45 protein-coding genes and 9 pseudogenes are annotated in these 55735 nt (G+C 34.9%); 27 read left to right on the top strand and 27 right to left on the bottom strand.

What is annotated here, in order from left to right:
- From BSU00_RS11505 to BSU00_RS11515, 3 genes are all read left to right on the top strand, one after another.
- Positions 1 to 344, top strand: a 344-nt coding sequence (locus BSU00_RS11505) for a sensor histidine kinase (protein ID WP_233188723.1), incomplete at its 5' end; no start/stop codon positions are given.
- Between the two features lie 63 nt (positions 345 to 407).
- On the top strand, positions 408 to 1055 hold the full coding sequence (locus tag BSU00_RS11510; RefSeq protein ID WP_199176791.1) for a response regulator transcription factor: 648 nt from the start codon (positions 408 to 410) through the stop codon (positions 1053 to 1055).
- Positions 1056 to 1216: 161 nt separating this feature from the next.
- The gene (locus tag BSU00_RS11515; RefSeq protein WP_105004509.1) at positions 1217 to 1630 is read left to right on the top strand and encodes a hypothetical protein; all 414 of its coding nucleotides are present in this window, start codon (positions 1217 to 1219) and stop codon (positions 1628 to 1630) included.
- A 159-nt stretch (positions 1631 to 1789) separates the two neighbouring features.
- Here BSU00_RS11515 and BSU00_RS11520 read toward each other — a convergent pair.
- The 3 genes and pseudogenes from BSU00_RS11520 to BSU00_RS11530 form a co-directional block, all read right to left on the bottom strand.
- Positions 1790 to 2157 (bottom strand): annotated as a pseudogene (locus BSU00_RS11520) (cupin domain-containing protein).
- 38 nt (positions 2158 to 2195) lie between these two features.
- Positions 2196 to 2756 carry a hypothetical protein gene (locus tag BSU00_RS11525; RefSeq protein WP_105004510.1) on the bottom strand — a complete coding sequence of 187 codons (561 nt, stop codon included), beginning with the start codon at positions 2754 to 2756 and terminating at the stop codon, positions 2196 to 2198.
- A 47-nt stretch (positions 2757 to 2803) separates the two neighbouring features.
- Positions 2804 to 4323, bottom strand: a pseudogene (locus BSU00_RS11530) (helicase HerA-like domain-containing protein).
- Positions 4324 to 4644: 321 nt separating this feature from the next.
- Here BSU00_RS11530 and BSU00_RS11535 point away from each other — a divergent pair.
- A pseudogene (locus tag BSU00_RS11535) lies at positions 4645 to 5273 on the top strand (7-carboxy-7-deazaguanine synthase QueE).
- A gap of 46 nt (positions 5274 to 5319) precedes the next feature.
- On the opposite strand, the gene BSU00_RS11540 reads toward BSU00_RS11535, so the two are convergent.
- A complete protein-coding gene (locus BSU00_RS11540) occupies positions 5320 to 8040 on the bottom strand; it encodes a carboxypeptidase regulatory-like domain-containing protein (protein WP_105004511.1) in 2721 nt (906 codons plus the stop codon).
- 18 nt (positions 8041 to 8058) lie between these two features.
- Entirely contained in the window at positions 8059 to 8865 is an 807-nt protein-coding gene (locus BSU00_RS11545; protein ID WP_105004512.1) for a GLPGLI family protein, read from the bottom strand.
- Positions 8866 to 9037: 172 nt separating this feature from the next.
- On the opposite strand from BSU00_RS11545, the gene BSU00_RS14095 reads away from it, so the two are divergent.
- The 5 genes and pseudogenes from BSU00_RS14095 (at position 9038) to BSU00_RS11565 (ending at position 14241) form a co-directional block, all read left to right on the top strand.
- Positions 9038 to 9256: a hypothetical protein gene (locus tag BSU00_RS14095; protein WP_369820328.1), complete on the top strand. Its 219-nt coding sequence runs from the start codon at positions 9038 to 9040 to the stop codon at positions 9254 to 9256.
- A 26-nt stretch (positions 9257 to 9282) separates the two neighbouring features.
- A pseudogene (locus tag BSU00_RS11550) lies at positions 9283 to 10817 on the top strand (DUF885 family protein).
- A gap of 147 nt (positions 10818 to 10964) precedes the next feature.
- On the top strand, positions 10965 to 11510 hold the full coding sequence (locus tag BSU00_RS11555) for a hypothetical protein (RefSeq protein WP_146104854.1): 546 nt from the start codon (positions 10965 to 10967) through the stop codon (positions 11508 to 11510).
- A gap of 484 nt (positions 11511 to 11994) precedes the next feature.
- Positions 11995 to 13322 (top strand): annotated as a pseudogene (locus BSU00_RS11560) (M28 family peptidase).
- A gap of 34 nt (positions 13323 to 13356) precedes the next feature.
- Positions 13357 to 14241, top strand: coding sequence for a TIGR01777 family oxidoreductase (locus BSU00_RS11565; protein WP_105004514.1), 885 nt, complete (start codon positions 13357 to 13359; stop codon positions 14239 to 14241).
- A 65-nt stretch (positions 14242 to 14306) separates the two neighbouring features.
- Here BSU00_RS11565 and BSU00_RS11570 read toward each other — a convergent pair whose 3' ends face one another.
- From BSU00_RS11570 to BSU00_RS11625, 12 genes are all read right to left on the bottom strand, one after another.
- A complete protein-coding gene (locus tag BSU00_RS11570) occupies positions 14307 to 15020 on the bottom strand; it encodes a DUF6263 family protein (protein ID WP_146104855.1) in 714 nt (237 codons plus the stop codon).
- Positions 15021 to 15107: 87 nt separating this feature from the next.
- On the bottom strand, positions 15108 to 16199 hold the full coding sequence (locus BSU00_RS11575) for a porin (protein ID WP_105004516.1): 1092 nt from the start codon (positions 16197 to 16199) through the stop codon (positions 15108 to 15110).
- Between the two features lie 58 nt (positions 16200 to 16257).
- Positions 16258 to 17394, bottom strand: a complete 1137-nt coding sequence (locus tag BSU00_RS11580) for a hypothetical protein (RefSeq protein ID WP_105004517.1) — start codon at positions 17392 to 17394, stop codon at positions 16258 to 16260.
- Between the two features lie 93 nt (positions 17395 to 17487).
- Positions 17488 to 18135, bottom strand: a complete 648-nt coding sequence (locus BSU00_RS11585) for a hypothetical protein (protein WP_105004518.1) — start codon at positions 18133 to 18135, stop codon at positions 17488 to 17490.
- 34 nt (positions 18136 to 18169) lie between these two features.
- Positions 18170 to 18907, bottom strand: a complete 738-nt coding sequence (locus tag BSU00_RS11590; protein ID WP_105004519.1) for a hypothetical protein — start codon at positions 18905 to 18907, stop codon at positions 18170 to 18172.
- A 104-nt stretch (positions 18908 to 19011) separates the two neighbouring features.
- On the bottom strand, positions 19012 to 19656 hold the full coding sequence (locus BSU00_RS11595; RefSeq protein ID WP_105004520.1) for an OmpA family protein: 645 nt from the start codon (positions 19654 to 19656) through the stop codon (positions 19012 to 19014).
- A gap of 28 nt (positions 19657 to 19684) precedes the next feature.
- Entirely contained in the window at positions 19685 to 20110 is a 426-nt protein-coding gene (locus tag BSU00_RS11600) for a lipopolysaccharide assembly protein LapB (RefSeq protein WP_105004521.1), read from the bottom strand.
- Positions 20111 to 20172: 62 nt separating this feature from the next.
- Positions 20173 to 20514, bottom strand: a complete 342-nt coding sequence (locus BSU00_RS11605) for a hypothetical protein (RefSeq protein ID WP_105004522.1) — start codon at positions 20512 to 20514, stop codon at positions 20173 to 20175.
- Between the two features lie 18 nt (positions 20515 to 20532).
- Complete coding sequence (locus tag BSU00_RS11610) at positions 20533 to 22260, bottom strand: amidohydrolase (protein ID WP_105004523.1); 1728 nt, start codon at positions 22258 to 22260, stop codon at positions 20533 to 20535.
- 74 nt (positions 22261 to 22334) lie between these two features.
- Positions 22335 to 24050, bottom strand: coding sequence for an amidohydrolase (locus tag BSU00_RS11615; protein WP_199176792.1), 1716 nt, complete (start codon positions 24048 to 24050; stop codon positions 22335 to 22337).
- Between the two features lie 69 nt (positions 24051 to 24119).
- On the bottom strand, positions 24120 to 24299 hold the full coding sequence (locus BSU00_RS11620) for a hypothetical protein (RefSeq protein WP_105004524.1): 180 nt from the start codon (positions 24297 to 24299) through the stop codon (positions 24120 to 24122).
- A gap of 11 nt (positions 24300 to 24310) precedes the next feature.
- Positions 24311 to 25153: a hypothetical protein gene (locus BSU00_RS11625; RefSeq protein WP_105004525.1), complete on the bottom strand. Its 843-nt coding sequence runs from the start codon at positions 25151 to 25153 to the stop codon at positions 24311 to 24313.
- 635 nt (positions 25154 to 25788) lie between these two features.
- On the opposite strand from BSU00_RS11625, the gene BSU00_RS11630 reads away from it, so the two are divergent.
- Positions 25789 to 27807, top strand: a complete 2019-nt coding sequence (locus tag BSU00_RS11630; protein ID WP_105004526.1) for a thiamine pyrophosphate-dependent enzyme — start codon at positions 25789 to 25791, stop codon at positions 27805 to 27807.
- Positions 27808 to 27850: 43 nt separating this feature from the next.
- Here the strand turns inward: BSU00_RS11630 and BSU00_RS11635 are convergent, their stop codons facing one another.
- From BSU00_RS11635 to hemA, 9 genes and pseudogenes are all read right to left on the bottom strand, one after another.
- Entirely contained in the window at positions 27851 to 29182 is a 1332-nt protein-coding gene (locus tag BSU00_RS11635) for a dihydrolipoamide acetyltransferase family protein (RefSeq protein WP_105004527.1), read from the bottom strand.
- Between the two features lie 223 nt (positions 29183 to 29405).
- The gene (hemF, locus tag BSU00_RS11640) at positions 29406 to 30311 is read right to left on the bottom strand and encodes an oxygen-dependent coproporphyrinogen oxidase (protein ID WP_105004528.1); all 906 of its coding nucleotides are present in this window, start codon (positions 30309 to 30311) and stop codon (positions 29406 to 29408) included.
- Between the two features lie 29 nt (positions 30312 to 30340).
- Positions 30341 to 31087 carry an EI24 domain-containing protein gene (locus BSU00_RS11645; protein ID WP_105004529.1) on the bottom strand — a complete coding sequence of 249 codons (747 nt, stop codon included), beginning with the start codon at positions 31085 to 31087 and terminating at the stop codon, positions 30341 to 30343.
- Positions 31088 to 31180: 93 nt separating this feature from the next.
- Positions 31181 to 31795: a redoxin domain-containing protein gene (locus BSU00_RS11650; RefSeq protein ID WP_105004530.1), complete on the bottom strand. Its 615-nt coding sequence runs from the start codon at positions 31793 to 31795 to the stop codon at positions 31181 to 31183.
- Between the two features lie 25 nt (positions 31796 to 31820).
- Positions 31821 to 32845: pseudogene (gene hemE, locus BSU00_RS11655) on the bottom strand (uroporphyrinogen decarboxylase).
- Between the two features lie 80 nt (positions 32846 to 32925).
- Entirely contained in the window at positions 32926 to 34215 is a 1290-nt protein-coding gene (gene hemL, locus BSU00_RS11660; protein ID WP_105004531.1) for a glutamate-1-semialdehyde 2,1-aminomutase, read from the bottom strand.
- A gap of 50 nt (positions 34216 to 34265) precedes the next feature.
- A complete protein-coding gene (hemB, locus tag BSU00_RS11665; protein WP_105004532.1) occupies positions 34266 to 35237 on the bottom strand; it encodes a porphobilinogen synthase in 972 nt (323 codons plus the stop codon).
- 57 nt (positions 35238 to 35294) lie between these two features.
- Positions 35295 to 36881: a hydroxymethylbilane synthase gene (gene hemC, locus BSU00_RS11670; RefSeq protein ID WP_105004533.1), complete on the bottom strand. Its 1587-nt coding sequence runs from the start codon at positions 36879 to 36881 to the stop codon at positions 35295 to 35297.
- Complete coding sequence (gene hemA / locus BSU00_RS11675) at positions 36865 to 38133, bottom strand: glutamyl-tRNA reductase (protein ID WP_105004534.1); 1269 nt, start codon at positions 38131 to 38133, stop codon at positions 36865 to 36867. The genes hemC and hemA overlap by 17 nt, the downstream gene beginning before the upstream one ends.
- A 211-nt stretch (positions 38134 to 38344) precedes the next feature.
- Here hemA and BSU00_RS11680 point away from each other — a divergent pair, with 211 nt between their 5' ends.
- From BSU00_RS11680 to BSU00_RS11700, 5 genes and pseudogenes are all read left to right on the top strand, one after another.
- Complete coding sequence (locus tag BSU00_RS11680) at positions 38345 to 39229, top strand: AraC family transcriptional regulator (protein WP_105004535.1); 885 nt, start codon at positions 38345 to 38347, stop codon at positions 39227 to 39229.
- An 18-nt stretch (positions 39230 to 39247) separates the two neighbouring features.
- Positions 39248 to 39760, top strand: coding sequence for a TrmH family RNA methyltransferase (locus tag BSU00_RS11685; RefSeq protein ID WP_105004536.1), 513 nt, complete (start codon positions 39248 to 39250; stop codon positions 39758 to 39760).
- A 10-nt stretch (positions 39761 to 39770) separates the two neighbouring features.
- Positions 39771 to 40816, top strand: a pseudogene (gene hemH / locus BSU00_RS11690) (ferrochelatase).
- A 19-nt stretch (positions 40817 to 40835) separates the two neighbouring features.
- A complete protein-coding gene (locus BSU00_RS11695; RefSeq protein ID WP_105004537.1) occupies positions 40836 to 41426 on the top strand; it encodes a CopD family protein in 591 nt (196 codons plus the stop codon).
- Positions 41427 to 42074: 648 nt separating this feature from the next.
- Positions 42075 to 42524, top strand: coding sequence for a hypothetical protein (locus BSU00_RS11700; protein WP_105004538.1), 450 nt, complete (start codon positions 42075 to 42077; stop codon positions 42522 to 42524).
- Between the two features lie 79 nt (positions 42525 to 42603).
- Here the strand turns inward: BSU00_RS11700 and recR are convergent, their stop codons facing one another.
- The gene (gene recR / locus BSU00_RS11705; protein WP_105004539.1) at positions 42604 to 43221 is read right to left on the bottom strand and encodes a recombination mediator RecR; all 618 of its coding nucleotides are present in this window, start codon (positions 43219 to 43221) and stop codon (positions 42604 to 42606) included.
- 157 nt (positions 43222 to 43378) lie between these two features.
- Between recR and BSU00_RS11710 the strand changes: the two genes are divergently transcribed.
- The 12 genes and pseudogenes from BSU00_RS11710 to BSU00_RS11760 all read left to right on the top strand — a co-directional run.
- Entirely contained in the window at positions 43379 to 44836 is a 1458-nt protein-coding gene (locus BSU00_RS11710; protein ID WP_105004540.1) for an aminoacyl-histidine dipeptidase, read from the top strand.
- A gap of 167 nt (positions 44837 to 45003) precedes the next feature.
- On the top strand, positions 45004 to 45591 hold the full coding sequence (locus BSU00_RS11715; protein WP_105004541.1) for an ACP phosphodiesterase: 588 nt from the start codon (positions 45004 to 45006) through the stop codon (positions 45589 to 45591).
- 17 nt (positions 45592 to 45608) lie between these two features.
- The gene (gene ggt, locus BSU00_RS11720) at positions 45609 to 47297 is read left to right on the top strand and encodes a gamma-glutamyltransferase (RefSeq protein WP_105004542.1); all 1689 of its coding nucleotides are present in this window, start codon (positions 45609 to 45611) and stop codon (positions 47295 to 47297) included.
- A 156-nt stretch (positions 47298 to 47453) separates the two neighbouring features.
- A complete protein-coding gene (locus BSU00_RS14100; protein ID WP_369820329.1) occupies positions 47454 to 47801 on the top strand; it encodes a pseudouridine synthase in 348 nt (115 codons plus the stop codon).
- Positions 47779 to 48168, top strand: coding sequence for a pseudouridine synthase (locus tag BSU00_RS14105; RefSeq protein WP_369820330.1), 390 nt, complete (start codon positions 47779 to 47781; stop codon positions 48166 to 48168). The genes BSU00_RS14100 and BSU00_RS14105 overlap by 23 nt, the downstream gene beginning before the upstream one ends.
- Positions 48169 to 48197: 29 nt before the next feature.
- Entirely contained in the window at positions 48198 to 48872 is a 675-nt protein-coding gene (gene trmD, locus BSU00_RS11730; RefSeq protein WP_105004543.1) for a tRNA (guanosine(37)-N1)-methyltransferase TrmD, read from the top strand.
- A 284-nt stretch (positions 48873 to 49156) separates the two neighbouring features.
- A pseudogene (rplS, locus tag BSU00_RS11735) lies at positions 49157 to 49506 on the top strand (50S ribosomal protein L19).
- 516 nt (positions 49507 to 50022) lie between these two features.
- Positions 50023 to 52262, top strand: a pseudogene (locus tag BSU00_RS11740) (NADP-dependent isocitrate dehydrogenase).
- A 392-nt stretch (positions 52263 to 52654) separates the two neighbouring features.
- A complete protein-coding gene (gene murQ / locus BSU00_RS11745; protein WP_105004544.1) occupies positions 52655 to 53470 on the top strand; it encodes an N-acetylmuramic acid 6-phosphate etherase in 816 nt (271 codons plus the stop codon).
- On the top strand, positions 53463 to 53705 hold the full coding sequence (locus tag BSU00_RS14110; RefSeq protein WP_105004545.1) for a DUF6095 family protein: 243 nt from the start codon (positions 53463 to 53465) through the stop codon (positions 53703 to 53705). Before murQ ends, BSU00_RS14110 begins: the two co-directional genes overlap by 8 nt.
- A 2-nt stretch (positions 53706 to 53707) precedes the next feature.
- Positions 53708 to 54757: a D-alanine--D-alanine ligase gene (locus BSU00_RS11755; RefSeq protein WP_146104856.1), complete on the top strand. Its 1050-nt coding sequence runs from the start codon at positions 53708 to 53710 to the stop codon at positions 54755 to 54757.
- Positions 54758 to 54858: 101 nt separating this feature from the next.
- The coding region (locus BSU00_RS11760) for a hypothetical protein (RefSeq protein ID WP_369820331.1) at positions 54859 to 55735 on the top strand (877 nt) is incomplete at its 3' end.

Here is a 55735-nt window from a genome sequence, read left to right on the forward strand (position 1 = left end):
CAGCAGCTAATTCGCTTCAGGTAGAGGTAATAGAATACGGAGTATCGAATGCGCTAGAAATTAGTTTCGAGATTACGATTTTTAGAATTGTACAAGAATTAGTTACCAATATTATAAAACACGCTGCAGCCACAAAAGCTACCATAAATCTCTCGCAATTCGACAAAAACCTTAGTATTATCATAGAAGACAATGGTATTGGTTTTGACCAAACAACCATTACTACTGAAAAGGGAATAGGTATGGCTTCCATACAAAAAAGAATAACCCACTTAGAGGGTACCTTTACCTTAGATAGCACTGTGGGTAAAGGAACTAGTATTTTAATAGACATTCCATTATAATACCTATATATAGGTAGGTAACAGAACCTACAAATTAGTATATTTGGCTAAAACCAGATATCTATGATTACTATTATTATGGCCGAAGACCACCAAATGCTTATCGATGGTGTACTTTCTTTTTTCCAATACGACGAAGAAATAGAAGTACTCGATACGGTAAACAATGGGGAAGAGCTGGTAAAAATAGTAGCTTTAAAACAACCAAAAATAGTTATCACAGATATTCGAATGCCAAAAATGGATGGCATTCAGGCAACCAAACAAATTAAAAAAGCGTATCCGCACATAAAAGTTTTGGCGCTTACCATGTTCGACCAACCCGATGCTATTAAACAAATGTTAGATGCAGGGGCCAGTGGTTATATCTTAAAAAACTCGGGTATTAAAATGCTCTCCAAGGCCATTCGAAGCATCGTGAAGGGTGCTACGTTTTTTGACCCAAACGTAGCGACTAATTTCATGCAAGATTACGCAGAAAAAAAGGCAGTTACCGGCACCACGGATCGCGTAGTGTTATCGGGGAGAGAAAAAGAAATTTTACAATTAATTGCAGAAGGGAAAACATCTAAAGAGATAGCAGCTCAACTTTTTATCGCTAAAACTACTGTTGACACACATCGAAAAAACATGATACGCAAACTTGATTTGAGTAGTGGTAACGAATTGGTCAAATACGCAATTGACAGAAAGTATCAATTTTCAGAGTAGCTGTGCCCCTCATTCGGCTATTATACAAAACTACTAGTAAAAATAAACACCAATTTCTTATTGTAAAAAATACTTCAATTTTACCTATAGGTAGGTATGTTTTACTGCTTTTCTATAAAGTATATTTGGTATAAAGAAAAGAAAACCAAAAGAATTATAGTATGAATCTAAGAAAAATGAAAGTAGAAGGGGGCGATTTTAACCCCGTTACTATCCAAGAACAAATTAGTACCGAAGACAATATTTTCGACTTTAAAAAATTGTATTTACAAGAATACCGAAAACTATCTCCCCGTGACAAACAAGCTGTCTTTCGAAATGCTTTGGTACACACAGGAGAGGTAGGTTTTGCCAAAGGGGGAACTAAACAATACATCGTAAACACAGACACCTTTCACTCGTATCGGGTTACCATGAAAGTACAATGGCGCTGTGGTCGTGATTCGGGAAGTTACTTTGTAACACAAACGGTATCGAATGGAGAAATAAAATTTGTAGGATGTACCGATTCTGGTATTTTACCAACTACCTATTACAACAGAGAAATTATTAAAGAAAAAGTAATTTTATACTAGCACAATATTTTGAAAAAGGAAGACTGGGGCACTTAATCTATACATCAAAAAATAAGTGTACTCGATAAAATTCTTGAAAAGGGAAGAAAGGGAAAAAAAGCTATAAAGGAAAGAAAAACACACCATAAAGATATCTCTTTATGGTGTTGCTTTTTTAAATTATGATGGTTCTCTATGAACTAAATCCATAGAAAATGCCGGCAAACAAACCGCGAGGTATTCGCATTCCTCAGCGAATGGATTTGCATATTGTACGCGTACATTTTTTCTATCTTAATAGATTCGCCTGCTTTTAAAACGATAGTTTCATCGTCAATAACAAACTGCTTTTTACCTTTAATAATGTAGGTATACTCTTCAAATTCTGGGGTTTGAAAGGGCTCGCTCCATCCTGGTGGAGCCACCATATGTGCGATACTCACAGAACTATTACCATCTGTAGCATTACCATAATGTTCTTCAATTAGCTTCCCATCTGTAGTAGGTACGACAAATGGTTTTTTTTGTATCGTATATTTTTTATCCATCACTGCGCAAAATGAAAAAGTTGTATCGAATACCTCATCTAATTAAACCAAACCGTAAAAGACTTTACTTTGGCCAAATCAGGTATTTGTTCCAAACTAACTTTTTGGTTGCTAAATTCTTTTAACCCAAGGTCTTCTTTATCTATGGCTATCGTAGCGTTTAAGTCGTCTATGTACAAAGTCGCAGAAGAAAAAGTAGATTCTACTTTGCTAATTGTATTATTCGCATTAATCTCTTGAAAGGTAGAGTTTACATTCAAGCCTGTTTTTGTTTGGAACCTATCGTCGAAAATCTCAATACTCTTTATAGTCGAAACAGAATCTAATTGTTCTTTAGGTATAATGGTTAAAAGGTGCTTCCCTCCTTTTTCATAGATGCGATACTCGTCGTCGTCTTGAAACATATTTTCTCCTTTCGCACCCTCGCTTAAAATTTTTACTATAGAATCATTCGCAAAAATAGTTGCTATCTCTTGTACTTTTGTTTTGGTAGTTAAGGCGCCTACTTTACCCTTTTCAATATCGTATTTACTTTTTCCGCATTGTACAAATAAAAGTGCAATTACAATAATAGAAATAGATTTTAATGGTTTAATCATGTTAATAGTTTTTTGAATAACGATTTTAGGAATGTATAAATTATAATTTATATTACTTTTTTTAGAATGCCAAAAACACTTCGAATAAAAGTAGCACTCGTTAGTACTTTTACTACAGGTTCATTCTCGTGCTTCTTCTTGCCGAACTAGTGGCTTTTTTCTGTAATTTTTCTCTTTCTTTGGCAGCTTCCTCCGCTGATTTTTGATTGTTGATATGTAAGATTTTTTCTTGCAATAGCTCGTAGGCACTTTCTCTATCAACTTTCGTATTGTACTTGGAAACTAAGCGAGATTTTGCGATTAGATCTGTTAACTCTTTTGTACTTAATACATCCATTCTACTTCTCGGTGCACGCAACATGGTTCTTACCAATGGTGTAGGAATACCTTTTTCGTTAAGCACCGATACAAATGCCTCTCCAATACCCAATTGTGTAAGTACCTCTTTGGTATCGTAATACTTAGAATCTGGGTAATTTTCTGCAGCTAGTTTTAGAGCCTTTCTGTCTTTTGCGGTAAACGCACGCAAAGCGTGTTGTATCTTCATCCCTAATTGTGCTAAAATATCTTCCGGTATATCTTTAGGGTTCTGCGTAACAAAATATAGGCCAATTCCTTTCGAACGTATTAACTTTACAATACTTTCTAATTGGCTCAATAAAGCTTTCGATGCTTCGTCAAAAACCAAATGTGCCTCGTCGATAAACAATACTAATTCTGGCCTTCCGCTATCTCCTTGTTCGGGGAAAGTTTCGTAAACCTCCGCCAACAATTGTAACATAAAAGTGGAAAATAATTTTGGTTTGTCTTGAATATCGGTAAGCCTTAAGATAGATATAACACCTTTCCCATTATCGTCTACTCGCGTTAAATCATTTACTTCAAATGATTTTTCTCCAAAGAACAAATCGCCACCTTGCTGTTCTATTTCAATAATTTTACGTAAAATAGCGCCTGTACTAGAAGTAGAAATTCTTCCGTATGCTTCTTGTATTTCTTCCTTGCCCTCGTTGGTAATAAATTGCAAGATTTTTTTAAAATCTTTTAAATCGAGTAATGGCAATTGATTATCGTCGCAGTATTTGAAAATTATCGATACAATACCCGATTGGGTTTCGGATAAATCTAAAATTCTAGACAACAAAACAGGCCCAAATTCAGAGACCGTAGCTCGAAGACGAACACCGTCTTGTTCTGAAATAGTCAAAACCTCTACCGGAAATTTTTCAGCATCGAATGGGATTCCTATTTTTTCATGACGTTCACTAATCTTCGGATGGTTGTTTCCTGGCATTGCTAAACCGCTTAAATCTCCTTTTACATCCATAAGCAATACGGGAATCCCTTGGTCTGACATGCTCTCTGCCAACACTTGTAGGGTTTTAGTTTTTCCGGTACCTGTTGCTCCAGCAATAAGACCATGCCTGTTTAAAGTTTTTAAAGGAATGTTTACCAAGGCATTGGTAATGGTTTCTTCTCCTAACATTCCGGCTCCCAGTACTAAAGCATCTCCTTTACAACGATAGCCTTGCTCGATATCTTTCAAAAAAGTAGTGGTTTCGTGCATGTGAAAAAAATTTGGTTAAAAATACTATTTAAATTAGCATTTTTAAGCGAACGCGCCGATTTATTTTAAAAAAGTACTGTTTCCGTAACATTTCAATTTCCTAAAAAATATACCCAGCTGTTTTTCTACTTCGATAATTTTCTAGAGAATCTATAGCTAAAGTGCTTAACAAAACATAAAAGTTTTGAATTTTAGACAGTTATCCCCTAAAAAAAAGAAAAATTATAGCCTGACATGCAATTTTAGGTAGATATTTCGCTAAAAATTAGGGTACAACAACTACCTTTGCACTCTGTTTATATAGTTGAGGTAATAGTACAGATGAATACAGAGACGAAAGCGTTAATTAACAAAGGTGAAATGCTTCCTTTAATGGAAGAATTTTACACGATTCAAGGAGAAGGAGCACATACAGGCAAGGCGGCGTATTTTATTCGTATTGGTGGTTGTGATGTAGGATGCCATTGGTGTGATGTAAAGGAAAGTTGGGATGCAAACTTACATCCTCCTACACATACAGATACCATAATTACAAATGCTAAAAAATATGCAAATACTGTAGTAATTACTGGAGGAGAACCCTTAATGTGGAGTTTAGATTACATTACAAAGCAATTGCAAAAAGACGGTATAAAAACCCATATCGAACTTCTGGCGCCTATGCGTTTTCTGGTGTTTGGGACTGGTTTTGTCTGTCGCCAAAAAAGACAAAATTACCCTTGCAGCGCTCTTACGAAGAAGCCGACGAATTAAAAGTAATCATCCATAATAAAAGTGATTTTAAATTTGCAGAAGAGCAGGCCGCAAAAGTAACGGAAAATTGTAACTTATTTTTACAACCTGAGTGGAGTAAAAAAGAAAAAATGACACCGTTAATTATAGACTACGTGATGCAACATCCCAAATGGCGTATCTCTTTGCAAACCCATAAGTTTTTAAATATACCATAAAAAACCGGAGTGTTTCACTCCGGTTTTTTATTCTGTAACGAGTATATTAAAGGTTATAAACTACTCTAAAACTCACAAATCTTGGTTGTATAAAGGTTTGATTTAATGTAAATGCTACTTCACTGTTACTTACCTGATTTCTAGACTTCGCATCTAATATGTTCGTAATTTTGACTTCGTATTCAAACTTGGAATCGTCTTTATTTCGATATAAGAAAGATGCATTCCACAAATCAAATTCATTAAGGGTTTCTGAACCATTTGTTATAAAAGTATAGGAATAATCGGTTTTAAAAGTTAACTTTTCCCAAATATAGGCATCAAAATCTACAGTTGGTGCATTGGTATAGGTCTTGTTAGCGGTATCCCCTAAATTAGAAGTGTTGATGGAATATCCGTATTTAACCGAAAAGTTTGGTGCTTTTCTAAAATTAGAATTAATACCTGGGGTATAACTTTGTGTAAACACTTTGTTTACTACACTTTCGTTTCTTAAAAACTGATTGTATTTACTGTAATTTAAGAATGAACGAAGAGAAAATCGTAACTTTCTGATGGTTTTAGATATATTAAAAAACCCAGAGACAGTTTCGTCGGCAAAATTAGAATTGAATGGGTTTCGCACACCTACTACATTACCCGGCTCGAAGAAAATCCTATTTCGAATTCTATCTACTACGTTACTGTAGGTTATATTCGCAAATATGTTTGTATAATTAAACATATTAAAATTAAAATAAGATAACCTTATTCGATTAATCACTGCACTTTCTAACTCCTGATTACCAGCAAAGATAGAATTGTAATTATTTAAGACCAACCCACGTGCCAATTGATTTACATCTGTGAATTGTGTTAACATATTGTATTGTAAGGTTATGTTTTCACTTTGCTTTAGCTGAATTCGCATTCTAAAATCAGGCTGAAATCGATTGAACTTATCGGTGTAAGTAACCCCTTGTTGTGTATTTTTTGCCTTGTATGCATGCACGGTAAAACCAGGTGTAAAGGTAAATAGTCCGCTTTTCAACTGGTAATGCGCACCAAGGTAAAAATCGGTAAAATTGTATTCGGTATCGTTGGTTGCAATACCGTCATTGATATTAGGTGTTGGAGCAAAACGATCGCCATTATCGAGAATTTGAAAAATATCCGAATCAAAATTTTGATTGCTTAAAATACTTCCAAAAGTAAAGTTAATATTACTTTTTTCATTTAAAATATTCCAATAGTCTATTTTACCGTCGAATTGATTGGTGCGTACTTTTTTATTCTGTGAAATAGTATAACCAAGCTGTTCTGGATTTAACCCTAAGGCTGCCCCAGTAGACGCATAGGTATCGTTGTCTTCAATGAATGCATTGTAAAAAGGATCTTCATTTTGAAATAAACTTTCTGCCGAAACTGCAAAAATATTAGTATCGTTTAGCGTGTAATAATAATTCATACTCTGATTGATACTGTATGGAGTTGCGCCTTCCTCTTGTTCAATCTGTCCTATAACCGATGAATTTAAGGATTGGTTTTGAACTTCATCAGACAATTTAGCCACCAAGTCATAGTCTAATTGATTGTTGGTGTTTGGCCTGTAAGCAACACTAAATTTTGCTGCACCAAGATTAGAGTTTTGTCTCGCTTTACTCTCTGTAAATTCATCTAATGGGGTATCGGTATCATCACTAATGTATTCAATCGAATTGTTGTTTCTAGTAGAAACTATATTGTTTGAAAATAAAACAAATCCACTTAAATCAAGTTTTTTACTCGGGGAGTAACTGAAATTAGCTGCTCCAAATTTTGAAATAAATTCGGTAGAGTTATTTCGATTTACATTTAAAAAACCATTTAAATTTGTTCCAATATTTATCTCGGTACCACTATTATTTATTGGTGGTCTTCCTACCCCAGTAAAATTATTAAAATCTCTTCTAGTAAAGGCAGATTCCCCCAAATTATTAAGGTCTCCAATAAAATTTATACTGTATTTAGGGTTATAGTAAAACAATTTAGGCTGTAAAATATATCGCGCATCCCCCACTGATGAATTACCACCTCCAAAACGGATGTCTCCAAACCAAAAGTTTTTCTTTCCTTCTTTTAATTTAATATTAATTGCAATTCTATCCTGATTGTTTGTTACGCCACTCAGTTGGCCCACGTCGTTATAATTCCGTAGCACTTGAATTTTATCCACCGCATTAGAAGGTATGTTTTTCGTTGCTATCTTAGAATCTCCATCAAAAAAGTCTTTTCCTTCTACCATAACCTTCTCTACTTTCTTACCGTCAATTTCAATTTCACCATCTTCCGTAACTTCAACACCCGGTAATTTTTTCAATACATCTTCTAACTTTCGTTCTGAGCCATTTTTAAAAGAATCTGCATTATAAATAATGGTATCTCCCTTTACAGTTACAGGCATTTTACTTACAATAGTAACTTCGTCTAGAGTATTGTCATTTTGTAAGGTAATATCCTGACTAAAATCTGACTCTTTTGTCGTAACCGAGAGACTCTTAGGTTTCATACCAACAAAACTGACCTTTAAAGAATAAACAGTATTTTTAGAGAGCTCTAATTTATACCTTCCCTGCTGATCGGTAAAACCAAAAGAGGCCATTTTTTTGGTAGCTTTATTAACGGCAACAACATTTGCCATTTCTAAAGAATTTCCGATGCTATCTTTTACAATACCTGTAAGGGTAACCTGAGCGTTTAGAAGTGAGGCCGTACATAGCACAACTACTAATAAGTATATTTTTTTCATATATTTAAATCGATAAGATTACCTTCTTCTTCCTCCTCTTCCTCTTCGCATCTCCCTCATTTCTTCCATTTTCTGTTGTACTAACTTATTGTATTCTTCTCTAGAAATTTCTTTCCCTTTAGAAGGAACTTTGATAGTGACAGGTTCCTCTGGATTTATGGTTAATTCTGTACATAACATCGTAGTTCTACCTGCATTTAACTCTAAAATTAAACCCGGGAGACCCCAATAATCAGCAGGACCAGCACTTACAGGAATTTGCATGGTATACCATGCAGTAACCTGCATAGTTCTAACTTTTTCTTTTTCTTTGGCAGCTGTAGAATCGGTTTTTTTTCTCCTTCTAAAAACACTCCAATCAAAATCGTTATTTACTTTAGTATAGGTCGCTTTAAAACAGGTATAGTTCCCTATTTGTTTTGTTTCATCACTTAACTCCCAATCTGGCTGTTCCATTTGTTCATTAATCAAAAAACGCTTGCCGAAAAATTCTTTATCTTCTAATAGTTTTCTTTCTTTAATATTCTTATAAATAGATCCATTAGAAGTACCTCCCCAACGAGAACCTGCACCTCCACCTGGTGCATCTAACTTATCGTTTTCTTTAAAGCTAGAAGTTGCCTGATCGAAAGTAAGTGTGTAAGTTTTTTCTAGAAAATTTTTCATTCTAGCCTTTATTTGTTTGATCCGCTGTGGTGACATTTTATCACCCCAAGCACTCATATCCATGGTTGTTTTAGACATATAAACTGCCTTCCCTTCAAACTTTTGTGAAAACATTGTCATTGATAAAAGCAGCAAAAAAAGTATGGTTACAGGTTTCATTTGGTATATTTTTTATCAAAGGTACTTGTTTTTAAAACTAAAAATCTTAAAGAAATCTTAAAGGGTATACTAAAAGATGATATTCATTTAACAAAAATTTCTTTTTTATTTTTTATGCTTGATTATAACATATCGTAATCGGTATCTTTGAAAACCATTCAAAATATATACAATGAAAAAAACACTTTTAATTACCCTATTATTTCTAATTATTCTTGCATGTAAAAATGGCGAGACTCAAAAGGAAGCAAATGAAGGTAATGCTGCTTTTGAAAATTTATTACAAGCGTACAATGCTGGTAAATTGGCACTAGATCCTTTAAGCGCAACATTCTCTGGTCAAAATAGTTTCAACGATAAGTTCCTAATTTTTTATCCGACGAGTATCTGAACAAAAAGAGAACATTTTATCGAACCATACAAGAAAAATTAGAAGGCTTTGACAGCAAAGAACTAAGTAAAAGTGAACAAATGAGTTTGGCGGTATTAAACTGGGATTGTACCATGAATCTTTCTCAACTAGAATACAAAAAAGATATCTTACTACCAATAGACCAAATGTGGACCGTCAATTTGAGAATGGGCCAATTGGCAAGTGGTACTAGTGCACAACCATTTGCAACGGTAACCGATTACAATAACTGGTTACAAAGACTGCAAGGATACACCGAGTGGCTGCAAAGTGCTGAAAAAAGAATGAAAGAAGGAATACGTGAAGGGTATGTTCTACCAAAATCTTTAATCGTAAAAGTAATTCCTCAGTTTGAAGTTTTAGCCAATACCAGTCTTGAAAATCATCTTTTTAATTCACCATTTAAACAGTTTCCAACTACATTTTCTGAAGAAGAAAAAAACAATATCAAGGAAAAATCAATGGTAGTTTTACAGGAGAAATTAATACCGGCCTTTACCGCACTATATACTTTTTTAAAATCGGATTATCTGGAGGCAGGAAGAGAAACTAGTGGTTTTAGTGACCTTCCTAATGGAATATCATACTACCAGCATGCTATTAAGAATTACACGACAACAGAAATGAGTGCTGATGAAATTCACACTTTAGGACTAAAAGAGGTAGCAAGAATTTTATCGGAAATGGAAAAAGTTAAACAACAAGTTGGGTTTGAAGGAACCCTAAAAGACTTTTTTGACTTTGTAAGGAACAACAAAGAATTAATGCCGTATACCACTCCTGCGGAAATTATTGCCAATTTCAATACTATTCATGAAAAAATGAAACCACAACTAGATAAGCTTTTTGGCAACAAACCTAAAACGCCTTTTGTGGTAAAGCAAACAGAAAAGTTTAGAGAAGCCTCTGCAAGTGCAGAATACAATCCGGGTTCGTTAGACGGAACAAGACCAGGGGTATTTTACACACCAATTCCCAATGCTTCGAAATACAATGTTTTTTCAGACGAAGCCCTGTTCTTACACGAGGCAATTCCTGGGCATCATTATCAAATTTCTTTAACACAAGAAAATGAAAATTTGCCCGATTTTAGAAAAACATTATGGTATAGTGCCTACGGTGAAGGATGGGCACTATATACAGAAAATTTAGGGAAAGAGTTAGGTTTATACGAAGACCCTTATCAGTATTTTGGTATGCTTGGAATGGAAATGCACCGTGCAATACGTTTGGTAGTCGATACAGGAATACACGCAAAAGGATGGTCTCGAGAAAAAGCGATTCAGTATTCGTTGGATAATGAGGCAGAATCGGAAGCAAGTATAATCTCTGAAATTGAACGTTATATGGCTAATCCTGGGCAAGCTTTATCGTATAAGATGGGCAATTAAAAATACGAGAATTGCGCAGTAAAGCGGAAAAACAATTAGGTAGTAATTTTGATATTCGTGAATTTCACAACGAAGTATTAGAAACAGGTTGTATTCCTTTGGCATTATTGGAAAATAAAATTGACAATTGGATAAATTCTAAACAATAAATACCACTTAAACGCATACGTCTGTGCTGTAAAAACAGTACAGACGTATTTGTATTAGACCATGTACCTATGAAACTAACCACTTCTTTTGTTTTAATTTTTTTGTACAGTTATTGCTGCTTTACTCAAACTGAGTCGGAAATATTATTGTTCGACCTATCGCAGAAAAATGGCATTTGGCAGCTCGAAAAGGGCAACAATATCTCTACCAATAAAGGATATGATAACCAGCCATATTTTTACAATGACAACAGCATTATTTATGCTTCTACTAGAAATGGGCAAACCGATATTGTACATTATGATTTACTAAAAAACACAAAAACCTATATATCCGATACACCAGATGGTGGCGAATATTCTCCACAAAGAATTCCTAGTTCACATAGTATTTCAGCGGTACGATTAGATACCAATGGAAAACAAAATCTTTACCAATACAATGTATCGAATGGAGAAATAAAAACGTTAGTACCAAATTTAGTTGTTGCCTACCCAAGATGGTATACTAAAAATAGATTAGCAGCCTCTGTCATTGAAAATGATGCATTGGTCTTATATCTCTGTAATGTAAAAACGAATACGAATACTTATATTACGGCTAATGCAGGAAGGTCTATACATAGAATTCCGGGTACAAATTTACTGAGCTACCTTCAAAAAATAATGAAAATTGGGAGGTATGGGAGCTAAATCCTGAAACCTATGCACGGAAAAAGATTACGGATATTGGAAATAACCAGGATGTATGTTGGTTACCCAATGGGGAGCTACTGATTGCTGCCAATAATACAATTATCAAATACAACCCCAATACCAAAAATGAATCTATTTTCTACACACTCAAAATAAAAACTTTTCAAAGCATTACCAGAATGGCGGTGAATGCAGCGGGAAATAAATTTGCTTTGGTTGCTGAATAGATAAAAAATAAAATACATTCTATTAGTAAAATTTTCTTCCACAGCTTTTAGTTTCGGTATACAGGAATTTAAAAGAATTAAAAGAACCTAATACAAAACAGAATATCAAATATTAATGTAATTTCATAAATATTTTAGAGACCAATTATTTGAACTAAAAATAAACTATTACAAACGCAAAAAAATAACATACAGCTATCTTTAGATTTATAATTTAGCCAGTAACTAATTATCTGCATTACAAAACTAATCTTATGAAAAAAACTCTTCTACTACTTTGTTTTATCTCCGTTACTATAAACGCTCAGCAAGACCTTTCTCTTTATAAAATTATCGATGGAATTTCAAAAGAAAGAATTGAAAGTGATATTACCACCTTAGCAAATTTTGGCACAAGACATACGTTGAGTGATACTATTTCTAATACCAGAGGAATAGGTGCCGCTAGAAGATGGATTAAATCTGAATTTGAGACGATTTCTTCAGCCTGTGATAATTGTTTGGAGGTATTTTACCAAAAAGATTATGTTACCAAAGGTACCAACCAACGAATTACCAAAGACGTTGGGTAGTAAACGTGGTAGCTATTCAAAAAGGAACAAAAAACCCTAACAATTATATTATAATGAGTGGTGACATTGATTCCAGAATATCCGATCCAAATAATTATACAGATGATGCTCCTGGTGCCAATGACAACGCGACAGGAATGGCAGGAACAATAGAAGCTGCAAGAGTACTTTCAAAATACAGTTTTGAAAATAGCATTATATACGTTGGTTTATCTGGCGAAGAGCAAGGTTTATTCGGTGGAAAAGGATTGGCTGCTTATGCGAAAAAGAAAAACTGGAACATTATTGGAGTTATAAATAACGATATGATTGGAAATATATCGGGAGTAGATGGTGTTATAGACAACAGAACTTTTAGAATATTTTCGGAACCCACGCCACCTAACGAAACGGAGAGACAGCGCACCGCAAGAAGATTTTACGGTGGAGAGGTAGATGGAATATCTCGTCAATTGGCAAGATATGTGTACAAAACTACCAAAACCTATATGCCTGAAATGAATCCTAAACTAGTGTACCGATTGGACAGATTCGGACGAGGAGGGCATCACAGACCTTTTAACGATGCAGGTTTCGCCGGTATACGAATAATGGAGGCGCACGAGAATTATACCCAACAACACCAGGATATCAGAAACGAAAATGGAATTGCTTACGGAGATAAATTAGAATTTGTAAACTTTGCCTATGCACAAAAATTAACTGCTGTAAATGCCATTACCTTAGCTAGTTTAGCGAAAGCGCCTCTAGCTCCAAAAAGTGTTGCTATCGGAGGTATTGTAGAGCCCTCTGTAAAATTAAAATGGTCTAGTGTACCGGAAGCTGCAGGTTATAAAATATACTGGAGAGATACAACTTCTCCAACATGGGACAATAGCAGATACGTTGGTAATAGTACTGAATTTACTTTGGATGGCATTGTAATTGATAATTTTTATTTTGGAGTTGCTGCAGTAGGTAAAGACGGACAAGAGAGTGTGGTTACATTTCCAAACAGTATATTACGTTAGTATTTCGTAACATCTAAAAGACAATTTTTACAGTATGAAAAAAGTGCTAATCTCAGGAGGAACTGGTTTAATTGGAAAGGAGCTTTCTAAGCGTTTCCTTTCTCTTGGAATTCCGGTAAATATTCTCTCTAGAAATCCTAGAGCAGAAAACCATTATTTCTGGGATATTGATAAAAAGCTAATGGATGAAAAAGCTTTGGAAGGGGTAACGCATATTATCCATCTGGCAGGTGCTGGAATAGCAGATAAAAGATGGTCTAAGGAAAGAAAACAAGAGATTATTGCCAGTAGAGTAGATTCCGCTGATTTGTTATTTAGCTATGCACAAAAATTGCAAGTAAAACTTTCCGGTTTCATTTCCGCATCCGGAATTGGTTATTATGGGGCAACTACGAGTGAAAAAATATATACTGAAGAAGACAACCCTGCAAAAGATTATATTTCAAATGTATGCATCGCTTGGGAAAACGCAAGCAAACAATTTGAAAAACTAGGTGCTACAATTAGTGTTTTCAGAACAGGTATTGTGCTTAGTAAAAAAGGTGGCGCTTTGCAAAAAATGAATACACCAGTATTTGTCGCGCCTATAGGTTCCGGAAAACAATACATGCCCTGGATTCACATAAACGACTTGTGCGACATGTATACGATGTCGGTTACAGAAAGTAATTTCTCTGGTATTTATAACGCGGTAGCACCAGAACATCAAACCAATACAAATTTTACCGCGATATTAGGAAAAATGCAAAATAAACTAGTGAGCCCTGTAGCAATACCCGCCACTATTTTTAAACTTGCTTTTGGGGAATTGTCTTGTATTTTATTAGATGGAAGTAGAGTTTCCGCTACTAAAATTTGCAAAAAACACCAATTTAAGCATAGGGATTTACAAAGTGCACTAGCAAATATTTTTAAGTAGTAAACAATTAAAAAAGCACTCTTTTACAAAAATGCTTTTTTAATTTTATGGATACTAGTATAGAATTACAACTTCGTCGTTGTCATTTCTATATTTGTTCCTAAATCTTGCCCTTGCACTTGCATTGCCATATTTAATTTAGAAGCAACAGGTACTCCTGAATTTCTATCAATTTCAATATTTCCTGTGATATCTCCATCAGCAACCCCTGTCACTTTTCCAGAAACTTTTAAAGAAACAACAGCCTTAGTAATTGCAGCAACGGTATAGGTATATGCAAAGTTCATACCTTGCTTGGTATCTTTCATCTCCCAAGAAGAGCCAACCGTAACAGCTTCTTTAGGATAAACAACATTACTAGATTGATTGGTGAATTGATCTGCCCCAGGAATGTTTGGTTCTACTTTAGTTTCTAAAACTTCCCCTAAACTATTTCCTTTCATCGAAATGACAGCACTCAACACAGGGTCCATTTGTGATTTCAACAACTTACTCATTGGGTCTAAATCAGCATCTCCTTTACTAGAGTCATAACTCATTTTTTGACCTCCTTGATTCATTTGCATCGCAATTTTATCAAATTTAATATTACAAGAATACCCAGCTTCAGAGGCCTCTGTAATATTTTGAATCATTTTCATACTCATGTTGGTAGACATCGCTCCGCCTGCTCCCATTTGCGACATAGACATCTCGGATGCGTAGGTATCTCCTTTAGTGTAGTTTAATCGGAGCATAACGCTCTCTTGTGCAAAAGTTACCGTTGTAAACAATAACAATGCTAAAATTTTTTTATCATTTTAATTAGTTTAGAAAACGAAAATACAAATTAAATTATACAGTTATTAGTGGAATAAACATTTTTATTATTTGGAAAAAACTTTACTGAAATCATAGGTAAACCCAACCAAAAACACATCGGCTCCTCTGGCGCCAGTAACAGATTTTGAACCGTCCAATCGAATAGAACTATGAATGTATAAGTTATCTTGCAAATAATAATTTAAACCTCCTATCCACTGCAATAAATGGTATTGGCCTAAATCGTGGTCGTTACTATCAACATCATCCATGTAGTTAATCCCTGCTTGTATCTCAATATTTTTGGAAGCCCGAAATGATGAAAACAGTTCATAACCAATAGTTGCAAAGGAAATAATTTCGTTTTCACCAATACGAATAAACTCATCATCATTATAGGTAACGGCAGCGGTTATAGCAAGGTCTTTATGACTATAATTAAGACCTGCTACATAATTATCAGTAGTATTACCAATATCTTCTATAAACTCTTTTACTCCATCTTGTATTTTGGCAGTATTATACGCTACTCCAAATTTCCAAGAATTCAGCGCGTACTCAGCAGATACTCCATAGTTCTCGTATTTCCCGAACAGCTGTGTTTGCAAACCAATGTTAAAATTACCAAAAGAATTTCGGTATACTATCGATTTATCGGCCCTACCAGTTCCCTTCCATCCACCATCGGTACCTCCTGTATAAACTCCTGTAGCACTACCTCCAAAAACTGTGAAATTATCAGTATATCCTGCAATATCATAGTATACACCCCATTGTTTACCTACGGTAAGAGTTCCCCACTTTCCATACGAAAAACCACCGTACATTAAACGTTGTTCAAAGGGCTCAATCTCTTTAAAAGGGTCGTTAATAAACTCATCTGGAGAAGCAGCGTCATTGTTAAAAACTTCTCCATCAATGATATGGTATCTGTACTCTAAGTTTATAATAAAGGCTAAATCCTCATTAATTTTATGATCTAATTGTAATCCTAACTTAGGTAAATTCTCTTGTAATTCAATTTGATTATCAAAAATAGCAGTTTGAACGCTAAATTTGCCGTAGAATTCTAAACTAGAGGTTGGTTCTTCGGTTTGGGCCTCAATCAGGGTAATGCTGCCAATTATACATAGGAAAGTTAGAAGATGCTTTTTCATGGTGTTTCTTTGAATTTACTTTAAAACGATTATTTTAAATGTACCTTAAATAAAAATGCTATTGCTCACCTTTATTTTTATATTTCATTTTACCAGTAAAATACCCTAACCCGAATGGAATAAAAATAATTACCGCTAATAAAAGAATCAGATAAATTAGAATGTTACTTAGTATCGATTTTATATGCAACATTGTACTGTCTAATAAATCTTTGGAAAGTTCTGATACTTCCTCTGTAACGACAGCTCTTTCTCTCATAAAGAGCTTATAATATTCGGCTCTTTCTCTTTGAATAATACTATCCCATAGTACTCTTTCCTCTCCCAGAGTTTCAACAGAGTTTCTCAAAGAATAATCCAAACGCGTAAAAAGAGGACCAATTTCGTCTCTAAAATTAATGACCAAAGAATCTAAATTTTCTGGCGTGTTTTCAATAGTACTAATGAAACGTTCTAGTTTTTGATTAAATACATTTTGTAGCGAATCAATAGCCAGGGAATCTAGTCCGCTTTCTAGAAGTAATAACTCTGTATTCCAACCAACCTGTTTCGAAGCAAGCGAACTGGAATAGGTTAATTTGTTGGATAAATCAGCTACCACCTCCGATAACGTTCCTACCGTTTTAACCGCCAAACTGTCGTCTATAGACTTAAATTTATAATACTCGTCTCGAATTGGAGTATGATAGGATTTTGCAAAAGAAATAGGGTTTTTTGCGGCAAATTCGGTAACAAACCCTTGTAATTTTTTAAATTCAGTGTCTCCTAAAGTATTTCTTGCAATCTTGGTGATATCTTTGGTACTTTGTTGAATTAGCTTTTCGAGTATTTCGATATCGTCTTTAAAAACACTATTGGTTTCGTTACGCTCAAAAAAATCTCTATTTTGTAGTAAAAAACTCCACGTATCCAACAAAGCTAATTTTGGGGTAGTTTGAAAACCTACTTTTTTAAACTCTGATAAAGTATTAATTCGCCATCGTAACAAGTTGATTTTAGTCTCCTTATCACTCGTTAACGCCATTAAACTATCGGTAGCGTACTCTATTTTGTTGGAGGTTTCCCGAACTAGATCTTGGGTCAGCAATCTTATGTTTAGATCTGTTCTGCTTAGAGGAATTTGTTCACTCTCAAATTTAACCAGCGAACAAGAACTGAAAAGAAATAGAACAAGAAGAACGTAAATATATTTCATGAAGGTAAAGATTTTGAAATACAATTAATTTAGGAAAGCTGTAATAGAAAAAACTCCTAATCGATTTTTAAAAGATTAGGAGTTTCTATGGTATTAATAAGTACTTTTTGAATTTTGAGAAAGTAGCACTTTATTTTTGATTAGGTAATCTACCAGATTACCTGCATATGAGCTTGCTGCTCCACCTAAACTAGATGGATTTTGAAGCGTTGATTGTCCTTTCCATAGCAAAGCGTTCTCCTTATCAGAAGTTACCATAACGTCGTATAAATTAGACTCTATCACGTACTCTTTTACATTTTCGTAATAACTAGGGGTGTAAATTCTGTCGTAATTTCGATAAACATAACGTCCATAGCGGTAATAACCACTTGGGTACATATACGAATCACCAGGAACGTAATCTGTTCTATCTCGAACGTTTACCAGACTAATTCCAATAGCACCGTCAACACCTAAGGCCTCTAATTTTTTAGCGATATTTTCTGTTTGCCAATCACTCTTAGTAGCACTTGGGGTTAAAAAGGTAGTTCCTTGTACGGCATCAATCCCTTCGTCTCGTAAATCTTGTACTACTTGCTGTTCTACTGCACTTCGAACTGCAAAATCTTTACTGATAACTATTACTGCTATTTTTTTAAATTCTTTGCCCGTAAAGTCATTTTTTTTCCAAACATATTCCATTGATGGTGCGCAACCAACAAGTAATACGGAAACCAATAATAATAAAACTTTTTTCATGATTATATGTATCTATTAAATTAAGTAAACTCTATTATAAAAATATTGTAGCTCCAATACGAATTGTATTAATATCATTCGTAAAATTAGGATAATATCCTGCATTAACCTTAAACTTATTCGGCTTAATCATATAATTGAAATTAAACTCTCCTGTCCAAATTGTTCTGTCTAAAATAGTAACAATTGGGTTTACAAACAAAAAAGCACGCTGATTAAAACTAATACTCATATTGGTTTGTAAATTAATACCTGTATGCGAATCTCCTTGGTACTTATTTGGTTCTGTAATGTGTACAATTCCAATGCCTGGGAACGCAGAAATTTTTGGTGTAAATACATAACCGGCAACGACTCCTGCTGCTAACGACCAAACATCAGACCCTAAACCTTTCTCAAAACTACCAGTAGGCATGGTAATATCCAAGTATGGAGCAATAGCAATTAAACGATCTGTAATGTTACGTTTCGCAGCATGAAAATAGCGAACACGAGTATCGCTAATTCCGAAGTGATCTGTTCCTTCATTATATAAAAATGGTACTTCTACCAATAATAAATTATCCGGATTAAAAGCATACTGCACATTAAACCTCGCACCGTACAAGTCTGGTCCGTTTTTGTGGGATTGGTATTCAAAAGCACCATTAACTTGCGTATACAAGTTGGTTGGTTTAGAGGCATCAACAGTTTGCGCATCATCCTGCGCTGTCGATGTTAAAGTAACAGATAGCAGCATAGCAAGCAGTGCTATTTTTGATGAGATTTTCATAATGTAATTTTTAATATTTGTTAATTTCGATCTATAGGGAGAAATTGAAATACAAGAACTCCAGAAAAAAATGAAATTCTTTTCTGGAGTTCGTAAATAATGTATTATAACTTCCCTGCTTGGGCATTACTCTTCATTTCGTCATTTGCATAAATTCCTAATTCCACTCTTCTGTTTTTTGCTCTATTTTCGTCATCGTTAGGATATTTAGGCTGTGTTTCACCGTACCATTTTACGGTTAAGCGAGAACTACTTACGCCTTGACTTACTAAATAATTGGATACTGCTTGTGCTCTTTTTTGCGAAAGCGACATGTTGTATTCTGCAGCACCACTATCATCGGTATGTCCTTCGATTAAAATATTGGTATCTGGATAACTTTTAAAGACACCTGCTAAATCTGCTAAATCTTGTTTGTAATCTGCATTCAAGTTAGCAGAATTGATTTTAAAAGCCACACTAGAATCAAAAGTAACATTAATTCCTTCCCCTACTCTATTTACTTCTGCAGTTGGTATTGCCTGAGAGATGTCTTGTGCTTGTTTGTCCATACTCTTTCCAATAAGATTCCCAGCTGTTCCACCAACTGCTGCTCCAGCCAATATACCCCAAACACTTCCTTTCGAAACTGCTGCACCTAATAAGGCTCCACCTGCAGCACCGGCCATTGTTCCTTTTTGTTGTTTGTTTAAACTTGCACATCCTGTCATTAAACTTAATGCTAGGGTAATCACTAATAATTTTTTCATGTTTTTACTTTTTTAATTTATTTCTATTTTATTTACACACCATTGCGATAAATAAGTCTTTATTCATATCGGAAAGTCCCAAACCCTTTGCTCTTTTAAGCACAGAACACAAACGATTTTTTTCATCGGTATTCATTTTGTTTTTTAATTCTTGTGAATTTGTGGTACCGTATTTTTCTTTCATTTGCTTAAACATCATATTGGTTTGTGCTTCACATAATTCTAAAGAATTAGGATTCATCGCCTCAGCCTTACTGTAGGCACCAAAGGCTGCATCGTAATTTCCAACGGCACTGTACATGCTCCCTTCTTGAATCAAATAATTTGGATTTGAAGGGTCTATGGTTTTAGCCTTATTTAAATAAGCCTGCGCAGAATCTATTTGATTTTGTTTCTGATAAAAAGCACTCATTAATGCATAATTAGAAGCGCGTTGCGCGGAATTTTCATTCATTTCAGTAAGCGTAATGATCTGGTCTAGCTCGGCTTTAGCCTCTGAAGTATTCCCAAGACCACTTAGGCTATTGCCTTTTGAAAATGACCATTAAGACTTCTATTTTTGGTTATTTCAATTGCTTTGTTAGCCTCGGTTAAGGCTTCGTTATAGCGTTTTAAACCATTTAATGCTTCTGCTTTTCCATAGGCGCCTTTTTCTTTGGCATCTCTAGTACTGCATTTAGATCTGAAATAATCGAAAAGCTCTACTGCTTTATCATAAGACTCCTGACTATTGGCAGCTTGAGCACTTTCTAAATAACCTCGACATTTTTTACCCATGGTAAAAGTTTGCGCATTCAAACTAGCAGATACTGTAAATACAGACATCAAAGCTAATATTACTCTTTTATTTGATTTCATAGTTACATATTTATTTAATTATGATTTATAAATTGATTTCCCGTACTTAATAGTTTCCATTACTTGTAAATTTTCTAACTCGGATGGATCTATTTTTAGAGGGTTTTTATCTAAAATAACAAAATCGGCAGCTTTCCCTTTCTCAATTGTTCCTTTCGTGTCTTCTTCGAAATGTTGGTAAGCAGCCCAATCTGTTAATGCTTTTAATCCCTCGAAAGCCGTAACGCGTTCGTCAGGACCAATAATCTGACCACTTCTTGACTTTCGAGTTACTGTTGCAGACAAAACTCTAATGGAGCTAGGTAACGCAACTGGCGCATCGTGATGGCTAGTAAACTTAAGTCCTTTTTGTAAAGCCGTATGCGTAGGTGAAATCTTGTAGGCTCGCTCTTTCCCTAGAACGGAATTCACATGATAATCTCCCCAATAAAAAGTATGCATCGGAAAGAAAGAAGGCCATATTTTTTCTTCAACAAAACTATCTAACTGATCTTCTCTAGCAGTTTGCGCATGAATGATTATGGTTCTTCGATCATCATTACCAAATTCGGCATTCGCTTTTTTAACCGCTTTTATGTATTGATCAATTGCAGAATCTCCGTTACAATGAGCCATAATTTGTAAGTTATTGGCATAAGCGTCGGCAACATGTTTGTAGGCTTCTTCGTCGGTCATACTTTCATACCCATGATAATCCTTAGGTTCTCCACTAGGCACAATATGATACGGATGTGATAACCAAGCAGTTTTACCCTGTGGTGAACCATCCAAATTCAATTTTACACCACCAACACGGTATTTGTTGGTATACTTTTTACCATTGTATTTAGAATCTGCCCCTTTTCTATTACTTAATATATCTACATAAGAAACAACATCTAGGATAAATGCGTCTTTTTCAGCCGCGCGTTCCATGGTTGCAGAACCATCTGGTGTACTGCGACCTTCTTGTGCAGTAGTATAACCAAATGACGCATAGAGCTCTTGTCCTTTCACAAGCATTTCGTCTTGTAAATCCGGAGTCATATTAGGCAACACCCCAGTGAGTAAAACCATAAAATGTGCTACTTCCTCTAACACACCATTAGGCTCACTACTTCCCGCCATTCTTCTTATTTTACCGCCTTTCGGATCTTTAGAATCTGCATTATATTTTACCATCTCAAGTCCTTTTGAATTTACCACAGAAAGATGACCAGATTGGTGAATAATTATAATTGGCACATCTGTAGAAATAGCATCTAAGTCTTCTTTGGTTGGATAGCGATCTAATTGCGAATCGTCATAACCAAAACCGATAACCCATCCTGTAGTATCGATGAAACTTTGATTTTTAGCGATCCAGTCTTTCAGAATTTTTTGTAACGCAGCCACACTATTCCCATCGCCATCTGGCGCTGGTAAAAGATTGGCAGAAACCGCCTGTAAACCTACATTAAATACGTGTCCGTGCCCGTCAATAAATCCTGGAAGCATGGTTTTTCCCTTAAGGTTTACTTCCTCAGCTTTCCCTTTAAAACGTTCCATAGCTTCCGCTTTAGAGCCAACAAAAATAATGTTACCTTCACGCTGAACAACAGCCTCAGCATAACTTGGCGTATCCCCTGCCATCGTAATAATATCACCCCCGTAGTAGATGGTTTGTTGTAACTTGTACGGTTCTGCAACAGGTTTGTCTTTAGCTTCTTGTTTACATGACATTATAACTAGCATAATGACAAAAAATCTCATAATATTTAATTTCATAAGTATTGTTTTTTTATAAAATAGATTGATAAAAATTTATCTTAGGAAACAAATCCAATTTTAAAGTGGTCCTTTTACTTCCCCTTTAAATTATTTGCTGCAATTACATTAAAGTTTCCTTTATACACAGTCCCTAGAATGGTAATGTCTTTAATTTTCATTGGGTCTATTTTAAAAGGGTTTTCTTTTAAAATAGTAAAATTAGCTACCTTTCCTTCAGCAATAGATCCCATTTGTTTTTCTAGATTTAACGTTCTCGCCGCATCAATGGTAATCGCTTTCATGGCATCATATACAGAAATCTTCTGATCTTGAGACAATGCGTTGTTCTCTGCAGTAACTCTATTTACTGCTGTCCAAGCTAAAGTAAGTGGTTCCATTGGCGCCATGGAAAAGTCGGAATGAAAAGAAACTGGAATATCTCTAGACACTAGACTCTGAATTCTAACCAAATTTTCTCCTCTTTCTTTCCCTAAACCTACTTCACTATATTTATCTGCCAAAGCCCATAAATAGTATGGATTAACAGATCCTTCAACACCCATTTCAGCTATTTGCTGTGCCATATCGTCTGTGAAATATCCCATGTGGTGTAGCGTAAATCTATGATCGTCTCTTGGCTTTCTTTCTTGATCTACTTCTAAGTAATCTAGAACTTGCTGAATCCCTTTATCCCCGTTAGAATGTACGTGAATCTTATAATCATTATCCCAATACAAACTTATTTGCTCTTTAAAGAGGTCTAATGGTGTCATCCATTCGCCATTATGACCATCTTCATAATTTTCTTTCATCTGCATAGCTTGGCTATAAATAGCTCCATCAGAAAATAGTTTTACTTGTTTTGGTAAAAAGTGAATGTTATCGGTATCGTAAGTACTAGCTAAGGTTTCCATAAAAGCCATTGCTTCTTTATTTCCTCCTTTCATTGCAAATAATTGGGTACCACTTGGTATTAAATATACATCGTAGGGAGGATTTTTTTCCATTTCTTTTTTTAGAAGTGCTAACTCTCCATTAAAATCGGAACTCGGAAAACCAGGCTCTGCTACGGTGGTAATTCCATTTTGCTTTATTAATTGTGTCATCATCCCAAGACCTTGCATATAACGAGTTGGCTCTAACATTATTGGCGCCATCTTTGGAACCAAAGCAAGCCATCCTCCTTCATAAAAATGTCCCTTTTCCCACTCTACTTGTGGGTTTCCTTTAAAGTCTTCTTTTGTAATTCCTAAAAGCGCAATAGCGGCATCGTTTAAATAAATTTCATGAAAGGATCTATGGATAATTCCAACCGGTTTATCTTTGGTGATACTGTTGATAACATCTCTTGAAAGATCGCCATGCCACAATTGGTGGTACCCCCAGATGAAATACATTTCTCCCTCTTTGGCATTTTCATTTATTGAGTTGGTGATTCTTTCCATATAAGCATCATGCCCGGTAACTCCTTTTTTCGTACCGTTAGGCAAAACCCAATCGTAGGGTGCTATGATTTCATTAGGTAACATTGTTGCTGCTAAAGAAGGATGTACATGCGGTTCTACAAAACCAGGCATTAACGTTTCTCCTCGCAAATCATGCTTTTTGGCGTTTGGAAAATTCGTTTTTGCCTTAGCAAGAGAACCTACAAAAACAATTTCATCGTTCTCTGTAACGACAGCTTCTGCTGTTTCTAACTTTTCACCATCCATGGTGATGATATCTCCGTTGAAGTAAACTACTATTTTAGCATCAGTTTTATCAATATCAACTTTTTTTTTCTGTTTTGGTATTACAAGAAACTGCAAAAACTAATGTAAATAGAATTACTAGTATTTTTTTCATAATGTATTAATTTGACAAATTATTTTTAATTATTATAATCTACCACCGTTGTATACATCAAAATCAACATGTGGCCTTACTCTAGGACCATGCGGACCCCATTCGACATTTACACCTGCATTAGTTCCCCATCTTGCGTTTGCACAGCTTTCTAAAGCAAAAAACAAAGCACAAACTATTACTATTTTTAAGATATTTTTTATTTTTTTCATCGGTAATTGTATTAATTATTTTGAACACATATTAAAGCTCCAAAAGGATCTTGTATCACTGCAAGTTTCCCCGCACGCACGTTTGAGGAAGGAGCAACTATCACAGTACCTCCAGCTGTTTCAGTTTTTTGAGTTACAGTAGATAACTGATTGTTAAAAACATAAGAAACCCATTGCGAACCTTGGTTAGTAACAGGATTAAGAATCATACCTGCAACCGTGGCAGTATTCTTTTTAAACATCCAATATGGTTTGCTATCGATCATTTTTTTATCGATTATAACATCAAACATTGCTGCATAAAACGAAGCAGATTTATCTGCGTCACTAGTCCATAATTCAATACCTATCCAATCTCCATTTGCATTGGCTTTAGAATAGGTATTTGTAATATCATTGGCCGTGATAAAAGCAAATTCCTCTCCTTGCGGAGACTCTAAAACAACTTGTTTTCCTCTACCAGGAATTTTTACAGGCTTTAAAGCAAGTTTACAACCTTGTTCTATAGCCGCCTTAATTTTTGAACTCATATCTTGCGGAGATACAATCATAGAGGTTATCCAAACCGAAACACTAGCAGTTTTAACTTCAATCATTCCTCCGATCACCTTTCCATTATTAAGAATTTTTGAAGTTACAGCCCCTTTGCTGTTAGAAGATTCAAAAGTCCATCCAAAAACCTTAGAATAAAATTCTTGGGAAGCAGTCATGTTTGGAGTTATTAAATCATGCCAAATACCATCGTTATTTTGATATTTTTGTACGGATGACGGAACTTTAAACAGTTCATTCGAAAATGAAGAACTCGTCGCAAAAAACACGACGAAAAAAATTACGAAATTTAAGTTTTTCATAAGGTATGTAATTAATTTAGTTATAAATTGATTGTTCTATTCTTTTTGATGATAGAGAACAAAAAGCATTCTTCATGTAAGATATGTATATAAAATTACATATTTCATGAATTTTTAAAGGGAGTAATAAAAATGAAAACGGAGAAAACTAATTCGATTACCAAGCACAAAATTAAAAATTAGGCGAGGTATCAACGAATACAATTCTCTGTATGTGGTTACTATTAATATTATTGATTTTCTAAAAAACTCAAAATCAAACCTTTCTTTCTTTTCTTTTCTCAACAAAATCATAAACTTTTGTTAAAACGAAAGTATAAAAAAAAAGCTCCATTCTAAAATTGTTTTACATAAATATACCAAACATAAATCAAGTAAGATAAAAACCACTGTAAACCAATTGTTTATCTATTTTATTTATTTGAATTTATTATAAATAAGTTTTGACTTAGTAAACTCTAGCAAAAAAAAAATGCTATAACAATGACTAAAAAATACGATAACATCAAAAAAAACATTAGATAAGTTTAATATTGATATTTTTAACCATTAAAAATTAAACTAACCACAATAAAAAAGACAATTAATTTTGATTATATAAATATTTTATACAAATTTGAGACAAATTAATGCTTATGAACTTTTCTTCAAAACTCTACAATGCCGAAAATAATGTATTGTATTTTGAAAAGGGAAACCTTGATAAACAGATACTATTAGGGCTATATCAAAAAATGGTACTCCCAAGAATTATAGAAGAAAAGATGTTAAAATTATTACGCCAGGGAAAAATCTCTAAATGGTTTAGCGGTATTGGTCAAGAAGCCATTGCAGTAGGTGTTACTTGTGCCTTATCAAAACAAGAATATATTTTACCTATGCATCGAAATCTTGGAGTATTTACCTCTAGAGATATCCCTTTGGCTAAATTATTTTCACAATGGCAAGGAAAACAAAATGGATTTACAAAAGGTAGAGATAGAAGTTTTCACTTTGGAACACAAGCGTATAAAATCATAGGGATGATTTCGCATCTAGGTCCTCAGTTAGGGGTCGGATCAGGAATTGCATTAGCCAATAAACTAAAAAAGAACAAACACGTTTGTGCGGTTTTTTCTGGCGAAGGAGGTACAAGTGAAGGCGATTTTCATGAAGCGTTAAATATAGCATCTGTATGGGAGTTACCAATATTGTTTTGTATCGAAAATAACGGGTATGGTCTTTCAACACCTACCAGTGAACAATACAACTGTAACAATATCGCAGATCGTGGAATAGGTTATGGGATGGAATCTTATATTATTGAAGGAAACAATATACTCGAGGTATATCAAAAAACTTCACAAATAGCACAGAGTATACGAGAAAACCCTAGACCAGTTCTCTTAGAGTTCAAAACCTTTAGAATGCGAGGGCATGAAGAAGCTAGTGGCACTAAATATGTTCCAGAAATATTATTTACCGAGTGGCAGAAAAAAGACCCTATCGAGAACTACAAAAACTATTTAGTGGAGGAAGGAATTTGGGACGAAGAGGAAGACAAAAAATTAAAAGAAAAGCTAAAGGAAAAAATTCAGGAGAATCTAAACATTGCTTTTAAAGAAGAAACCGTAACCTCCACTATTAAAAATGAAATAGAGGACGTGTATAAAAATGATGATGTTCGTGCGGTAACTGCTTCTTCAAAAACAAAAAACATTCGGTTAATTGACGCCATTTCTAACGGTCTTAAACAAGCAATGGAAAGACATGAAAAAATGGTCATTATGGGACAGGATATTGCAGAATACGGTGGAGTTTTTAAAATAACAGAAGGGTTTGTTAAACTATTCGGAAAAGAAAGAATACGAAATACTCCTATCTGCGAATCTATAATTGTTTCTGCTGCTTATGGCCTTTCTGTTTCTGGGATAAAAGCCATCGTTGAAATGCAATTTGCAGATTTTGTATCTAGCGGTTTTAACCCTATTGTAAACTTACTAGCAAAGTCTCATTACAGGTGGGGCCAAGAGGCTGATGTAGTCATTAGAATGCCTTGCGGAGCAGGTGTTGCTGCCGGACCATTCCATTCGCAGTCGAACGAGGCATGGTTTACAAAAACTCCCGGTCTTAAAGTAATTTATCCTGCTTTTCCGTATGACGCCAAAGGACTACTCACAACCGCAATTAACGATCCTAATCCTGTTTTATTTTTCGAACATAAGGGATTATATAGAACGATATACCAAGACGTCCCTGAGGATTACTACACCCTCCCATTAGGTAAAGCTAATCTTCTGCAAAAAGGAAATGACATCACGATAATCACGTTTGGTATGGCAGTACATTGGGCATTAAAAACATTAGAGGAAGAGACTACTATTTCAGCAGATGTAATTGACTTGCGATCTCTAGCACCCTTAGATAAAGATACAATATTTACTTCTGTTAAAAAAACAGGGAAAGCAATTATACTACAAGAAGACACTCTTTTTGGAAGTATTTCAAGCGATATATCTGCTTTACTGATGGAAAATTGTTTTGAATATCTTGACGCTCCTGTAAGAAGAGTAGCGAGTATTGAAACTCCAATTCCGTTTGCTAAAAATTTAGAAGAACAGTTTTTACCTGTAGCGAGATTTAAACAAGAATTACAAGAACTTTTATCCTACTAAAAAAGCCCACCGAAGTGAGCTTTATGTTTCTATAGAAAATATCTTAAAAATCTTGGTTTACATCCCAGGCTTCTAATATTTCCTTAAAAGTTTTGATAAACATACCTCCTAAAGCTCCATTAACTACTCGGTGATCGTAAGAATGCGATACAATCATTTTTTGACGAATCCCAATAAAATCTCCTTCTGGAGTCTCAATAACAGCAGGCATTTTTCGAATAGCACCCAAGGCAAGTATAGCTACTTGTGGCTGGTTAATTATTGGGGTCCCCATGATAGACCCAAAACTTCCAACATTAGTAACCGTATACGTACCACCTTGAATCTCATCTGGTTTCAACTTATTGGCACGGGCTCTATTTGCCAAATCATTAACTTGTTTTGTCATTCCAACCAAGCTTAATTGGTCGGCATTTTTAATCACTGGCACGATTAAATTTCCATCTGGCAAAGCGGCCGCCATTCCTAAATTTACACTTCCTCGTTGAATAATTTTATCCCCATCTACAGAAATATTAATCTCAGGGTATTTTTTAATCGTCTGTGCCACAGCCTGCATTAAAATAGGTGTAAAAGTAAGTTTTTCTCCCTCTCTTTTAAAGTATGCGTTTTTAACTTTATTTCTCCATTTTACAATGTTAGTTACATCTATTTCTATAAATGACTGCACGTGTGCAGAAGTTTGTATGGAGTTCACCATGTGCTTAGCAACTAGTTTACCCATTCTAGACATCTCTATCACTTGGTCTTGCCCTCCAAGTGTTATTGGTGTTTCTACAACCTTGGACACAACCTCCTTAACAACACTTTTTTCTGGAGCTGCAGTAGTCGTTACTTTTGGCTGTGAATTTCTATTTTCTAGATACTTTAAAATATCATTTTTTGTTACCCTTCCCTCTTTACCGGTTCCAGTAATCGCTTGTAATTCACGACCGGTAATACCTTCGGTTTTGGCAATACTTTTCACTAAAGGAGAATAAAATCGATCACCATCGGTAGAAACATCTGAAATAATAGTGTCTGTCTTAGCCGTCTCGATGGTTTTTTCAACAGCTGCAACTGATTCTTGTACAATTTGTTGCTCTTCTTCCGAGGTACCATTCGACTGTACATCAGCAGCTGCAGTAGCTTCTCCCGCAACCTCAATTATAGCAATGGTATCACCAACTTGTACTACTGCGTCTTTATCAAATAAGATTTCTACGAGTGTTCCCTCCACTTCACTTGGAACCTCACTATCCACCTTATCTGTTGCTACCTCAACAACAGTGTCATCAATATCAATAGTTTCTCCAACTTCTTTAATCCAAGATGTAATGGTTGCTTCTGCAACACTCTCGCCCATCTTAGGCAATTTTAATTCATATCTAGCCATTGTGAATGATTTTGTGCATGCGAATTTAAGAAAATCAAACGATTTTTAAGAGGATTTTATTAAAAACATTTTTGAGAAAACGAATTCAAAATTATAATATCCTCAAAAAACACCGTTTATATTAGAAAATAACATAATTTTATTAAAAAAAAGGCTATAATTTTGACTATTTACCATTAACTCACTTTGGATTAATTCAATTGTAAAGCTACTTCTACAAACACTATTTAACCCAATCTACTGGGTTAGCAAGCACTTGTAAAAGCCGCTCTTCTTGCGAATTTTTGATTGGAGTATGGTTATATTTCCATTGCACAGTTGGAGGAAGACTCATTAAAATACTTTCAATCCTTCCATTTGTTTTCAAACCAAATAAAGTCCCTCGATCGTGTACTAGATTGAATTCTACATATCGTCCTCTTCTAATCTCTTGCCAATCTTTATGTGTTTTTGTAAAGGAAACATCTTTTCGACGTTTAACAATTGGCAGATAGGATTCTAAAAAACTATTTCCGATTGCGGTTACAAAATCATAACGGTCTTGTAAAGTAAACTCGGATGTTGCTTTTAAATAATCAAAAAACAAACCACCAACACCTCTTGCCTCATTCCTATGCGCGTTCCAAAAGTACTCGTCACATGTTTTTTTGTATTTAGGATAAAAGGATTTGTGATACGTGTCACAAGCATTTTTACATACTGTGTGAAAATGGATAGCATCTTCTTCAAATAAGTAATACGGTGTTAAATCTTGTCCTCCTCCGAACCATTGCGTGACAATATTTCCTGTTTCATCATACATTTCAAAATAACGCCAGTTGGCATGTACCGTTGGCACAAATGGATTTTTTGGATGTAATACTAAGCTTAACCCACAGGCAAAAAAATCTCCTTGCTTTACACCAAATTGCTTTCTTAATACCTCTGGTAATTCTCCGTGAACCGCAGAAATATTAACCCCTCCTTTTTCGAATACATTTCCATTCTCAATAACTCTGGTTCTCCCACCACCGCCTTCCTTTCTTTTCCATAAATCCTCCATAAAGGTAACACCGCCATCGATGGCTTCCAACTCGGTTGTAATAGTATCCTGTAACTGTTGTATGTACTCGTAAAATTGCTCTCTCATGTGTTAGGTGTATCTCTCTACAAAAGTAGTTATTCTTTTAATGCTAAACTTTGATTTTTCCTTATTGTTTGTACACTAGCTGCAGCTACAGATAGTGGTAAGACCAGAATAAAACCAAAAACAGGAATTAATAAAATAAATAAAAAAACGATACCGTTTCCCAATGCTAAACCCTTATTGTTCTGAACGAATCGAATACTATCTCGGTAGGAATAATGGCGCTCTAAAGTATAATCCATATTACCAAACCCTGCAAAATACGATTGAATTAAAAAGATAATAAAGGTAAATATAATGCCTAATACCGGAACTAAACTCAGCAACAACAAAGGAAGCGTAAGTAGCAGTTCCCTAAATAAATTTCTGAGATTTAAACGAATCCCCCTAAGTAATAATTTGGAAAAAGAACTATCCGATACGGAAGCTTTACCTCCTAATAAATGAGCTTCAATTTTTTCGGAAACTGGCCCCATAAAAGGAGATACTATTGCCATAACAATGTGTTTGTATAAAATCAGGCCAATGACAATTATTACGGCACCACTAAAAAAAGAGCTAACTGCACTAAAGGTAGATTTACCGAAATCCCATTTCCATAATTCACCTATATATGCTCCAATATCATCGGCAAATACAAATGCCGTAATAAGTATAACTACTGCAGTAAGAAAACTGATAGCAATAGGGACTAAAAAATAGCGCCATAACTTTAACCTCGTTAATAAATGAAAACCCGAAAGATAGGCTTTAAAACTCTCCAATAATTGTGCTATCATAAACTTCTAAATTTAATTTAAAAAAACCTCTTTCTAACGAGTAGAAAGAGGTGCATTGTATCTATACAAAGGTTTTTTTTGTATTTAACGTTATTACATAATAACCTTTAAAAACTCTTCTAATTGTGCTTCATTCATAGCATTTACTTGCTCCCAAGTCATTTTTTTCGATGGAGATGCTGCTCCTCTTTTAAAATTGACTATTTTTTTATCTTTTGCTATTAAATAAGTTGTTGGGTAATCTAGCTTGTGTACAAAACCGTTTATTTCAATGGTAGATTTATCTGAATTTTCTGCTTCTGAAGCAACTAGCATGATACGCTTGTCTAACTTTTCAGCCATTCGTTGCACTCCTTCTTGTTTATCCCAAAACAACATAACCACCTCTATCTTGTCTCCATATTTCTCTACCATCTTATTCAAAGCAGGTATTTCACCCCAACAAGGCGCACACCAAGTTGCTGCTGCCACTAATAAAATTGGCTTAGTAATCGCATCCGTACTTATTTTATCGCCAGTTATCGTTGTAAACTCGTAGTTGGATAGGTATTTGTTTTTTATACAATTATTAACAATATCATCAAGCATAGCCGCATCCTTACCAGAATCTAGAATACAATCTGCTACAGCATCTTTGTAATACTGTTTGTCTTGAGAAAAAATTAGCTGGGCTGAAATCAATAGCAACACAAAAAACAATCTATTCATAATCAAATATTTAAGGTTGGTAATATTAAACTTTGTATTCTTTTACCGCCTCGATAAATGCCTGAGCATTTTCTAATGGTATATTGGGTAAAATTCCATGCCCCAAGTTAACAATATATTTGTCTTTTCCAAACTCATTTATCATCTGTGTTACCATTTTTTTAATTTCCTTTGGTGGAGACAATAATCGAGAAGGGTCAAAATTTCCTTGTAAGGTAATATTCCCACCAGTTAAATAACGTGCGTTTCTTGCAGAACAAGTCCAATCTACACCAAGTGCAGATGCGTTCGATTTCGCCATAACATCTAAAGCAAACCAACACCCTTTTCCAAAGGCTATTACTGGAACCTCGTCTTTAAGTGCCTCGATAATTTGATTGATATACTGCCATGAAAACTCCTGGTAATCTACCGGTGAAAGCATCCCTCCCCACGAGTCAAAAATTTGTACCGCGTCAACACCAGCATTTACCTTAGCTTTTAAATAAGCAATGGTCGTTTGTGTAATTTTAGTTAGCAATTCGTGTGCGAGAATAGGTGATGAAAAACAAAACTCTTTTGCTTTATCAAAATTTTTCGATCCTTGCCCTTGCACCATATAACACAATATCGTCCATGGAGACCCTGCAAAACCAATTAACGGTATTTCATTGTTCAGCTTTTCTTTGGTAGCTTTTATAGCATCCATTACATAGCCCAATTCGTGATTTACATCGGGGATAGTAACGGCATCTAATGTTTTTCTATCTCGTATAGGATTTGGTAGATACGGACCAAAATTTGGCTTCATTTCCACGGCAACATTCATTGCTTGCGGTACTACCAATATATCCGAAAATAAAATAGCCGCATCCATACCGTATCTTCGTATCGGTTGTACCGTAATTTCAGAGGCTAATTCTGGCGTTCTACATCGGGTAAAAAAATCGTATTTCTTACGAATTTCCATAAATTCAGGCAAGTATCTACCAGCCTGACGCATCATCAAACCGGAGGACGTTCTACGGTCTCTCCTTTTAGGGCTCTTAAAAATAAATCGTTTTTTATCATTATTTTTTTATTTTAGCAAAACAAGTGAGTTTTTCGGCAAACCGCTCGTCATTCTTTGTTACTTATACTTTAAATAAACTTTACATTTCAGAAACTACGCGCATAGATTTATCTATAGCTTTCGCTATTTTCTTTATATCTTTCGTAGAGATAGCCGAAGATAAAAACCAAGCTTCAAATTGTGATGGTGGCAAGAAAACACCATTGCGAATCATTTCCCAAAAAAATACAGCAAATTTTTTCGTATCTGAAGATTGGGCTTCTTGAAAGTTTGTCACGTTTTTATCGGTGAAAAAAGGATTCATCATCGAACCAAACCTACTTACCGTAAGATCGACATTGTATTTTTTTGCTGCTTCTAATAGCAATGACTCTATAGTTTGCGCGACTTCGTTAAACTTTTCGTAAGGATTTTGTTTCTTTAATTCTGTTAGTGTCGCAATTCCTCCTGCCATAGCAATTGGATTACCACTTAACGTTCCTGCCTGATACATTCCGCCTAATGGAGCAACCATTTCCATAATCTCATTTCTAGCACCATAGGCTCCCACTGGAAAACCTCCACCGATAACCTTACCCAAACACGTTATGTCTGCTTCTACACCGAGTAACTCTTGCGCCCCTCCAAAAGTAGATCTAAAACCTGTCATTACCTCATCGGCAATTAATAAAGCACCTTTGGAAGTGAGATATTCTTTTAAGTCTATCAAAAAATTATTTTCAGGAATCACAACGCCCATATTTCCTGCAATGGGCTCTAAAATAACTCCCGCAATATCGTTATGCGCCTCAAAATGTGCTTTTACACTATCGAGATCATTGTAGTTTGCTATTAAGGTGTTTTTTACTGCACCCTCGGGAACTCCCTTACTACCTGGTAGACTAAGAGTTGCTAAACCCGATCCGGCAGCTACTAAAAGTGCATCTTGATGCCCGTGATAACAACCAGAAAATTTTATTATTTTATCTTTTCCGGTGAAAGCTCTCGCTAATCGAATCCCACTTAAAACGGCTTCGGTTCCGGAATTAACAAAACGAACCTTATCCATACCTGGAAAGGCATCACAAACAATTTTTGCTAATTTAATTTCATTTTTTGTCGAGGCACCAAACGAATAACCATTTTTCAAAGCTTTGGTGATTGCCTTTTGCACTTTTTTATGGCGATGTCCTAATATCATTGGTCCGTAGGACAACACGAGATCTATATAGGCATTATCATCTACATCATAAATCTTGGTCCCTTTTGCCTTTTTTATAAATAAAGGATTTCCTCCAACCGAGGCAAAAGCTCGAACTGGTGAATTTACTGCTCCAACAAGATGCTCTAAACCTTTTGTATATAATTCGTGTGATTTTTGAAACGTCATTCTAATTTTTTGTTTTAAATACAATTATAAAATTCCCGATTTAATAATCTTTAATTCCTATTATCTTGAAGAATTTTGGCTGCTTCTTTGGCAAAATAAGTAATGATTATATCTGCGCCTGCTCTTTTCATAGATAGCAAACTTTCCATCATAACACGTTCTCCATCAATCCATCCTTTTTCTGCTGCGGCCTTTACCATAGCGTATTCTCCGCTTACGTTGTAACACGCAATAGGACGGTCGTAATTATTTTTTAAGTCTCGTATAATATCCAGATAGGATAACGCTGGTTTTACCATTAAAATATCCGCTCCTTCTTGATCGTCAAAAGTAGCTTCGCGCTGTGCTTCATCTCTATTGGAAGGGTCCATTTGATAGGTTCTTCTGTCTCCAAAAGACGGAGCAGAATCTACAGCCTCTCGAAAAGGACCATAAAAGGCTGACGCATATTTAACGGAATAACCCATTATTGGTAAATTGACAAAACCATTGGCATCTAAAGCATCACGCATGGCAGCAATGGCGCCATCCATCATTCCGGACGGTGCAACCATGTCGGCGCCTGCGTTCGCATGCGAAATTGTTTGCTTTGCCAAATTTACCAGGGTTGCATCATTTACAACATCGTTGTTTTCGATAATACCACAATGCCCATGACAAGTATACTCACAGAAACAAACGTCTGTAATAACATATAAAGACGGGTATTTTTCTTTGATAAAGCGTATTGCTTGCTGCATAATACCATCGTCATTCCAAGTTTCACTACCTTCATCATCTTTTTTCGAAGGTATACCAAATAAAAGCACCGCAGGAATACGCAGCGCGACTACTTCGTCTAACTCTTTAGAAATCGTATCTAAAGAATACCTATTAATGCCTGGCATTGAAGGAATTTCAACTTCAATATTGGTACCTTCTTCTATAAATAAAGGATATATAAAATCATCTACCGACAATTTCGTTTCACGCACTAGTCTTCGAATGCCATCTGCTTTTCTGAGTCTTCTAGTTCTTAACATTATAAAAATTTAAATACTGAGAGATACAATTATGATTCTTCACCATATCTTTCCCTATTATTTTACAAACTCTTTTTTTACTAAATCTACCACGCTTTCAACGGTGGGCATTTTTGCCACGCGAACCTCTTTAAAACCGCGTTTCTCCGCTTCTTTTGCTGTAGTGTCTCCGATACAAAAAGCTATGGTATTTGCTGTGTTTTTTTGCAGGTAACTTTCAATAGTTGATGGACTGTAAAACAAAACTCCATCGGTAGCATCGGAAACAGCTACCGGACTCAACATTGTTTTGTACGCTTCAATTTCATGTACTTGCACATCGTTAGCTTGTAAAATAACAGATAAAGTATCTAATCGTATGTTGCTACAGAAATAGGTCACCTCTTGTCCTTTTAATTTTGAGGAGAGATACTGGGCTAACTTTTTTGCATTTCTTTCTACATGAGAGACTACTCCAATTTTTTCCTCAATTAACTTTTTAGTTCTTCTACCTACGCAAAAAATATTTTTAAACTGCAATTCTTCTGCTGTAAAATTATGTACGAGTGCTTCTACTCCATTTTTACTGGTTATAACAACATTTTGTATGGGATCTTTAACGTATTTGGCAGCAATACGATTGAATCTAATTTTAATAAAATCACTATCCTCTACAGCAATGAAATTGGGTACTGATTTCTTTTGTATTAAGGATAATTTTTTAGTCGAATATACCGAAAACTCTTTTTCCAAACCGTGGTCTGCCATAATCATCAGTTTCCCTCCTCTATCAATTATGTGATTCGCACAATCCTTTGCAAGAAATTTATGACGTCCAAGGGGTACTTTTTTAGCTACTTCTAACTTTTTACTCCCATCTCTACTAAGTACAACTCCTTTAAAATTTATCTCCTTTTCTACCTCGTTTATATAAGCTAAAGCTCCTATAGGGGCAGTACAGCCTCCCTCGAGTCTCTTTAAAAACTCTCTTTCTATTGCGGTACAAGTTTGGGTATCTTTATCATTGATTTGTTCACAAGCTTCTATACTATATGTGTCAGACGCTAAGGCAGTGATCATTATTGCCCCTTGTGCTGGTGCAGGAATCATCCACGATAAAGAAATCGCTCCTTTGGGTCTTTTCCCTATTCTCTCTAGGCCTGCTGCTGCGAATACTGCTCCATTCCAATTGTTGGCACTTAACTTTTCTAATCGCGTATTAACATTACCACGCAAGTCGACCACTTTATGTGTTGGGTAGCGGTTAAGCCATTGTGCTCGTCTACGAAGACTCCCTGTAGCGATAATACCATCTTTTTGGGCCATAAACTCCTCGGTATCTTTAAGAACTAAAATATCGTTGTGATTAGCTCTTTTTAAAACAGCTGCTTGAACAATACCCTCAGGTAATGCCGTGGGAACATCTTTCATTGAATGCACTGCAATATCTATTTCACCTTGCAACATAGCAATATCTAGATTTTTAGTAAAAATCCCAGTAATTCCTAACTCATAGAGAGGTTTATCTAGAACAATATCTCCTGTAGATTTGATAGGTACAATTTCCGTTTCGTATCCTAATTCTTCTAACTGCTTTCGAACTTTGTTCGCTTGCCATAAGGCCAGTTCACTTTCCCGTGTACCGATTCTAATTTTCTTCTGCATTAATTGGTTGTAAAGTTGCCCCAAATACCTTAGACATTACATCAATACTTTGGGTTATAGAGGTATTTTCGTCTTTTAAATGTTTGACGAATTGTGTAGTAATCTTTTGAATGAGTCGAGAGGTAATAACTTCCGCTTGTTCTTCATCAAAATCTCTATTTTTTTTCTTGTGGAAGTTTATCTCGTCTTTTTGAATTGCTACTAAAGATTGTTTCAGTGCGTTAATCGCAGGAGTGAATTTACGGTGGTTCAACCATTGGTTAAATTCCGCTTTGTGTTCTTCTATAATTGCTTCTGCGAGTGGCACTTCTTTTTCTCTAACGGCTAGCGTTTCTAATGTTATTTTTGACAACTCATCTACATTGATTAGCGTTACATTTTTTAGACTAGATACTTCTGTGGAAACATTTGCCGGCATGGATAAATCTAGTATTAAAATATCTTTATCTTCCGGAATGTGCTCCTTCAATACCGTAGGTTTATTTGCTCCGGTGGAAACAATAAGTACATCACAATTTGCAATCTCTTGGGATAAATCTTTATATTTTGCCTGACGAATTGCAGGATTCTCTTTAACAAATTCCGTCACCTTTTCTTCGGTTCTATTTATCAAGCGAACCATATTGTTATTGGTGTATTCGGATAAGTTTTTACAAGTATGTTTTCCCATTTTACCCAAACCAAAAACTAAAATATTTTTAGCATTGTGGTTTGGTATGTTTTTAATAAGATATTGTACCGCAGCGTAAGAAACTGAAGTTGTACCCGAACTTAGTTTTGTTTCGTTTTTTACGCGTTTACTAGATTGCATGACACAATTTAATAATCGCTCTAAATAAGCGTTCGAAGTACCGAGTTCTTTTGACAATTTAAACGCATGACGCAATTGCCCAACAATTTCGTAATCTCCTAGTATCTGACTATCTAATCCAGTGCCCATTCGAAACAAATGCTGTATGGCATCTTGGTTTTTGTGGATATAGGAAACTTTGGCAAACTCTTCTACTGTTCCCTGAGAATACTTACAAAGCATCTTGATGAGTTGAAATGGATGCTCGGCAAAACCGGTTATTTCTGTTCTGTTACATGTTGACAATACAAACAATTCTCCAGACCCTGTTGCTTTAGCCTCCTCTAAAAGCCCGATTTGTGCTTCTTTAGACAAAGAGAACTTTCCTCTTGTTTCTGCATCAGCTTTTATATAACTGACACCTATATTGTAAAATTTTGTTGGCTTATTATCTGTGTACATTAATATCTTCTTCCAAAAAACATTCAAAAATATAAAGTTTATACCGTTAAAAGTATCGCTAGAAGAACTTTTAATGTCGTTTCAAGTTTTTTACCTCTTTATTCCATAAAAACGACTCAAAATTCCCTAAATTTGCAGTAATAGATAGTCTTTGGAGCGCATCTATATAGAATCATTCTAAATAAAAGCTAATAATTAAAGTTTGGATAGTATGTTAAAAAATGTCGCAGGAAGTTCTTTTAGTGAAATCATCTTTGAAAAAGGATTTTTCATCTTAAAATTTCAAAATGAAAGTAATGAAACAGAGGTTTTTAAAAGAGATATTGACAGTTCTTTTATCCAACTTCATTATTGTGTTAAAGGGAATTGTAAATTCCATTTCAACAACAACAATTACACGTTCAACGTCTTAGACAAACACTCCATTTTCCTGTATAATCCGCAGCAAAAATTACCCATAAACTTAGAAATACTCCCAAAGACATCCTTAATTTCGGTATTAATATCTATTGAAAAATTTCATTCTTTATTCTCACAAGAAGCAAGTTATATTCCTTTTTTAAGTGAAGACAATAAGAACAAGAAATACTATGACAATACGGAAATCAAAGAAAATCTTCTTATCGTTCTTCGTCAAATATTTGCAGCAAAAAACCACAGTTCCATTAAAAACCTGTATATCAAGGGTAAAATCTACGAATTATTGAGTCTTCATTTTGACAATGGAGAAAGCACCAATAATGAATACTGTCCTTTTCTTGTAGACGATCGAGAGGTACTAAAAATAAGAAAAGCAAAAGATATCATCATCTCTAAAATGAGTGAACCCCCGTCTTTACAAGAACTCGCCAATGAAGTTGGACTAAACCTAAAAAAATTGAAAGAAGGATTCAAGCAAATATACGGAGACACAGTGTATAGTTTTCTATTCGACTACAAAATGGAATTTGCGCGAAAACTCCTTGAAAACAACAAACATAACGTTAACGAAGTTGGGATGCAAGTTGGTTACAGTACCTCTAGCCATTTTATAGCTGCCTTTAAAAAGAAATTTGGAACAACACCTAAACAATATGTAATGCGTTTATCGCAATAATTGAAATTGAGTATAATAATGAAACAGTTGACACATTACGATATACAAAATGAAACTATTAAATTCCCAATAACTATTGTTTGCGATGCTCTGAGAACTCCAGAAAACATTGGCATGTGTTTCCGAATTTCCGAGAGCTTTGGTGTTGCAAAGATTTACCTTCACGAAAGCTCACCGAACAGTAGCAACAGAATTGTAAAAAAAACAGCGAGAAATACACTCCATCAAATATCGTGTGAAACCTATACTAATTTTGCATCATTAATCACCAAGTTACGACAAGACGGCAATACGATTATAGGTATTGAAATCACCGACGAGAGTATTAGTATAAAAGATTATGACTTTAGTTTACACGAAAAAATTGTCCTAATTTTAGGTAGCGAAAGACATGGCATAAACGACGTTGATGTAACAGACAAAACGGTATCCATACCAATGTATGGTCAAAACTCTTCTATGAATGTTATCCACAGTTTATCCATAGCACTATATGAAATTACAAATCAGTTAATAAAAATCAAAATATAAACCTCACTCTATGAAAGGAGTTCTATTAGTAAATTTAGGATCCCCAAAAAGTACCGATCCGAAAGACGTAAAAAATTATCTTGGCGAATTTTTAATGGACGAACGCGTTATTGATCTTCCATTATTTTTTCGTTCTTTTTTAGTGAAAGGAATAATCCTTAATACAAGGCCAAAAAAATCTGCAGCTGCCTACAAGAAAATATGGTGGGATGAAGGCTCTCCTTTAATTGTACTTTCCGAAAGATTGCAAAAAAAAGTACAAACCAAAACAGAACTGCCAGTTGCTTTGGCTATGCGTTACGGAAACCCTTCTTTAAAATCAGGCTTACAGGAGCTGCATGACAAAGGAGTTACGGAGGTACTCCTGATTCCGCTATATCCGCAATTCGCCATGGCTACTACAGAAACCATACTTGTTCTGGCAGAAGAGTTACGAAGTGATTTTTTTCCTACTATGAAAATAAAAAGCATCCCTGCTTTTTACAACAAACCCGAATACATCAAGGCGCTTTCCAATAGTATAAGTGCGTATTTAAAAGACAAAGATTACGACCACCTATTGTTTTCTTATCACGGCGTTCCAGAACGTCATATTAGAAAATCAGATATTACTAAATCACATTGTAAAATAGACGGCTCGTGTTGTAACACACCATCAAAAGCACACGAATATTGCTACAGACACCAATGTTATCAAACTACAAAAAATGTGATTAAAGAATTGAATCTTAACGAAAGTACTGTATCTACATCATTTCAATCGCGATTGGGGGTTGATCCATGCTACAGCCCTACACCGATAGAACGATCGTTAAGAAGGCAGAAAAAGAAGGAGTAAAAAAATTAGCTATCGTAACCCCTGCTTTCGTATCGGATTGTTTAGAGACTTTGGAAGAAATTGCCATGGAAGGCAAAGAGGAATTTTTAGAAGCAGGTGGAGAAGAGTTCCATACTGTACCTTGTATTAACGATAATGAGGAGTGGGTACAAGTACTCGCCAACTGGATTCATGAATTTGCAACTTCTAAACATTTAGCTTCCAGCAATACCCAATAATTACTAAAACAAACGATACATGGATTTTTTATACATCAAAGCCTTACATATTATATTCGTAGTGACATGGTTTGCTGGTTTATTCTATATTGTTAGACTGTTTATATATCATGTAGAGGCAGAAAAAATGGAAGACCCTGCAAAAGCGATTCTACAGAAACAGTACCAACTGATGGAAAAAAGATTGTGGTATATTATAACGTGGCCTTCTGCAATACTAGCTAGTATTTTTGCCTTTTGGATGTTGGTAAGAAATCCCTATTACTTAAAAATGGCTTGGATGCATGTAAAACTATCTTTTGTGTTAGCACTATATTTTTATCATTTTGCATGCCATATCCTTTTTAAGCAATTGCAAAATAATCATATAAAATACTCTTCTCTCCAACTTAGAATATGGAATGAAATAGCGACCATCATACTTTTCGCAGTTGTTTTTTTAGTAGTACTTCAGAGCGCTATCAATTGGATATGGGGGGTTGTAGGTATTGTACTTGTATCTATCCTTTTAATGCTAAGTGTGCGACTATACAAGAAAATTAGATCGAAGAGAAACTGGGAAAAACACGAAAAAGAAATACTAAAAAAAGACGGCCAGAGTAAACCTTAAATACCACATGCAAAGATCACAAAAAGATATGTAAATTAGTGCAATAGATGCTTCTGCACCAGCATTATTACCAATTAAAAACACTGGTAAAAGGAACATAATTGTTTCAACGTATCTGGAAATTAAAATTCAATTATCGATTTATTTGACATTTATTTGTTTAATTGTTTTTTTTTATTAGTTTTAATATAGAAAAAAAGAAAACTATTGCTCCTTTCTTTTCCATCGAAAAGGAATATGTAGAGTAAACTCTACAAATAATAAAAGAAATTGAAAAAAAATAATTAAATCCCAAACTACAAAAACTACAAACAAAAACCACTTCATTTTGATCCCCCGACAAGATTGTAATTTTTACTAAAAAAATGCAATAACAGATTTTATTCTTAGAATAATACTTGAATAACAATTCTGTATGTGTTAATAGACAAAATATTTTTTCTATTAATATACCTTCTATTTAACAATAATCACTTTAGCGAAAATAAGTATGCTTCAGAATAAAGAATTTGCCTCCTGCAGGCAACGATAAAGACTTACGCGTTATTTAAATACAATAAAAACCAAAAAACAATCTATTAACCAAAGATAACCAGGGGGTTACGTCTAAAACCAATTAAAATATGTAGAAACAAAAACTAATTAAATATGAAATCCCCCCATTTATTCGGATTAATTTTATTAATCTTCATTGCTTGTTCTAACAATGAAGAAGAAATCGGTACAAATGAACCAATTGTTGGAACTTGGCAACTCTATCAAATTAAAAAAGACGGTATTACTATAGAGGAGCAATGCATGCGCGAAAATAACTTTATCGCCAATGAAGACGGTTCCATTATTATTGAAACCTATCGCGCAACAAATCCAAATAGCAACTGTATTCTTGTTATTAACACAGCAACTTGGAAAGCATCGCAAAACAATAATTATGAAATATCCTTCGACAACAGCGACGAATCAGCAACCTTACATGAAAATACTTTTACCATACGAAGTCTTTCCACAGAAACTACAAGAGAAGGTAAAACAAACACTATTGTAACAGAAACCGTCTACCTAAAAAAACATAGACAAATAAAAATATTGGCTACTTAGTATAACATCCCCCATTCTTTTTAGCAACAAAAACATTGTAGGTGCAACAAAAAAGCTTACAATGTTTTTACATGTAGAATTACCCCTTCACGGTTCCGTCAAAAGGTATTCTATTTAAGATACTTCTACCAAGAGTGACTTCATCGGCGAACTGCAGTTCATCTCCTACAGAAATCCCTCTTGCAATGGTTGAAGTTGCAATGTCATAGTCTTCAATTTGCTTGTAAATATAAAAATTTGTCGTATCCCCTTCCATTGTAGAACTTAAAGCAAAAATTAGTTCCTTAACCTCGCCATTTTTAACCTTATTTACTAAGGTATCAATATGTAAATTCTGCGGACCTACTCCCTCTATCGGAGAAATTTTACCCCCTAATACATGATATACTCCTTTAAATTGCGCGGTATTTTCTATAGCCATTACATCTCTGACGTCTTCCACTACGCACACTAAAGAAGAATTACGTTGTGGATTTACACATATATTACAGATTTCGGAATCGGAAATATTGTGACATTTTTTACATATCTTAACCTCTTTCTTTAACAGATTTAAAGCCTCGGTTAAATATTTTGTTTGCTCGGAGGGCTGTTTTAAAAGATAAAGCGCTAATCGCAATGCAGTTCTTTTACCTATTCCTGGCAAACGACTTATTTCACTAACTGCATTCTCGAGTAATTTTGAAGAAAAATCCATGCTGCAAAATTACAACTTTTATAAAATATACGCACTCCTAAATACCAATACACTAACTCTACCTTACAGAAATATATCCGAATTATACCAGAATTATTGCAAAGAAATTACAACTAAAATAAGTACCTTTGAGTACCAAAAAAACAGTTAAAAAGTAATGAGTAAAGCAATAAGAAATATAGAACCGAAAATAGTTTGGAACCATTTCGCAGATTTAAATGCAGTACCACGTCCTTCAAAAAAAGAGGAAAGGGTGATTCAATTTATGGTAGATTTTGGTAAAAAATTAAACCTTAAAACCACCGTTGATAAGGTTGGTAACGTTATCATTTATAAACCTGCAAGCGAAGGCATGGAAAACAAAAAGACAGTGGTATTGCAAGGCCACCTTGATATGGTGCATCAAAAAAACGCTGATACGGAATTTGATTTCGATAGTGAAGGTATACAAATGGAAGTTGACGGTGACTGGGTAAAGGCGAAAGGAACAACCTTAGGAGCCGATAATGGCTTAGGAGTCGCGGCGATAATGTCTGTTCTTGCGGCCAAAGACATTCAACATCCAGCCATAGAAGCACTCTTTACCATTGACGAAGAAACCGGAATGACTGGCGCAATGGGATTAGAAGGCGGGGTTTTGAAAGGTGAAATATTACTGAACCTTGATACGGAAGAAGACAATGAAATTGGAATGGGTTGTGCAGGAGGAGTAGATATTACCGCTACAAGAACCTACAACGAAGAGATCTTACCTGATAATGTTACTGCTTTCGAAATAACTGTTAGAGGATTAAATGGAGGTCACTCCGGAATGGACATCCACAAAGGTCTTGGTAATGCTAATAAAATCATGAACCGTTTGTTATTTGATGGTTTTACTAATTACGGGCTTAGAATCTCCGAAATTAATGGAGGTAGTCTCCGCAATGCAATCCCGAGAGAGAGCTCTGCTACCGTAGTAATTGATACCATTTCTAAAGATCCATTTCTTTTCGAAATGCAAGCTTTAATTAAGTCCATAAAAGAGGAGTTTAGTAGCTTAGAAAAGAATCTTATCATTGCTTTGAAAGAAGTGTCTAAGCCAAAAAGAATAATGGATCTTGGCGTACAGGAAGGTTTTATTAAAGCAATGTACGGAGCTTTAAATGGAGTTTACAGAATGAGTCCTGACATTGAAAATTTAGTAGAAACTTCCAATAATGTAGCTAGAGTTATTGTAAAAGATGGAGAAATTAAAATTGGATGCCTAACCCGATCTTCTTCAGAAAGTAATAAATGGGATTTAGCAAACGCTTTGCGCTCTATTTTTGAACTGGCAGGGTTTGATGTTGTATTTTCTGGCTCATATCCTGGATGGCTTCCTAATATTAATTCCGAAATCTTAAATATCGTCACAGATTTATATGAAAAAATGCACCATGAAAAACCACACGTAGCTGCTTGCCATGCCGGTTTAGAGTGCGGAATATTAGGACAAAATTACCCTGCCATGGACATGGTTTCTTTTGGCCCTAATATTCGAGGAGCACACTCACCGGATGAGCGTGCACAGATATCCTCTACGCAAAAATTTTGGAAATTTTTATTGGAAATTTTAAAAAATACACCTGAATAAAAAGGAAAAATTTAAGCTATAAAAACACCATTTTTATATGATGGTGTTTTTTTATTACCCTAAAAGAAACTTGAAATTAAGAGTAAAAAAGATTGCAATCTTACACCCAATAATTGTGGCTGTAAAATAAAAAAATAACTCCATCTTTTTTTGTTTACATTTATACAATGAATTTTTTAGCGCATCTTTATTTATCGCCTGATAATACTGAAATAATAATTGGCAACTTTATTGCAGACCATATCGTTGGAAATAAGTTCCAACATTACTCAGATTCTGTTCAAAAAGGCATAAAGCTACACCGTGAAATTGATACCTATACAGATGCTCATGAGGTTGTAAGAAGGAGTAAAAGAAGGTTAAACGAAAGATATCGCCATTATAACGGTGTAATCATCGATATTTTCTACGATCATTTCCTAGCGGTAAATTGGAATACCTATTCTAATATCCCTTTGAATATCTATGTAAAGTCGATGTACAACCTACTGCAGACGAACTTTGAAATACTTCCGGAAAAGACCCAGCAAATGTTACCATATATGATCAAACAAAACTGGCTTTACAACTACCAATTCGCAAGTGGTATTCAAGAGGTATTAAATGGAATGAATCGAAGAACAGAAGGAAAATCCAAAATGAATCTTGCCTCGGAAGACTTATTACTTCACTATGAAGAATTCCGGGAAGATTTCACTCTATTTTTTAAAGACCTTATCACTTTTTCTAAAAATAAAAGCAACGATTTACTTTAATATCTCTTTATCACCAAATGAAAACCATACTTTTTTTAGTAGTAGTTACCGTTCTATTTAACTGCAAAAGTAATATTGAAAATCAAAAAACAATTGGAGTAATTACCGATAAAGCCATGGTTGTATCGGCGAGAAAAGAGGCTTCAGAAATAGGATCCGCGATACTTAAAAAGGGAGGAAATGCTTTTGACGCAATGGTAGCTACAGAACTTGCATTAGCAGTCTGTTACCCTTATGCCGGTAATATCGGCGGTGGGGGCTTTATGGTATATCGAAAAAATAACGGTGAAATTGGGGCTTTAGATTACCGTGAGAAAGCACCTCTTGCAGCATCTACCAACATGTATTTAGATACTAACGGTAACATCATCCCAAATAAAAGTACCATAGGAGCAACTGCTGTGGGAGTTCCAGGTACAATAGCTGGGGTTTTTGAAGTTCATGAAAAATTTGGGTCGTTAGAAATGGAGGAGATAATGCTTCCAGTTATTCAACTTGCAAAAAAAGGGGTTGTAGTTACTGAAAAACAAGAAAAACGAATACGAAAACATCAATCTGGGTTTTTGAGGGCCAATAAAGACAGCATCCTTTTTCAAAAAAAATGGAAAAAAGGAGACACTATAAAATACCATGCGCTAGCAGCTACTTTAGAGAGAATACTGAAATTTGGAAAAGACGAGTTTTACCGTGGAGAAAGTGCGAAAAAGTTAGCTGATTTTCTCCAAAAAAACGGTGGTTACATAACTACAGAAGACCTTGCTAAATATAAAGCTAAATGGCGAAAACCAATACAGTTTACATATGACGATTTAAACATTATATCTATGTCTCCGCCTTCTAGCGGTGGTGTTTGCCTATCACAAATCATGAATGGCATAGAAAGTTTTGATCTAGATAAGTACGGACACAACACTACGAAAACCATTCAAGTAATTACTGAGGCGGAAAGAAGAGCCTATGCCGATAGAAGTCATTTTTTAGGCGACCCCGATTTTGTATCTATTCCTGTAGATCAATTAACAAGTAAAGCGTATGCTAAAGAGAGAATGCAAGATTTTTCCTTTAAAAAAGCAACTAGTTCTAGTGCCGTTTCTCATGGCACAATCACATTGGTAGAAAGCAATGAGACCACACATTATTCGATTGTTGACCAGCTTGGGAATGCCGTTTCCGTTACTACCACTATCAATGGCGGTTATGGTTCAAAACTATACTGCTCTGAATTAGGTTTCTTTTTAAATAATGAAATGGATGACTTCAGTAGCAAACCGGGAATACCTAATATGTTTGGCCTAGTTGGTGCAAAGGCAAATGAAATTGCACCGGAGAAGAGAATGCTTAGCTCTATGACACCAACAATAGTAGAAAAAAACAGAAACCTTTTTATGGTGGTTGGAACCCCGGGAGGTTCTACAATTATTACCACTGTATTACAAACAATTCTCAATGTACACGAATTTAAAATGGGAATGCAAGAAGCTGTTAACCAACCAAGATTTCATCATCAATGGCTTCCAGATGATATTAAAATGGAACCGAATGGATTTACAAAAACGGTAACAAACGAATTAAAAAATTTAGGCTACCAAATAGATGAAACTAAGGCTCCCGTAATTGGAAAGGTAGATGCTATTTTAATTTTACCAAACGGAAAACTCGAGGGTGGTGCCGACCCTAGAGGTGACGACAAAGCAATAGGCTTTTAAAGAATTACAATTGAAAGTTATTGAAAAACATACATGCAAAGCGCTATCCTCTCCTGTTAGACTACAAGAATACGCAACGGGAATTTTTAACACAATACCCACCAAATCTGGAATTAAAAAAGCGATAAAAAAAACCTTGTTTTAGTAGATAAAAAAGTGGGGAGCACTGGTTTATTACTTCACGGATTTGAAACCATCGAACTATTATCGGAAGAAGAAACACAACCTAAAAAGCGTTTCAATTTGGAGGTCGAGGTATTTTATGAGGATGATTTTTTAGCTATCATTAATAAACCTGCTGGTCTAGTTGTTAGTGGAAATTCTTTCGCTACGATTAACAATTGCCTACCCCAAAATCTTAAAAAAAGCACTTTACCAGATGCTTGTTCTCCAAGAGCTGTACACCGTTTAGATTATCCGACAAGCGGACTACTACTTGTTGGAAAAACACATGCTGCTGTTGTGGCATTAAGTAAACTTTTTGAAAAAAAAACTTATCGATAAAACCTACCACGCAGTAACGATAGGAAATATGGAAAAACAAGGTAGTATTGCACTTGCAATTGACACTAAACCTGCTATTACCAATTACTCTATTCAAGATACGGTAATTTCGGAGAGGTTTCAATTTTTAAACTTAGTGCTTTTGCAACCAAAAACCGGAAGAAAACATCAAATAAGAAAACATCTTTTATCTATTAAAAGCCCAATTTTAGGGGATCAAAAGTATTTTCTTCCCGAATTAAAATCAGGAGGTAAAGGATTGTATTTATGTGCTACTGGCTTGATTTTCTCCCACCCTTTCACCAAGCAACTTATTAGCATAAACAGAGACTTACCTAAAAAATTCAAAAAGATATTTGCTTCCTAAATATCTTTTAAAAAGTATATCTTTGCACTATGCGAATTGATATCATTACTGTTGAGCCAGATTTATTGAGGAGTCCTTTTGAGAATTCAATGATGAAAAAGGCTATAGAGAAGAATTTAGCGGAAGTTCATTTACACAACTTACGCGATTATGGATTAGGAAATTACAGACAAGTAGACGATTATCAATTTGGCGGAGGTGCTGGAATGGTTTTAATGATGGAACCAATAACTACATGCATAGAAAATTTGAAAAAGCAGCGTATTTATGATGAAGTCATTTACATGACTCCAGACGCTAAAACGCTTAATCAAGCAACTGCAAATACACTTTCTCTGCAAGAAAATCTTATAATTTTAACAGGACACTACAAAGGCATCGATCAACGTATTCGCGATGCGTATATTACCAAAGAAATATCTATAGGAGACTATGTCTTAACAGGTGGCGAACTCGCTGCAGCCGTTTTATGTGATGCTGTTATTCGATTAATTCCGGGTGTTTTGGGTGATGAAACTTCTGCATTAACAGACTCTTATCAAGATAATTTACTATCTCCTCCAGTTTATACAAGACCAGCAGAATTTAGGGGAATGAAGGTTCCTGAGATCCTTTTAAGCGGAAATTTCCCTAAAATCGAAGCGTGGAGAGCGGAGAAGGCATACGAACGTACGAAAGCGATTCGTCCTGATTTATTAGAATAACGATTTTTATTATCTCCGCATACCGTAAGCTCTACCGTAATATTGTCTCAGAAATATCGCCCGAATAAGTTTTCAGATGGATTGGTTTGCCCATATAGGTTAATAGTTATCGCCTGAAGTAAAAACCAAAATACATTACTGGCAATCAGTATCTTACACTTATTCAGAATTTAAAAGCTGTACATTACCAATAATTAAAAAAAATATGTAAATTTGCACGCACAAAATCAACCTCTGACGAAAATCGTGAATGTTGTTTTTGATAAACCATAAAATATTATAAAATGGAATCTTTAATTAAATTTGTTCAAGACGAATTTGTAACGAAGAATGAGTTACCTGAATTTATGGCGGGAGATACTATCACCGTGTATTATGAAATTAAGGAAGGTAATAAAACTCGTACGCAGTTTTTAGAGGAGTAGTTATTCAAAAAAGAGGTAGCGGAAGCTCGGAAACTTTTACAATCAGAAAAATGTCTGGTACTGTTGGTGTTGAACGTATATTCCCAATCAATCTTCCTTCTATTCAGAAAATAGAGGTTAATAAGAAAGGTAAGGTTCGTAGAGCTCGTATTTACTACTTTAGAGGTCTTACGGGTAAAAAGGCAAGAATTAAAGAGAGAAGAAACTAATCTTCATCTCCTATCCTATCAAAAGCACTATTTTATAGTGCTTTTTTTATACGTTACAGTTAGTAAAACCATGGTAGAGAATTAAATTATTTTTATTTTATAAAATTTATACGTATCTTTACCATGTTAATTTACTATTAATTAAATAGTTACAGAGGTATTCCATGTTAACACTAAATGAAACGATTATTTATATTTTTAATATCGATTTCTAATTGAAGTAATAAAAGTTATTGGGATATTACAATCTGTTCATGTTAACAATGGTAGAAACTAGGTTTGTTTCTATTAAAATAAATAATTTCATCTACGTGTGATTTTATTTATTTCCAAAAGCCATATCACTACTCTAGTTAGGATATGGCTTTTGTTTTTAAAGTGTGAATATTATAAAAATTGATATTCATATTTACAAAATAATCATAAAAACCCCTTATTTATAAGAATATAGCACCTGTAAATTCATAAGTTATTCCTAAATTTGCCCCACTTCGAAATAATTATTAATTTTTACTTATGAATAAAATGGCTAAAATCATGTACACTAAAACGGATGAGGCTCCAGCTCTTGCTACCCGTTCGTTTTTACCTTTTGTAAAAGCTTTTACCAATTCTTCTAATATAACCATTGAATTAAAAGATATATCACTTGCTGGGCGAATTTTAGCAAGTTTTCCTGAATTTTTAAAAGAAGAGCAACGTGTTGAAGACGCATTGGCTTTTTTAGGAGAACTCGCCAAAAAACCAGAAGCTAATATTATAAAATTACCAAATATATCTGCTTCTGTACCACAATTAAAAGCGGCGATAAAAGAACTCCAAACAAAAGGATATGCCGTTCCTGATTATCCGGATGAGGCATCTAATGCTTCAGAAAAAGCCATATTGGATCGCTATAATAAAATTAAAGGATCTGCCGTAAACCCAGTTCTTAGAGAAGGAAATTCCGACAGAAGGGCACCAAGAGCAGTTAAAAATTACGCCAAAAAAACCCTCATTCAATGGGAGCATGGAGTTCCTCTTCACTAACCCACGTGGCAACAATGCAGGAAGGAGATTTTGCACACAATGAGAAATCGGTTACCGTGGCTACTGCTACGGACGTTCAGATTGTACATACAGACGCTAATGGAAAATCGACGATACTCAAAGAAAAAGTTTCTTTATTAGAGGGAGAAATAATCGATGCCTCTGTTATGAGTAAGCAAAAATTACTAGCCTTTTTAGAAGAACAAGTACAAGACGCTAAAGACAAAGGAATACTTTTTTCGCTGCACATGAAAGCAACCATGATGAAAGTTTCAGATCCTATTATTTTTGGACACGCTGTTAGAGTTTTTTATAAAGATCTTTTCACCAAACACGAAGAAACCTTCCAAAAGATTGGCGTGGATGTTAACAATGGTTTTGGAAACCTTTTAGCAAATCTAGAGTCTTTACCAGAAAGTAAAAAAGAGGAAATTTTAGAGGATATCGAGAAAATTTACCAAAATAACCCGGATGTAGCAATGGTAAATTCAGATAAAGGAATTACCAACCTTCATGTGCCCTCGGATGTGATTATTGACGCCTCTATGCCTGCAATGATTAGAACCTCTGGTCAAATGTGGAACAAAGAGGGAAAACAACAAGATACCAAAGCAGTAATTCCGGATAGCTCTTACGCTGGGTTATACCAGGAGACTATCGCTTTCTGTAAAGAAAATGGAGCTTTTGATCCTACTACCATGGGAACGGTTCCGAATGTAGGTCTAATGGCACAAAAAGCGGAGGAATACGGTTCTCATGACAAAACTTTTGAGATTGCATCTGCAGGAAAAGTTACTGTAATCAATGGCAAAGGAGAAGTATTATTGGAGCAAAATGTTGCGGAGGGTGATATTTTCAGAATGTGTCAAACAAAAGATGCCCCAATAAAAGACTGGGTTAAACTTGCTGTTTCTAGGGCTAAAGCAACCAATACTCCTGCTGTGTTTTGGTTAGGAAAAGAAAGAGCTCATGACAACGAAGTAATTAAAAAAGTAGAAAAATACCTACCAGAACACGACACAAGCGGTTTAGACATACAAATTCTATCTACCGTTGAAGCCACAAAATACACTTTACAAAGAGTAAAGGAAGGTAAAGACACCATTTCGGTTACCGGGAACGTTTTACGAGATTATCTTACCGACTTATTCCCAATTTTAGAACTTGGTACGTCTGCTAAAATGCTTTCTATAGTGCCATTGATGAACGGTGGAGGTTTGTTTGAAACTGGCGCGGGTGGTTCTGCACCGAAGCACGTACAACAATTAGTTGAGGAAAATCATTTACGTTGGGATTCTTTAGGAGAATTCTTAGCATTAGCAGTGTCTTTAGAACACTTAGGAGAAACAAACAATAATCCTAAGGCTAAAATTTTAGCAAGTGCCCTAGATGACGCAACCGATAAACTTTTAGACAATAAAAAAGGCCCATCAAGAAGAACAGGGGAAATAGACAATAGAGGTTCACACTTTTATTTAGCCATGTATTGGGCTGAAGCTTTAGCGAAACAAACAAAAGATCTTGATTTACAACAACAATTTGCTCCAATTGCAGAAAAAATGGCTGCAAATGAATCTGTAATTATTGCAGAGCTTAATGCAGTGCAAGGTAAAGAAGTTTCTATTGGTGGTTACTATATGCCAACGGATGAAGAAGCAAACCCTGTAATGTTACCTAGTAACAGTTTAAATGCAATTTTAAACGAATTACACCTACAAACTATTTAAATATAAAAGCTAGATAGTTTATTTATATTTATAGAATAGCAGTTAATATTGGCAAACATGCTCTTATTAACTGCTTTTTTTTGACAAATTACTTTACATTAGCTTCGACTATAACCCAAGTACATAGCATATCACAAAAAAGAAACATTTTAAGAATTACAAAAATTCTATGTATTTCAATTTTAGTTACCGGAGCTGTTCCTAGAGGAAGAAAGTATACAAAGACTGCCATTGCACTACTCAAATAAAATCTTTACAAGAAAGTCAAGTAGGCATATTATACTTTACTAAAACCTTAATTTTAGTGGTAAATTTAATTTATAGAACAGTTAAAAAATAATAACTTTCCATTTTAAAGAAAATAGTTACCCCTTTATTTGTAATTTTGTTCTATGAATTTTATCAAGACTACCGAAGAAGACTCAAAGTATGACAACTTAGAGCAAATGTCTGTTTCAGAACTATTACAACATATTAACACCGAAGACAAAAGTGTTCCTCTTGCGGTAGAAAAAGCCATGCCTCAAATTGAAGCATTAATTTCACAAATTGTGGAGAAGCTTCAAAATGGTGGAAGGCTATTTTATATCGGTGCCGGTACAAGCGGCCGTTTAGGAATCTTAGACGCTAGTGAGTGCCCGCCTACCTTTGGCGTGTCAGACACTTTAGTGTATGGATTAATAGCTGGAGGAGATATCGCAATTCGAAAGTCGGTAGAATTTGCTGAGGACTCCACGGAACAAGGATGGAGAGATTTAGAATCCCACAACATCAGTTCTAAAGATGTTGTAGTTGGAATTGCTGCATCTGGAACGACACCATACGTAATTGCTGCGTTAGAAAAATGCAATCAAGAAGGAATTTTAACAGGATGTATTACCTGTAATCAAAACAGCCCGCTTGCCAATACAGCTAACTATCCAATCGTTGCTGTAGTAGGGCCGGAATTTGTCACTGGAAGCTCAAGAATGAAGGCTGGCACTGCACAAAAATTGATTTTAAATATGATTTCTACTACAACCATGATACAGTTGGGTAAGGTTAAAGGGAACAAAATGGTAGACATGCAGCTGAGTAATGACAAACTTTTTGACAGAGGTGTGCGAATGTTGATTTCGGCATTAGAAATAGATCGAAAAACTGCAAAGCAACTACTTGAAAAGCATGGTAATGTTAGAAATGTAATGCAAGTTTATAAAAATGACTAAAACGGGAAATACGCTAGAAAAAAGCTTAAAAAGATTAGTAATATTATTAGGGTTATTAATATTTTCTCCTATTTTTTTAAATGTTGCTTTTAAAGCGTTACGAATATATAAAACTGCACCAAAAATTTACATCGCATATATTTTATTGGTGCTTAGTATTTTATTAATATTGTATGCAGTTTACTTTGGGTTTAAAACCTTTAAAAGTATTTTAGATGCAATTTTTAACAAGTAATATTGAAGCAAAATATCAAAATTTCAAATTTCTTCAACTGGGAATACTGGCCATCATCCATGTTTTATATACCCAACCTACCCTATGCTTTTTATTTAGCTTTAAAAGCAAAGCACGTTACCTTTTTTACTGCTGCTAATCCTGGTATTAAGAGTGCAGGAAACGGAACAGAGAGCAAATTTGAAACCTTACAACTAATTCCTAAAAAATACCGTCCTAAGTCGGTACTTATCCAACCAAAAACTGCATTTGAGATTGTTGCTAAAACTATAGAAAAAGCTGACATTCATTACCCAATCATTGCGAAACCAGATATTGGATTTAGAGGATTATTAGTTCAAAAATTAGCTACTCCAAACGAATTAAAAGCATATTTGAAAAAACACCCAATAGCTATTATCGTTCAAGAATTTGTTTCTTATGAAAATGAATGCGGTATATTTTACACAAGACAAGCCAACCAAGAAAAAGGCATCATTACTTCCATTACCTTAAAAAAATTTCTAACCGTTCAAGGCGATGGGGTTTCTTCTATAAAAGAGCTTGTTCAAAGTGATGAAAGAGCGAGGCTTTACAAAGATCTCATTGCTGAGAACAAAGAAATAAACTTAAATTCTATTCCCAAAAAAGAAGCAATAATTCGCCTTTCTGTTATTGGAAACCACTCCAAAGGAACACAATTCATAAATGGAAATAAATTAATTAGCGAAAAACTACAAAGCACCTTTGATTCGATAAATAATACTATTAAAGGTTGGTATTACGGAAGATTAGATATTAAATACCATACTTTTCAGGAATTAGAAGCGGGCGAAAAAATTAAAATTTTAGAAATTAATGGAATTATTGCAGAACCTACACATATTTACGATAGTCATAACTCCTCCTATTTCGAGGCATTAAAAGCTATTAGATCGCATTGGAGAAGCTTATACAATGTATCTATTACCAATCATAAAGTTTTACAAACTCCATATAAGAATCCATTAGAATTCACTAAAGAATTGTTGGAACTTAAAAAATATTTATCTATTTTAAAAAAATTAATTTAAACGTTATATTTGCAAAATATTAATAATTAGTAAAGTACATTTTTATAACCCCTGTTTTATGTTGAAGGTAAGAGGCTTTAACATATTTAGATCGTGAAATTATGATGAAAAAATTAACTAGCGTAATAGTAGTATTACTATTCGCCAGCATAACTAGTTATGCCCAAGTTAAGATTGGAAACAATCCTGATGTTATCAATGGTAGTTCTATACTTGAACTGGAAAGTAACAACAAAGTTTTTGTGATTACTAGAGTTTCTGAGACGCAAATGAACAACATCACTCCTTTAGAAGGTGCGCTTGTTTACAATACCGACGAACAATGTGTCTATCAGTATAATGGTACCGAATGGAATAGTTTGTGCGATTCTAACGCCAACAGAACTGTTTTATTTGATCCGGTTACTTATGATTTAACCATTGAAGGTATGGGCACGGTTAATTTAGGGGTTCTAAAAGATGATGCAGATGCAGACCCTAATAATGAAATTCAGGATTTACAGCTTACTGGAAATATACTCACGATCACCAATAATAAAGCCGCAACTGCCATCGATTTATCTGGGTACTTAGACAATACCGATAATCAGAACCTTACCTCGGCCTCTATCGATACAAACAATGTACTTACCATAGCCATTGAAAACGGAAGTTCTGCTAGTGTAGATCTTTCTAGCATTGTTTCTAATACCGATGCACAAACTATTTCTTTAGATGCAGCTTCTAATGTTTTAACTCTTGGCAATGGTACTGCTGCCGATACTACAGCTGACTTATCAGTATATTTAGACAATACCGATAACCAGAACCTTACCTCTGCTTCTATCGATACAAATAATGTACTTACTATAGCGATCGAAAATGGAGATCCTGTTACTGTAGATCTTTCGGCTTACATCAATTCCGATGATCAGAACTTAACCTCGGCTACGATTGATGCTAGCAATATACTTACCATAGCTATTGAAGATGGATCCT

The sequence above is a fragment of the Tenacibaculum sp. SG-28 genome (assembly GCF_002954385.1).
Taxonomy (GTDB): Bacteria; Bacteroidota; Bacteroidia; order Flavobacteriales; family Flavobacteriaceae; genus Polaribacter.

Excerpts from the sequence above, each read along its gene's own strand:
- BSU00_RS11510 (WP_199176791.1), top strand. The coding sequence starts at position 408 with ATGATTACTATTATTATGGCCGAAGACCACCAAATGCTTATCGATGGT.
- BSU00_RS11515 (WP_105004509.1), top strand. The coding sequence starts at position 1,217 with ATGAATCTAAGAAAAATGAAAGTAGAAGGGGGCGATTTTAACCCCGTT.
- BSU00_RS11525 (WP_105004510.1), bottom strand. The coding sequence starts at position 2,756 with ATGATTAAACCATTAAAATCTATTTCTATTATTGTAATTGCACTTTTA.
- BSU00_RS11540 (WP_105004511.1), bottom strand. The coding sequence starts at position 8,040 with ATGAAAAAAATATACTTATTAGTAGTTGTGCTATGTACGGCCTCACTT.
- BSU00_RS11545 (WP_105004512.1), bottom strand. The coding sequence starts at position 8,865 with ATGAAACCTGTAACCATACTTTTTTTGCTGCTTTTATCAATGACAATG.
- BSU00_RS14095 (WP_369820328.1), top strand. The coding sequence starts at position 9,038 with ATGAAAAAAACACTTTTAATTACCCTATTATTTCTAATTATTCTTGCA.
- BSU00_RS11565 (WP_105004514.1), top strand. The coding sequence starts at position 13,357 with ATGAAAAAAGTGCTAATCTCAGGAGGAACTGGTTTAATTGGAAAGGAG.
- BSU00_RS11575 (WP_105004516.1), bottom strand. The coding sequence starts at position 16,199 with ATGAAAAAGCATCTTCTAACTTTCCTATGTATAATTGGCAGCATTACC.
- BSU00_RS11580 (WP_105004517.1), bottom strand. The coding sequence starts at position 17,394 with ATGAAATATATTTACGTTCTTCTTGTTCTATTTCTTTTCAGTTCTTGT.
- BSU00_RS11585 (WP_105004518.1), bottom strand. The coding sequence starts at position 18,135 with ATGAAAAAAGTTTTATTATTATTGGTTTCCGTATTACTTGTTGGTTGC.
- BSU00_RS11590 (WP_105004519.1), bottom strand. The coding sequence starts at position 18,907 with ATGAAAATCTCATCAAAAATAGCACTGCTTGCTATGCTGCTATCTGTT.
- BSU00_RS11595 (WP_105004520.1), bottom strand. The coding sequence starts at position 19,656 with ATGAAAAAATTATTAGTGATTACCCTAGCATTAAGTTTAATGACAGGA.
- BSU00_RS11600 (WP_105004521.1), bottom strand. The coding sequence starts at position 20,110 with ATGAATGAAAATTCCGCGCAACGCGCTTCTAATTATGCATTAATGAGT.
- BSU00_RS11605 (WP_105004522.1), bottom strand. The coding sequence starts at position 20,514 with ATGAAATCAAATAAAAGAGTAATATTAGCTTTGATGTCTGTATTTACA.
- BSU00_RS11610 (WP_105004523.1), bottom strand. The coding sequence starts at position 22,260 with ATGAAATTAAATATTATGAGATTTTTTGTCATTATGCTAGTTATAATG.
- BSU00_RS11620 (WP_105004524.1), bottom strand. The coding sequence starts at position 24,299 with ATGAAAAAAATAAAAAATATCTTAAAAATAGTAATAGTTTGTGCTTTG.
- BSU00_RS11625 (WP_105004525.1), bottom strand. The coding sequence starts at position 25,153 with ATGAAAAACTTAAATTTCGTAATTTTTTTCGTCGTGTTTTTTGCGACG.
- BSU00_RS11630 (WP_105004526.1), top strand. The coding sequence starts at position 25,789 with ATGAACTTTTCTTCAAAACTCTACAATGCCGAAAATAATGTATTGTAT.
- BSU00_RS11635 (WP_105004527.1), bottom strand. The coding sequence starts at position 29,182 with ATGGCTAGATATGAATTAAAATTGCCTAAGATGGGCGAGAGTGTTGCA.
- hemF (WP_105004528.1), bottom strand. The coding sequence starts at position 30,311 with ATGAGAGAGCAATTTTACGAGTACATACAACAGTTACAGGATACTATT.
- BSU00_RS11645 (WP_105004529.1), bottom strand. The coding sequence starts at position 31,087 with ATGATAGCACAATTATTGGAGAGTTTTAAAGCCTATCTTTCGGGTTTT.
- BSU00_RS11650 (WP_105004530.1), bottom strand. The coding sequence starts at position 31,795 with ATGAATAGATTGTTTTTTGTGTTGCTATTGATTTCAGCCCAGCTAATT.
- hemL (WP_105004531.1), bottom strand. The coding sequence starts at position 34,215 with ATGACGTTTCAAAAATCACACGAATTATATACAAAAGGTTTAGAGCAT.
- hemB (WP_105004532.1), bottom strand. The coding sequence starts at position 35,237 with ATGTTAAGAACTAGAAGACTCAGAAAAGCAGATGGCATTCGAAGACTA.
- hemC (WP_105004533.1), bottom strand. The coding sequence starts at position 36,881 with ATGCAGAAGAAAATTAGAATCGGTACACGGGAAAGTGAACTGGCCTTA.
- hemA (WP_105004534.1), bottom strand. The coding sequence starts at position 38,133 with ATGTACACAGATAATAAGCCAACAAAATTTTACAATATAGGTGTCAGT.
- BSU00_RS11680 (WP_105004535.1), top strand. The coding sequence starts at position 38,345 with ATGTTAAAAAATGTCGCAGGAAGTTCTTTTAGTGAAATCATCTTTGAA.
- BSU00_RS11685 (WP_105004536.1), top strand. The coding sequence starts at position 39,248 with ATGAAACAGTTGACACATTACGATATACAAAATGAAACTATTAAATTC.
- BSU00_RS11695 (WP_105004537.1), top strand. The coding sequence starts at position 40,836 with ATGGATTTTTTATACATCAAAGCCTTACATATTATATTCGTAGTGACA.
- BSU00_RS11700 (WP_105004538.1), top strand. The coding sequence starts at position 42,075 with ATGAAATCCCCCCATTTATTCGGATTAATTTTATTAATCTTCATTGCT.
- recR (WP_105004539.1), bottom strand. The coding sequence starts at position 43,221 with ATGGATTTTTCTTCAAAATTACTCGAGAATGCAGTTAGTGAAATAAGT.
- BSU00_RS11710 (WP_105004540.1), top strand. The coding sequence starts at position 43,379 with ATGAGTAAAGCAATAAGAAATATAGAACCGAAAATAGTTTGGAACCAT.
- BSU00_RS11715 (WP_105004541.1), top strand. The coding sequence starts at position 45,004 with ATGAATTTTTTAGCGCATCTTTATTTATCGCCTGATAATACTGAAATA.
- ggt (WP_105004542.1), top strand. The coding sequence starts at position 45,609 with ATGAAAACCATACTTTTTTTAGTAGTAGTTACCGTTCTATTTAACTGC.
- trmD (WP_105004543.1), top strand. The coding sequence starts at position 48,198 with ATGCGAATTGATATCATTACTGTTGAGCCAGATTTATTGAGGAGTCCT.
- murQ (WP_105004544.1), top strand. The coding sequence starts at position 52,655 with ATGAATTTTATCAAGACTACCGAAGAAGACTCAAAGTATGACAACTTA.
- BSU00_RS14110 (WP_105004545.1), top strand. The coding sequence starts at position 53,463 with ATGACTAAAACGGGAAATACGCTAGAAAAAAGCTTAAAAAGATTAGTA.